We start from the raw sequence: 55,794 nt of genomic DNA on the forward strand, positions 1-55,794 counted from the left end.
TTGGCGGCCGGCGTGAAGGTCCAGGTGCCATTGCCGTTGTCGACCAGCGCACCGTTGCCCACGGCGATCTCAAGGTCCGACGCCGTCAGGCTGTCACCGTCAACGTCGGCGGCGTTGGCCAGCAGCTCCGCCTGGGTGATCAGGCGCGCGCCGCTATCTTCGGCGACCGCCGCCAAAGTCACCGCACCCGTCGTCGGGTTATCGTTGCTGCCGGTGACGGTCCAGCTCACCGATGCCGGCGTCGTCGCGACACCGTCGGAAACGCCATAATTGACCGTCACCACCGTCGACTGGCCGGCGGCGAGGTGCTGGTAGGCGGCATCCGTCGGATCGAGGGTGAAGGTCTGGGTGGCGAGGTCGTAGCTGACGCCCGCCGGCAGGGCCGGAACGCCGACCACCTCAAGCGTGGTGGCATCGTCGACGTCGGTTGTGTTGTCACGGGCATCGAGCGTCACCGCCGTGCCGTCCTCGGTTGCCTCGCCGGTCACCGCGCCGTTTACCACCGGCGCATCGTTGGTGCCGGTGACGGTCCAGCTGACCGAAGCCGGCGTCGTCGCGATGCCGTCGGAGACGCCATAGCTGACGGTGACCACCGTCGTCTGGCCGGCGGCGAGGTGCTGGTAGGCGGCATCCGTCGGGTCGAGGGTAAAGGCCTGGGTGGCGGGGTCGTAGCTGACGCCCGCCGGCAGGGCCGGGACGCCGACCACCTGAAGCGTGGTGGCGTCGTCGACGTCGCTCGCGTTCGCAATGGCCTGGAGCGTCACCGCCGTACCGTCCTCGGTTGCCTCGCCGGTCACCGCGCCGTTTACCACCGGCGCATCGTTGGTGCCGGTGACGGTCCAGCTGACCGAAGCCGGCGTCGTCGCGATGCCGTCGGAGACGCCGTAGCTGACGGTCACCACCGTCGACTGGCCGGCGGCGAGGTGCTGGTAGGCGGCATCCGTCGGGTCGAGCGTGAAGGCCTGGGTGGCGGGGTCGTAGCTGACGCCTGCCGGCAGGGCCGGGACGCCGACCACCTCAAGCGTGGTGGCATCGTCGACGTCGCTCGCATTGGCGAGGGCCACGAGCGTCACCGCCGTGCCGTCCTCGGTCGCCTTGCCGGTCACCGCGCCGCTCACCACCGGCGCGTCATTGCTGCCGGTGATTGTCACGACGATGTCTCGACTGGCCGTGCCGTCGGCGGACCACACCGTCAGTGTCTCGGTCACGACTTGACCAGCGGTCAACGCCTGCGTTGCGGAGCGGTCGTTGTCGAGGGTGTAGCTCCACTGCCCGGTCAGTTGGTTGAACGCGAAGCTGCCATAGGCGCCATTGAGCGCGCTTTCGGTGGGCGACTTGAAGTGCTTTTCGCCGGCGTCGACATCGTCGACCTGCAGCGTGCCGGAGGCGGTCGGCGCACCGGGATCGCCATTGCCGGCGCCGCCCGCTTCGATGACGGATGCTGTGGAAGTGCCACCGATCGCCGCCGCGTCGTTCTGACCGACGATATCCACCGTCACCTTCGCATAGCTCAGGGTGCCATTGGAAAGCCGGATCGAGTAATAGAACGAGTCCTGGATATGATCGTCGCCAGTCAGCGAATCGATGCTCCGGGCGCTATCGGGCGAATTCGAACCACTTTCGATTCTATACTCGATCTTTCCGTTGCAGACACGGATCCAGTTTCCTTCGGCGGTCTTCTCCCAGTTCGTCGTGGTGTTGCTCTTCAACAACTCGGACATGAGATTGGTACCGCCGTCGTCGATCGACCAGAGCGTCTTCGCCTTCCCGCCGAGATCGTTCGAAGTCACGTCCAAGGTGATGGTGTGCGTGGCCGCATCGTAGATGCTGGACGCCAGCAGTTGCTCCTCGGTCCATCCATAGACGTCGTCCTGCGCCTGCGTGTTGTTGAAGGATGTGGTGCTGCCACCGCCTGTGGTCTGCGTAGCCATGATGTTTCCCCTTCCCTAAGGCACCTTGCATCGAGGTACCGCAAACTCACCCTGTAACGGGACATCAGACCCGTCGTTACCGCCGTCGGCCCGAGCTGTGCCGATCGGAAATTTCGCAAGCGAGCAGGCGCCGGAATCCGCCTCCTATCCAGCCGTTCGGACAGGTTGGGGATGTCCCGAGAACTCGGGACAAAGGCGACCACGTCGCCTGCTTCGTGGAGATTTGGATTTCCCTCGCGTTGCACAACGCGTGCATGGGGTGCTGGGGAACCGACCGACTTTAGTCGGTTCCCCAGCAATCAAAGCCGGCGCGCCCTCGTCAGGCAAAATTACTCTATACAAGCGCCTGCTCCTTCCCGGGCAGCTCTATCAATCGGCTGCTCCGGTAGTACCTTGTAAATTTATCTTGGTTTGCCTCAGTCGCAGTTCGATGAAGCTTCAGCGACTTTGGTGCACCTTATATTCTAGAATGTAGTAACATTCGCCGTATGTAATAATAAAAAGATGCTTTTCTTGGTATTAAATATAACGAGAACTGAGGAGTGCTAATCGTGTTTGCTTGCAATTCCTATCCGTTCAGCTATGGGTATAGCAATATCGGAGTGATCTCCGTTTGTCGTTATCACAGTATCCAAAAAGTTGTCGCCCCGTCCATATCTCGCTTCGAGCGAGCTTCCAGTTGTCCGGAGACACGGTCGACCGTCCGCGCAAACAAGAAGGGCATTCCGTATCAGGGAATGCCCTTCAAGCTTTCACTGCGCGGTCAATGCCGGGAGGATGGCATTCGACGTCGCTGGTCATTGCTCCGTCTTGTGCATCGCATCGTCGACCGAAGGGAAGCCGATATCCTTCAGTGTGTCGTAGGAAAGGTTTTCCAGAACGCGCTCGTTACGATGACGCTTCCACGCTGCCCAGGCCCGGGCGCGCAGGTTGAAAAAGCCGGGCAGTGCCGAAAGGCTCTGACTGGATGATGCTGATGAATGCTGGTTCATAGACATTGCTGGTTTCCTTCTGAGCATCTCAAAAGGTCGCGACCATGATCCGTGTATGGCGCAACCTGATCGATCAATCAAACGAATATGTTTGATGCTTTCCATCACCTATGGTGATTGGTTGCCGCTCCATGCGAACATCTTTATCAGGCGCTCCGATCACGCTCAGTTCCGCATGTAACAGGTCGTCTCTGACCATCGACGGCAGTTTCGCCAACTGGCGGCGGGTTTCCACCCAGTTCCTGGCGGCATTGGCGGCGCGTCTTTCCGACGCCAATCGTTCGATCACCAGTCCGGCGCGCGCCAAGAGCGCCAGCAGGAAGTCGCGATCGTCGCGGGATGGCGACGAACGGTCTGCAGGTCGAATGGACTTCCGAGCCTGAGGCATCGATCGATTGGGGGGCGCGAAGTTCTCAACGCGCCGCTCGGCGGCGTTTGGGTTTGCGACTGCCAATGTCAGGGCGGCCATAGCCTTCTCCTCTTAGATCGGTTCGAACTGGGACGGATCCCGCTTCTCCCTTGCAGCTTGACTATCGCTCCCTTGTGATGTTCAATCAAACGAAATGAGGTTAAGCTATCATTCAGATTTTCTGAATAAGGGTGCCGCCATGAACGTGATGCTGCGTCATTCGCTTCCGCTGCTCGAGATGGATGTGCTGAAGACTTTCGTCGCCATCGCCGAGACCGGCAACTTCACCACCGCTGCCGAAGCGGTCTACCGCACGCCATCGGCGGTCTCGATGCAGATCAAGAAGCTCGAGGAGACCCTAGGCTGCACGCTCTTCCTGCGCGACGCGCGCTCGGTGTCGCTGACACCGAAGGGTGAACTGCTGCTCGGTTTCGCCCGGCGGCTCATTTCGCTCAACAACGAGACCGTGTCGCGCTTCCTGCTGCCCGACATGAACGGCGTCGTCCGGGTCGGCGCGCCGGAGGATGTCGGGGAGAGGATCCTTCCGGACGTGCTAAAGCGCTTTGCCGAAAGCTATCCCAACGTGACGGTCGACGTTTCCATCGGCATGAGCAATGCCATGCGCAAGAGGGTCGACGAGCATCGGCTGGACCTTGCCATCTTCAACAGCCTGACCGAAGATTCGGCAAGGGACGGCGAAATCCTGCTGCAGGAAAAGCTGGTCTGGGCCGGTGCCAAGTGTGGCAACGCCCATCTCCGCGACCCGCTGCCGGTCTCCATGTGGGAGGACGGTTGCGTCTGGCGTGCCGACGCCGTCGAGAAACTCACGCGTGCCGGCCGCAAGTTTCGCGTGGCGTTCCTCAGTGCCTACACCACCGGGCAGCGCGCAGCGGTACTTGCCGGGCTCGCGATCGCACCATTGCCGCGTTACCTCGTCCAGGGCGAGATGGTCCAGCTTGGCGAGCACGACGGCCTGCCCGATCTCGGCCACTATAATATCGGCCTCAAGGTGATCGAGGACGCGCCGGCACCGGTGCTGGCGGTTGCCGAACATGTGCGCGCCGCCTTCGAGGAACTGCAGATGCAGTAGCGAAGGCTGGCGCCGGGCCGCTGCGGAAAGTTCACGATCGGCACATTGGAGAAATGCGCTTTTTCGCTGGTCGGCCTCTGGCTGCTTTTCCCGACTCGAGCCGCTAGCTTGCGCACATGGATCGGCGAGCGACACTGTCTGCGAGCAGCGCGGTAATTCGCGAGTTCAATTCCCAGGCCTGCAACCAAGAATGAAGTGCGCTAGAAGACCACCATCAGCACTGCGGCCCAGAATAGGGCTGATAGTTCAGCCGCCACAAGAAACCCGAAAGTGGTGTCGCTCATGTGATCCTCCTTAGGCAACCTCCATTGCCGGAAGGAGACTATAGGGGACAGCCTGAGATTCCGCTACCCAACAAAGTGCAGCTTGCCCGTGGGGCGCCTTCCTCCGTTGGTTCACATGAGCAGCGTGTAAATCAGAACGCCGACAGAACCCCAGAACCCAACCATTACAAGCGTCATGGCGGCAACAAAAACCTTAGTCACGACAAGAACTCCACGACCGATTCGAAGGTCAAAAAACTAGCTCAGCGCTGAAAGCTTGGTATCGGACCATGGTCCGATGTTCGCCACTTAACGGGCCGGGCTGAAGAAAACCGGTCATTTCGGAAGTCGAGATCATGAAATTCATCGACACTCTCGCGGGAACGCGGCGTACCCGCCGACGGCTACCTTGTTGCTGACGTCCGCACTCCGCGAACTGGCATCCAGTCTATGCCGGCCGTGAAGGCTGGCGCCAATTTGGTTGACATTGATAAGTCATTGCTTACAATAAGCCATGACTTATGGTAAATTGTTCGCGGCGCTTGCCGACCCAACCCGGCGCGCCATTTTCGAGCGGCTCGCGGCGCGGGAGCAATCGGTGGCTGAACTCGCAAGGGCGCTGCCGGTGTCGCAGCCGGCGATCTCGCAGCATTTGAAGGTCCTGAAGGAAGCGCGCCTGGTGCGCGACGCAGCTTCGGGTGCGCGGCGGATCTATTCGATCGACCCCGACGGGCTTTGGCCGCTCAGGCAATGGCTCGATCGTTTCTGGGGCGATCAGCTTGCCTCGTTCAAGGTAGCCGCCGAGCGAGAGGAGGATTGATAGAGGGTTGGCGGGGCCTTCCTGCCTGGGCAAGTCTACAGCAGATAAACGAGAAGGAGATATCATGCATACGATCGAACCCGCTCCGGTGCGCAAGTCGGTGACCGTTCGCGCACCGCTTGAAAAGGCCTTCGACGTTTTCGTCAAGGATATGGGCACCTGGTGGATCAAGGATCACAGCTTGACGCAATCCGGTCAGAGAACCGTGGTCGTCGAAGCGGTCGCGGACGGTCGCTGGTATGAAATCGGCAATGCCGGCGAGGAATGCAATTGGGGCCGCGTCATCGACTGCGACCGGCCGAACCGCATCCTCTTCGCCTGGCAGCTCAATGCCGATTTCGACTTCGATCCCCAACTCCATACGGAAGTGGAGGTCCTCTTCGAGGCGAGGGGAGAGAACGAGACCGCCGTCACCCTCGAACACCGCCAGCTTGCCAATTACGGCGCCAGGGCCGCCGAGCTGCGCGGCATTCTCGATTCCGACAGCGGCTGGGGCGGTCTGTTGGGATCCTATGCGGAGAGGGCGACCTGATGCAGCAACGTTGGGCGCGCTGGAAACGGGGCTATTCCCGGCTCCTGCGCCTCCGGCGGCCGCCGGTTGCTTCGCCCTCGTCGGCGAACACCTTGCGGGCGGGCAGGCTGACGACTTCGGCGAGCTTCGGAAAGGCGTCAACCTTGTTCGGCATCGCCATGGCGTTGACGAAGTGCTCCTGAAATTTCGATTCAAGAGCCGTCTCTATCTTCTCGATTTTCCTGACTGTTTGCTCGATTTCGCGGCGGTGGCCGCGGTTGAGGAGGGCCATCAGCGCGCCGGTGCCGGCGGCATTGCCGACCGCCTTCACTTCGGTGAGATCGCAGTCCGGAATGAGGCCGAGCACCATTGCGTATTTCGGGTCGATAAAGGATCCGAAGGCGCCGGCGAAGCGGATGGCGTCGACCCGGTCGACGCCCTGCTTTTCCATGAGCAGCTTGATGCCGGCATAGAGCGCGGCCTTGGCGAGCTGGATCGCTCGGATGTCGTTCTGCGTGACGGTGATACGCGGCTCCCCCTCGTGCAGCAGATAGGAGAAGGTGCGGCCGTTCGGCACGATGCGCGGCGAGCGGGCGGCGAGCGAACCGTCGACGACGCCGTCCTGCGAGATGATGCCGGTGAGATACATCTCCGCGACGACCTCGATGATCGCCGAGCCGCAGATGCCGGTGACGCCGACTGAGGCCGCTGCCTCGGCAAAACCTTCCTCGTCCGACCATTTGTCGACGCCGATCACCCGGAAGCGGGGCTCCAGCGTCTCCGGGTCGATCCGCACGCGCTCGATGGCTCCCGGTGCCGCGCGCTGGCCGGATGAAATCTCCGCGCCCTCGAAGGCGGGGCCGGTCGGCGAAGAGGCGGCAACGACGCGCTCCCTGTTGCCGAGCACGATCTCGGCATTGGTACCGACGTCGACGAGCAGCATCATTTTGTCCTGCCGGTGCGGACCTTCCGAGAGCGCGGCGCCCGCGGCGTCGGCGCCGACATGTCCGGCGATACAAGGCAGCATGTAGAGCCTCGCACCGGGATTGACGTCCATGTCGATCTCATGCGCCCAATATTGCAGCGCCCCGGAAACCGCGAGCGCGAACGGCGCCTGGCCGAGCTCCGTCGGGTCGATGCCGAGGAAGAGGTGATGCATGATCGGGTTGGCGACGACGACCATGTCGAGAATGTCGTGGCGGTCGACGCCGCCTTCGCTGCAAACCTTGCCGATCAGGCCGTTCACCGCTTCGCGCACGGCCTTGGTCATCGCTTCGCGGCCGTCCGGATTCATCATCACGTAGGACACGCGGCTCATCAGGTCCTCGCCGAAGCGGATCTGCGGGTTCGATGTGCCCGAGGAGGCGACGATGCGGCCGGAGAGCAGCGAGACCAAGTGCATGGCGATCGTCGTCGAGCCGATGTCGCAGGCGATCCCGTAGGCCTCGTTCTTGAGACCCGGCCAGAGGCTGACGATGAAGGGACGCGAGGAATCCATGTCGCGGTGGATCGCGGCGGTTACCGCCCAGTTGCCCTTGCGCAGGATGGCCTGCACCTGCGGAATGAGGTGCGGCGCGATCAACGGATCCTTCCAGCCCCAGTCCCTCTCGAGCATCGCCTTCAGCCGGTCGAGATCTCCGAGCGGCTTGTGCATGTCGGGCTCGTCGACCTCGACGTAGCAGAGCTGGACGGCGGCATTGCGCTCGATCACCCGGTCGGTCGCGGCCTTGCGCACGACCTGCGCATTGATGACGGTGTCCTGCGGCACGTCGATGACGAGATCGCCAAGGATCTGCGTCGAGCAGGAAAGGCGTCGACCATCCGGCAGTTCGCGCACGCTGGCATAGCGCTGCTCCTTCGGGCCGACCGGCGAGACATGCTCGTTGGACGAAACGATCTTGTGCTTGGCGAAATTGCCTTCCTGGACGGAAATCTGGCAGCGCCCGCAGGTGGCGCGTCCGCCGCAGACGCTCTCGACATAGACACCGAGCGAACGGGCGGCATCAAGGATTGGCGTGCCGACCGGAAAACGGCCGCGCTTCCCCGACGGCATGAAGAGCACGAGGGCATCGGTCTTTTCGTCCTTCGGGGGTATGTTCAGCATCGTTCTTCTCGCCTAACTACTTTGCGAGCCTGCGGGCATTCGCCCGCACGCGCTTGGCATAGGGGCGAAGGGCAGCCGCCGTGATCCGCTTGTGACCAGCCGCGGTCGACTTCTTGCCGGCAGCCATCGCCGCGGCTGCGTTCATGCTTTCCTTCATCAGCGCCATGTTGGCGGCAACGGCGCATTCGGCTGCCGCCGCCATCTTTTCGGTCACCATCCGGCTTGCCTCGGCATAGTCGACCGCCGATCCGGTCATGGCAGCCATGGTCATCGCCTGGGTGCGGGCGGCAATGACCATCGGCGCCTGAAACCAGAGCGTCGCCAGATCGCTGGCAATATTGCGGTGCCTGGCCATCACTCCGCCCTCGCTGCTGCCCCGGTCCGCGCTGCGCGTCCGCCGCGGCGTCCGCCGCCGCCAGCCGGCGCCGCGGCGGCGACCGCATGGCCGCCCTCGGCCGGCTTGTGATCGCGATAGGTCATGATCCAGTGGGTGCAGTTCGGATCGGTGCCGTTCAGCACGTTCGCGGCGCGCACCGCCTCCATTTCCTGCGGACGGCAGGGATTCATGATCGCCGAGGTCATGCCGGCGCCGATCACCATCGGGATGAAGCCGGCATTGATTCCGTGGCGATGCGGCAGGCCGAAGGAGATGTTGGAAAGGCCGCAGGTCGTGTTGACCTTGAGCTCTTCACGCAGGCGCCGCAGCAGCGCGAACACCTGCTGGCCGGCCGTTCCCATGGCGCCGATCGGCATGACGAGCGGATCGACGACGATGTCGTGCGACTTGATGCCGTAGTCGGCTGCCCGCTCGACGATCTTCTTGGCGACGGCGAAGCGGACGTCCGGATCCTCGGAGATGCCGGTCTCGTCGTTGGAGATGGCCACGACCGGCACGTCGTATTTCTTGCAGAGCGGCAGGATCGCCTCGAGCTTTTCCTCTTCGCCGGTAACCGAGTTGACGAGCGGGCGCCCCTTGGCGACCCTGAGGCCGGCCTCGATCGCCGCGGTCACGGAGCTGTCGATCGACAGCGGCACATCGACGAGACCCTGCACGATCTCAAGCGTCTTGACGAGCAGCGGCGGCTCGGTCTCGTTCGGGTTGACGGCGGTGACGCCGGCATTGACGTCGAGCATCGTCGCGCCCGCGGCGACCTGTTCCAGCGCGTCCTTGATGACCGTCTCGAAGTTGCCTTCGATCATTTCGGCGGCGAGCTTCTTGCGGCCGGTCGGGTTGATGCGCTCGCCAATGACGCAGAAGGGCTGGTCGAAGCCGATGACAATTTCTCGGGTGGCGGAAGCAACGATGGTACGGGTCATATGAGATCCTCTGATCCGGTGGCCTGGGCTATGTAATCGGCCCAATCTGCGTTTGTAAGGCGTCGGTCGAGCCGGGCGCCGGTTTTCCTCTGCTATCGATGCAGGCGCAAGATCATTGCACCGCCATCGCGCTTTTTCGCCTCAGTGCGGATGGTGTGCCGCGGCCTCCGCCATCTGCTGCTGATTCTCTTCGACGCCTTCCCGAATATGCTCGAGCCGCTCGGCGACGAGCGCATCCGTCGGGCTGGCCTCCGGTTTCCACGGCCTGCGGCCCTTGAGCACGCCGGACTCATGGACGATCTCCGCCACATATTCCTCCTGCCGGTAGGCCATGACGTGCACACCGGAGACGCCCTCGATCTCCTTCACCTCGTTGATGATGTCGATACAGAGCTGCTTGCCTTCCTTCTTCTGGTCCTGGGCGCCCTCCAGCCGCGTGATCACGCTGTCGGGAATATGGATCCCCGGGACATTGGAGCGGATCCAGCGCGCCGTCTTTGCCGACGCCATCGGACCGACGCCGACCAGGATGAAGCACTTCTCGTGAAGACCGAGGTCGCGAACCTTCTTCATGTATTCGCGGAACATCGGCACGTCGAAGCAATATTGGCTCTGGACGAATTGCGCACCCGCCTCGATCTTCTTGGCAAGGCGGTAGGGCCGGAAGTCGTAGGGCGGAGCGAAGGGATTGATCGCAGCGCCGAGGAAGACCTGCGGCGGCGTCGTCAGCTTTCGGCCGGAGAGGAACTTCGAATTGTCGCGCATGATGCGCACGGTATCGAGCAGCGACATGCAGTCGAGATCGAAGACGGGCTTGGCGCCCGGCTGATCCCCGGCCTGCACGCCGTCGCCGGTCAGGCACATGATGTTCTGCACGCCCATGGCGGAGGCGCCGAGCACGTCGCCCTGGATGGCGATGCGGTTCTTGTCGCGGCAGGCGATCTGCATGATCGGCGCATAGCCCATGCGCGTCAGCAGCGCGCAGATGCCAACGGACGACATGTGGCAATTGGCGCCGGAGGCATCGACGGCATTGATGCCGTCCACCCAGCCGGCGAAGATCGCAGCGCGCTCGTAGACGTCCTCAGGATTGGCGCTGTCCGGCGGGTTGAGTTCGGCGGTCACCGCGAACTCGCCGCGGCGCAGCACGCGCTCCAGCCGGCCCCGCGAGGAATGGCCGGGCAGGGGATCGAGCGGCGCGCCGGGATCGTGGGGATTGATGTCCGGGCTCATTGCTGGCCTTCCTTATTCACTGCTTCGCGGCGGGCTGCCGCCTCGGCCGTTACGCGCAGCCAGGCAGACGTTTCCCGGAGCGACTGGTTTACCGGCGGCTGCACGTTCATGATCGCGTCGCCCTTCACCATGTTCCGCGAGCCCTTCCAGGCCTGCACCCAAACGCAGGGCATGTCCGGCTCGACCTCGCAATTGCCATTGGCACGAACGCCGCCACAGGGGCCGTTCCTGAGCTGCTTCGGACAGTTCATCGGGCAGGACATGCCGGTCGAGGACAGCGCACACTGGCCGCACATCCGACAGTCGAAGAGGAAGCCCTTGGCGTGGCGCTCAAGAAAGGTCACCGGCCGTTCAACGCGACCGTAGCCGACGGCGTTCCACAGCGGATGAAGCTTCAGGAACATATCGGCGAAGCGGTTGTAGAACCATTCGAGGAAGCGCGAGTGCCGGACCGCCCAGAGCCGGACGGTGTATTTATGGCGCGAGCGCCGGCTCGGCGAGACATTCTTCGGCGTATAGGCGCCCGTTGCCGCCTTCCTGGCGGGCTGGGCATTGCCGGTGACAACCTTCGGATCAGGCATTTTCGCGCCCTCCGGCCTTGACGAGCGCCACCAGCCGTTCCTTGTCGTAGGCGGCCTCCAGCTCGGCTGCCGCCTTGTCCGCCTCCGCCTCGATATCGTCCGAAACCGGAACCGGATCGGCCTTGCGCCATTCGGCAAGATAGTCGTCGGTCTCCGCGGCGCCGGTGCGCATGGCGCACATGTCGATCGCCTCGGTGAAGCGCATCGAAAGCTCGCGTTTGGCGCTCTTGCGGCCCTGTTTGATGATGACCTGGGCGGGTATGTCGCGCCAGTAGACGATGATGCGGTCTGCCATAGGATTCCTGATCTCCTCTATAGCGGACAATGCGCATTTACCGGCTGTCGTGGCTCACCTTGGCACGACGTCGGATATGTCAAAAAACGACGCTCCACCATTGCGCATCTCAGCGGCTGCGTCAGGCACCGACGGGTGCCCGTTCGGAGTGGCATCGCTGCGGAGAAATCCGCGCAGAAGGCCAGCGACGCAGTGCCTCGAATCGAGCGGTTGGTCCGTCTCATCCGGCCACTTCAGAATGTTCGGACATTATCATTCACTGTGGGTTCACGTTCCGGCGGCCAACTTTGGCGCGCCTTTGAAAAGCAAATTGGGTGTTAAGCAAATTGGGTGCTGAGATGAGGAAGGTTGGAATCCTGCTTCTTGCCGCGGCGACGGCGCTTACCGGCTATGCGCCTGCGCATGCCATACCCCCGTTGGCGCCGGTCTCCGAACAGGCTTCGGATAAAGTTGAGTTGGTGCACCACAAGCCATGGCACCGTCGTGGTCCACCTCACCGCTGGCAAGGAGATGGCGGCCCCCGGTCCAGTTATTACAACGGATATCGTGGTTACCGTGAACGGCGGGAGGGATACCGCAGGCACAACGACGGCTGGTGGTATCCGCTGGCAGCTTTCGGCGCCGGAATGATCATCGGCGGCGCGATCGCTTCACCGCCCCGGCATGTCGAGCCGCGCTACGCGGCCCCGGACCTGCCGGCGCGCCATGTCCGCTGGTGCTACGACCGCTATCGGTCCTACCGCGCCTTCGACAATTCCTACCAGCCCTACGGCGGGCCGCGGGAGCAGTGCTACTCGCCCTACTACTGAGTTTCAGCGGCCCGTTCGTGATGATGGACGGGGCGCCCAGATCATCGCGTTCGAGCTGGGTGCCGGCATCAATAGCCGGAACTTCCGCCACCCTGGCTGCCGCCACCTTGGGTGCCGCCGGCCTGGCTGCCGCCGTCCATGCCGCCGCCGGCACCGGCGGAACTGCCCGGAGGAGGAGGGGCGGTATTCTGCTGGCTGGCTTGATTGCTCATACATCCGGAGATCGCCAGAAGTGCGATCAGGATCGCAGCTATCGAAGCTCTGTGGGACATCGCCTTCTCCAATCAAGGATTGGAAATATGAAGCGACCTATGTTCCTCCTGTTGCGCCTTCAAGACAAGGGCGCAAGACGAGGCAACCCGGAAATCGGAACCGATTTCCGGAAACACCTAAACTCCTCGTGATCTAAAGCAGGCGGTACCGGCGCAATATGGTCGCGATCTGATCGTCCTGCGCTTTGGTCGGCAGCAAGGCCGGTTGGCGGCTGGCACCGACGGAGGCGTCCTGCAGGTAGAGGGCCCGCTTGACCATGGCGGGGGCAAAGCCCAGCGCATAAAGCTCCGTGCGAAAGGCGGCGAAGGTCGCCTGTTGCCTTTCCGCTTCGGCGATGTCGCCCGCATTGAAGGCGTTCAAGATGCCAGCGAGGACATCAGGCATGGCATTGCCAAGGCCGGAAATGCAGCCCGCCGCGCCGTTTTGAAGCGCCCAAAGCACCAGATGGTCAGGCCCGGAGTAGACTTCGAACCCCTCGACCTCCTTGGCGACCTGAAGATAGGCTTCCAGCGTCTCCTTCGCACCGCCCGAATCCTTGATGCCGGCGATGTTGCCGTGGCGGGCAAGGGTTCGCGCGGTTTCCGGTTCGATATGGTTCTGCGTGCGTGCCGGTATGTCGTAGAGATAGATTGGCGTCTTCACCGTATCGGCTACGGTCGAAAAATGGCGAATCAGGCCGTCCTGCGTGCAGGCGATGAAGAAGGGCGTGATGACGGCGATGCCATCGACGCCGATACGGTCGAATTCGCGCGCCAGCTTCACCGTCTCGAAGGTCGCAGGCATGCCGGCATTGACGATCACCTTGACGCGACCGTCCACCTCGTCGACCACCTCTTCGGTCAGCCGCACCTTTTCCTCGAAGGTGAGTGCGGTGAAATCGCCGTTGGTGCCGGCGCACATGATGTTGTTGCCGGCGTCGACCTGACGGCGGACCTGAGCACGGGTGGCCTGGTAGTTGATGGTTTCGTCCTCGTTGAAGCAGGTGACGAGGGCCACGAAGGCTTGCTTGGTCATGGGTCTTCCTCTGAGCGGATGGCGCCTTTAGGAAACCCGCTGGAGGCGGGCGGCGCGGTGGACGGCCTGGACGTCGGGATCGGGGTCGAGGCCGGCGGCGAGAAGGGTGCGGGTATAGTCTTGCCGCGGAGCTTCGAACACCTCGCGCACGGTGCCGAGCTCAACCACATTGCCCTTCTGCATGACCAGAACATGGTCGGCGAAGTCGCGCACGACCGGCAGGTCGTGGGCAATGAAGATGAATGCGATCCCCATCTCCCGGCGTAGCTTGTCGAGCAGCGCGATGACCTGCGCCTGCACCGAGACGTCAAGGGCCGACACGGCCTCGTCACAGATGATAAGCTGGGGTTCGAGCGCAAGCGCGCGGGCAATGGCGATGCGCTGTCGCTGTCCGCCGGAAAACTGGTGCGGATAGCGGCCCATATGATCCGGCGCAAGCCCTACCTGTACCAGCAATTCGGCCACGCGCTCGCGCCATCTCGGCTTGGGAAGGATGTCCGGGTGGATGACCCAGGCCTCGGATATGAGCTGGTACACGGTCATGCGCGGATTGAGCGACTGCGTCGGATCCTGGAACACCATCTGCAGGTCGCGACGAAGCTTGTAAAGTTCGGCCGGCGACATCGTAAAGAGATCGCGTCCTTTCCAGAGTGCGCTGCCGCCATCCGGTTCGTCGAGGCGCAGCAGGATGCGGGCGAGCGTCGATTTGCCCGAGCCGCTTTCGCCGACGACCGCGATCGTCCCGCCGGGCATGAGATCGAAGGAAACGCCCTTGAGCGCCTCAAAGGCGCCATAGCGCTTGCGCACGTCGCGAACCGAAAGAACGGGCTCGCTGCGGGCAACTGGTACATGCATCTCGCCCTTTCCGGGAGCGGCGGCGATGAGCTTCTTCGTGTAGGGATGCTGCGGGTTCTTGTAGACCTCGCGGACCGTGCCCGCCTCGACCAGTTCACCCTTCTCCATCACCACGACCCGGTCGGCGATCTCGGCGACCACGCCGAGATCGTGCGTGATGATCAGCACCGCCATGCCGGTCTCTTGCTGCAATTCTTCAAGCAGGGCGAGAACTTCCGCCTGAACGGTGACGTCGAGCGCCGTCGTCGGTTCGTCCGCAATCAGCAGGTCGGGTCTGAGCGCCAGCGCCATGGCGATCATCACGCGTTGCCGCTGGCCGCCTGAGAACTCGTGCGGGTATTTGTCGAGCGCACGTTCAGGGTCCGGAATGCCGACACGTGTCAAGAGTCGCAGGGCCTCGGCCCGGGCGGTGGCGGCATTCGCTCCATGCGTCGTGAGCGCTTCGCGGATCTGCCAGCCGACCGTATAGACCGGATTGAGGTGGCTCAGCGGATCCTGGAAGATCATGGCGATGCGCCGGCCGTTCACCTCGCGCCGTTCCGGCGCCGGCATCTTGAGGAGGTCGACGCCGTCGAGCAGGATTTCTCCCGAACTGATGCGCCCGGGCGGCATGTCGATCAGGTTCATGATGGCCGACGAGGAGACCGACTTGCCCGACCCGCTTTCGCCGAGGATCGCCAGCGTCTCGCCTCGATCGAGGTGATAGGAGATGTTGCGAACCGCCTTTACCACGCCCATCGCGGTGTGGAACTCGACCGAAAGGTTGCGGACTTCCAGGAGATGATCAGCCATTGTTGCGACCTTTCATTTCGAGGCGCCAGCGCTGCACCGGATCGAGCGCGATGCGCAGCCAGTTCGAAAGCAGGTTCAGTGACAAGGTGGTGAGGATGATCGCAAGTCCCGGCCAGAAGGACAGCCACCACGCGTTGGTGAGATATTGCCGGCCCTGCGAGATCATCAGGCCCCAGGTTATCTCCGGAGGCTGGATGCCGATGCCAAGGAAGGACAGGGCGCTTTCGGCGAGCATGACGTAGGCGAAGTCCAGGGTCGCAAGCGTCGTCAGCGTTGGCAGCACGACCGGCAGGATATGGCGGAAGAGGATGCGCTTGCTCGACGCGCCCATGACCCGGGCAGCCTGTACGAACATGCGCTCGCGGATCTCGAGCACCTCGGCGCGCGTCGTCCTGAGATAGACAGGGATGCGGGTGATCGCGAGCACAAGCATCAGGTTCAGGATCGACGACCCGAGGATATAGAGCACGATCACGGCGACCAGCAGCGACGGGAAGGACATGATGACGTCGGCAAGCCGCATGATCACCTGGTTGACGCGCGGCGAGGAGAAGCCGGCGACAAGCCCGAGCAGGGTGCCGACGACCGCCGAAACCGCGACGGCGCCGGCCGCAACCATAAGCGTGTTCTGCGCCGCGACGATGATGCGGGCAAGGAGCGGCCGGCCGAGCGCATCCGCGCCCATCCACCAGACCCAGCCGCGCTCCCAGTCGAAAGGCGCGGCATTGCGGCCCCTGAGATTTTGTTTCGTCGCCAGATCGCCGAGCCAGCTCGGCCCGACGATGGCGAGGATCAGGATCAGGAGCAGGAAGATCGCCGCACAGAGCGCGAACTTGTCGGCGAGCAGCATGCGGAGCATACGCGTTGCGAAGCCGGGTTCCTCGGCAATGGCGGTATCGGTGGATTGCAGTGTCATGGCGGGTCTCCTCAATGCCGTATCCGCGGATCGAGCAGCGCATAGGCAAGGTCGATCAGCAGGTTCATGAGGAAGATTGCCAGCGCCGTGACAAGGATGGCGGCGAGCACGACGTTGAAGTCACGTTGCAGGATGGAATCGATCATCAGCTTGCCGACGCCCGGAAAGCCGAAAATGGTCTCGACGATGACCGCACCGTTCAACAGGCTGGCCGCCTGGTCGCCGATCACGGTGATGACCGGCAGCATGGCATTGCGCAGGGCGTGCACGAAGATGATCGGGCCGGATTTGACGCCCTTGGCCCGTGCCGTCTTCACATAGGCCGAGGAGAGCGCGCCGATCATGGAGCCGCGCACCACCTGCACGATAATGCCGAACGGCCGAATGAAAAGCACCGAGATCGGCAGTATCCAGTGGAGGAGGGAGCCTGTGCCCGAGGTCGGCAGCCAAGCGAGGTTTACGGAAAAGATGACGATCGCGACGATGGCGACCCAGAAATCGGGGACCGACGCACCGATCAACGAGATGACGGACGAAAGGCGGTCGAAGAAGCCGCCTGCGCGGAAGGCGGCAAGCGAACCTACGACGATGGCGGCGCCTGCGACGAGCGCCATCGTGATCACGGCGAGCCAGAGGGTCCAGACGAAGGCTTCGAGCACCACGTCGAGCGCCGGGCGAGCCTTGCGCAGCGACTCGCCGAAATCGCCCGTCAGCACGTCGCCGACATAGCGCGCGAACTGCACCAATAGAGGGTCGTTCAGGCCGTGCAGTTCTCGGAACTGCTCCTTCATCTCCGCGGAGGCTTCGACCGGAAGGAACAGGGCCGCCGGATCGCCCGTCAACCGCGAGAGAAAGAAGACCATTACGATCAGCCCGATGAGCGAGATCAGACTGGCCACAGCGCGCTTTCGAACGAATTTCAGCATGGCGCCCTCAAGGAATCCGGCGGCGAGATCATCCCGCCGCCTCGATTGATGTTGTGGCTGACAACCATATGGTTTGCCAGTGCGCGTTTACTTGATCTTGATCTCCGAAAGCTGGAGCGTCGAGTTGGTCGCCATGGTCGGCTTGAAGTCCAGGCGCTCGGAAACACGCGAGAAGCCGACCATGTGGAACAGGAGAACGTCCGCGACGACGTCGTTGTGAAGATAGGCGATCAGTTCCGACCAGAGCTTGGCGCGTTCGTCGCCGACCACCGCCGAGGCGCGCTTGATCAGGTCGTCGACCTTCGGGTCGGCGAAGCCGGACTGGGTGCCGTCGGAGGCGTATTTGAAGAACATCGAGAAGGAGGGGTCGCCTTTCGAGTTGTCATGCATGGCTGCAACGATCTGCGGGCCGCGACCTTCCTTGAAGGGTTTGGAGTAGTACTGTTCGTGCTCGGCAACCTCGACGAACTTGAGGTCGACCTTGAAGCCGACGTCCTGCAACTGCGCCTGGATGGCTTCCATGATCTCGGTGACATTCGGGAAATTCGCCGAACGAGCGATGATGGTAATCGGGGTTTCAACCTTGACGCCATCCGCCTTGGCTTCCTCGAGCAGCTTCTTCGCGCCCTCCGGATCGAAGGGGAAGACCTTCACATCCGGGTTCCAGCCGAGCGTCGGCGGTGGAACGATGGCCGTCGCGAGCAGCGCGCCTTCCGGAACCAGCGTGCCAATGAAGGCCTGGCGGTCGATGGCAAGGTTCAGTGCGCGGCGAACGCGGACGTCGTTCAGCGGCTCGATATTGTGGTCAATGCGCAGATAGACGGTTTCGCTGTCGAGGTAGGAGAAATCCGTCGCCGGATTGGTGGCGTCGAGCTGCGAGATCGACGGGGACAGATCTGCTTCGCCGGTCTGCACCATCGCGGCACGCACCGACGGGTCGGCACGGAACAGATAGGTGGCTTCCGTTACGTCGGGCTTAGCGCCCCAATAGTCGTCACGAAGCGTCAGCACGATCTGCTGACCCGGCGTCCAGTTGGTCAGCTTATAGGGACCGGTGCCGACCGGCTCGCGCACGAATTCGAGCGGCGTTTCTTCGGGGACGATGGTGACCAGGGACATCAGGAGCGGCAGGATCGGCTGCGCCGGGTCGGCCTTGAAATCGATCGTGTGGTCATCGACGACGGTGGGCGTCACGGTCATGCCGCCGAAGTACCGGCGCGATTCACAGGCGTTCTTGTCGCTCATGATACGGTCGAAGCTATGCTTGACGTCTTTCGCGTCGAAGGCAGTGCCGTCGGAGAACTTGACGCCCTGACGCAGGTGGAAGCGCCAGCTGCCGTCGGCGTTCTGCTCCCACTTTTCGGCAAGGCGCGGCATCAGGCCCTTGTCGCCGCGAAGGTCGAGCTCCGTCAGCGTCTCGCTGACGTTCTGCATGATGATGCGGCCGATATTCGAGCGCGTCGCCATGCAAGGCTCAAGCAGGTCCGCCTCCTCGGGGAGCACGATCTTAATCGGGCCGGACCCCGCGAAGGCGGGGGAAAGGGCAGAGCCCAGCATGAGGGCACCCAAGACAAGCATTTTCTTCACGGCATTTCCTCCCTACGTGAATATCGTTCAGCCAGATGTTGCAGCGCCTGCCACAAAGATGAGGGCCGTTCGTGCCTTCTGAGGGCTGCAGGCTTGCGGCATGAAAATCTCCTCCCGGCCTCGCCGGCTACACAGACCATCTTCCTTTCCCGCAAGTTTGTCAATTTGTTTTATCATGTAAAAAATCATGCATCGCTGACAGAGAAAAAATGGCAACATTGTCAACGAGTTGCGACTTTAGAAGAATGGGTATCGGATAAGAAGTGACATTCTTAAACTTGACAACTCCGCAAATTTCACGATTGTCGACGACATGCAGGAGGAGCCGATGGACCCCGAGGAAATAGCCCGCAACATGAATGGCCTGCTTCAATCAGCGTCGCCCGGCCGCGACGAGGCACTGCTGCCGTCGCCGATGATTCAGAACCATGCGGCGTTTTTGCATCTGCTTTCCGATGGCGCCCTCGTCTGCGCCTGGTTTGGCGGGACGCTCGAGGGCAAATCGGATATCTCGATCTTTGCTTGCGTCCTGCCGAAGGGAGCGTCGCAATGGGGACCACCGCAGCGGCTGAGCTTCGACCCTGCCCATTCCGAGCAGAATCCAGTGCTCTTCACGGCCCCGGACGGCAGGCTTTGGCTGTTCCACACCTCGCAGCCCTCCGGCAATCAGGATGAGTGCCGGATCCGCATGGCCGAGATCCGTTGCGATGCATCCGATCCGCTGACGCTCACGGCTGCGGAAGGCCGCTATCTCGACCTGCCGCGCGGCTGCTTCGTCCGCGCACCGCTGGTCGTACGCGACGACGGGGCGTGGCTATTGCCGATCTTCCGCTGCGTCCAGCGGCCCGGCCAGAAGTGGAACGGCAGCCACGACACGGCCGCCGTCGGCGTCTCGCTCGACCGGGGGGCTACATGGCGGCTCGAGGACCTTGGCCAGTCCATCGGTTGCGTGCACATGTCTCCCGTTCCACTTGGCGAAGGGCGCCTTGCCGCCTTCTTCCGGCGGCGCCAGGCGGACTGGGTCTACCGGTCCGAGAGCCTGGACGGCGGCCGCTCCTGGTCCGTGCCACGGCCGACCGATGTGCCGAACAACAATTCCTCAATCGCCGCGATGCGCCTTGGCGACGGCCGGGTCGCGATGATCTGCAATCCCGTGAGCGCGGCGCAATCGGCCGAGCGCCGCACTTCGCTTTACGACGAGCTCGGCGAGGACGACAGCCGCCCCGATGCGGATCCGACCGGCGGCTGCGTGCCGATCTGGGGCGTGCCGCGCGCGCCGGTCGCGCTCTGCCTGTCGGAGGACGGCGGCAAAACCTTCACCAGTCGCCTGCCGATCGAGGACGGACCCGGCACCTGCCTTTCCAACGACTCGACCGATGGACGCAACAAGGAAATGTCCTATCCCTGGCTGCTCGAGGGACCGGACGGCACCATGCACCTCGCCTACACCTATCACCGGCGGGCTATCAAATACGTCCGCCTCGCCCCTGGCTGGGACAGCGCCGACGCACGGAGAGTTCCATGAGCGATATCATCGGCATAACCATGGGGGATCCGTGCGGCGTCGGCCCCGAGATCTCGCTTCGCGCGCTCGTCGGCATGTCGCCGGAGGAGCGGGAGACGATTCGCATCTACGGCAACCTCCCGACGCTCGAGGCGGCGCGTTCGGTGCTTGATCTCGACATCGATCCTGCGCCTTATGTCGTGGACTTGCCCGTCGAAGGCGCGCCGCTACCGTGGGGACAGCTGAGCCCCGTCGCCGGCGACGCCGCCTTCCGTTTCATCGAGAAAGCGGTTCGGGACGCGGAAGCCGGCGTCATCGGCTGCATTGTCACCGCGCCGATCAACAAGGAGGCGCTGAACCTTGCCGGCCATCACTATGACGGCCACACCGGGATGCTGCGCAGCCTCACCGGATCCACGGCGGCCTATATGCTTCTCGCCTCCGAGCGGCTCAAGGTCATTCACGTTTCGACCCATGTCTCGCTGCAGGAGGCGATCCGCCGCTCGACGACCGAGCGGGTGCTTGCCACGATCCGCGCGGGCGACCAGCACCTGAAGCGCATCGGCTATGCGGCGCCAAGGATTGCGGTTGCCGGACTCAATCCGCATTGCGGCGAAAACGGCCTCTTCGGCACCGAGGACGACGACCAGATCGCGCCGGCGGTGAAAGCGGCGCGGGCCGAGGGTATCGATGCCTACGGTCCGATCTCCGCCGACACGGTGTTCTATCGCGCCTATTCGGGCGCCTTCGACCTCGTCGTCGCGCAGTATCACGATCAGGGCCATATCCCGATCAAGCTCGTCGCCTTCGATACCGCCGTGAACGTTTCGGTGGGCCTGCCGATCGACCGTACCTCCGTCGACCATGGCACGGCATTCGACATTGCCGGGAAGGGAATTGCCAATCACGGCAACATGAACTCCGCCATCGCCTATGCCCGCCAGCTCGTGGCCGGCGGGGCCAAGCGAGGATGACCGCCTCCATGACCATCACTCCCATCACCCTTCATCAGCCCCGCCGCCTTGCTGTCGGTGCCGGCACGATCGGAGAGGTCGGCCCCTGGGCTGCCGACGCCGCGTCGGTCCTTGTCATCGCAACACCGATCACCGCCGGTTTCGCCGACCGCTTGGAGGTCACCGGCCGGATCACCGTCTTCGACGCGATTGCCGGCGAGCCTGACATTGCGACGCTTGATGCAGCCCTCGACGCCGCGCGGCAGAGCAGGCCGGACCTTATCGTCGGTCTTGGCGGCGGCTCGGTTCTCGACGTCGCAAAGCTCGTCGCCGTGCTCTGGGATTCTGAACAGACGCTTGCAGATGTCGCCGGGCCAAACCGGGTTTCCGGCCGTCGAACGCCTCTTGCGCAGGTGGCCACCACGGCTGGTACCGGTTCGGAGGCGGGCATTCGCTCGCTGATTACCGATCCCGGCAAGGGCAGCAAGATTGCGGTCGAGAGCCCGCATATGATCGCCGACTTCGCCGTGCTCGATCCCGAACTGACCTATTCGGTGCCGCCGGCGGTAACGGCAGCCACCGGCGTCGACGCCATGGCGCACTGCGTCGAAGCCTTCACCAATCGCCGCGCGCATCCGATGATCGACGGTTTCGCCCGCATGGGCTTTCGGCTCGTCGGCAAGTATCTCGCGCGCGCCGTCAAAGATGGCGCCGACACCAAGGCGCGCGAGGGGCTGATGCTCGCCTCCTATTATGGCGGCATCTGCCTTGGGCCGGTGAATACGGCGGCAGGACATGCCATTGCCTATCCGCTCGGCACGCGTCTGCGTCTACCGCATGGTCTGGCGAACGCCGTCATCTTTCCGCACGTCCTCGCCTTCAACCAGCCGGTTGCGGCCGACAAGACGGCGGAGGTCGCGGAAGCTCTGGGACTGGGAGAGAGCCTTTCCGCCGCCGCGCTGCTTGGCGCCGCCTGCGATTTCTGCCGCAGCCTCGGCATCGAAATGTCGCTCGCCGCCCACGGCGCAAAGGCCGACGATCTGCCGCTCTATGCCGATGAGGCGCATGCGAACCGACGCCTGATGGCCAACAATCCGATCGATATGAGCGTGGAGGACGTGCTCGGCGTCTACAAGGCAGCCTTCTAACGGCGGAGAATCGGAACCGATTTTCGGAAAGCACGACGCGTAGACTTGCTGCATTCTTTGTGCGCCCTGTCCTCGTTGGTTGCGGTAGGCCAAGGCTCTCCTCCACCCCTCATTCCTGTGCTTGTCACAGGAATCCAGCCAGCCCAAGTCCTTGGGCTGAAAAGAGTCTTTCGCGCCGCAGACGCGTCGCTGCTGGATCCCTGTGACAAGCACAGGGATGAGGCGGAAAAAGCATCCGCCAAACCCAAGTGGCTACTGTGTAACGTGGCGTCCTGAAGAACGCACGGCGCTGTGGGCGTCCCGCGCGGCACGGCATAACATCCCGGCTCGGCGGGGGTTCTGACATTTGAAAGTCTATTTCGCCTGGAACAGGCGTTCGCGCGACCCGGTCAGGTGATCGTGCATCAGCTGGCGCGCCTTTGCCCCGTCCCGCGCGGCAATGGCTTCGGCAATCGCCTCGTGTTCGGCAAAGACCCGCGTCAGACCGGTCGTCTCGCGCTTGATCGAGGCGCCGTGGAACCGCATGCCGACGGCAATGTGGTCCTTGAGCGCTTCCATGGCGGTGAAGAAGTAGCTGTTCTGCGACGCGCGTGCGATCGCGAGGTGAAACTGGAAGTCCGCATCCTCGCGATGGGACTGGCGGTTTGTTGCATCGCGCATCAGCTCCAGCGCCTGACGAATGGCCGAAAGCGTGGCGGCATCGTGACGCTCTGCCGCCGCGGCCGCGGCTGCTGGCTCGAGGGTCAGGCGGAACTCATAACAGTTCAGAAGGTCGGCGACATTCTCCAGTTGTCCGAAGCCGAGCGGCTCGCGCATGCCGACGGCGCGGACGAAACTGCCAGCGCCGCGACGCGAATAGATGAAACCCTGCTCCCGCAGCCGCCGCAGGGCCTCGCGAACGACCGGCCGGGAGACCTCGAACTCGATCGCCAGATCGTGCTCGGTCGGCAGACGCTCATCCGGCTGATAAGCGCCGGACTTGATCGCGCGGTGCATGCGCTCGAACACGAGGTCACCGAGGCTCTTGCGTGCTGTTCCGTTCTCCAATCCCATCTGTCATCCCATCTTGCGCAGGGCTCTGTCCGCGATCGCCCTTAGCGTATTCGGCTCCCCGAATCCGCCGGATTTTGCGATGATGCAATGTCCGTGGGCGTGGGCCAAGCCCAGACCCGGCAGGCATTCGCCAAGCAGGCGGAAACGCGTGATCCCCATCGTCTTCAGCACCGCCTCCGCCGTGGCGCCACCGGAAAGAAGCAGCGTCGATGCCTTTTGGGTCAAGCCCGGGCAGACGCTTTCGGCAAGCGCCTGCGAAACCGTTTCGGAGGTCACCACCTCTTCTCCCGGCACGGCCTGCACGAGAGTGAGCATGCTGCCATCGAAGCTCGTGTCGGTCAGTCGCCCATTGGGCGCCCCCAGCCAGCGCGGATCAAAGGCGCTGCGAAGCACGTCGATCTGGGCAAGCGTGATTGGGTCGCGCGACCCGATGACGAAGAGGGCCGGACCGCCGGGTATTTCGGCGGGCTGCGCCAAGGCTCCCCCGCTCAGACGTTCGGCCAGCGCTTCAGCGAGGCCACGGGCGCCGACCAGAAGATCGACGCCGGCCCTTTCCGCCGCTTCGAGCGCCGTGCGCATCTCGTCCTGGGTGGACGTATCCGGGATCGTGGCGTGCATCGCATGTCGGCCGAGCTTCTCAGCAATGGAAATCGGCGTGTCCACCCCGAACCCTTGCACGTGGCCGGCTTGCACCACCCGCCCGAAGCCGGGAATCGCCGGCGCCACCAATGCGGCGTGAAACGGCGTGACGTCGAGTTCGGCCGCGATGTGGCCTTTCAGCCGCGAGTCGACCTTCTTGAAAAGGCGCGTCCCGGGCGGCAAGGCGGCGACGGCCCTCGTCGTCAAGCTCTTGGCCGCCGCGGCGGCAAGATCACGCGAGCCGAGATTGACGGAAAGCACCTCCGGTCTCTCACCGAGGGCAATCTCAATCGCCTCGGCCGTCAACGCCACTTCCACATGCATGCCTCTCGCCGCGAATGGCGCAGCGGTATCCAACGCACCCGTCAGATCATCGGCGACAATGGCCAGCATCGAGAAGTCCTATGATTAGTTGTTATCTTTATAGCCTAATTTACCTTTGAAATGTCAACGATATTTCTAAATACTTTTACAAATCTACCCTTCGTTGTCGGCGGTCTGATTATCAGATCGCGCCAGGTGCGGGGATTGCCCCTGACCCTGACCCTCCGCCGCTGCAGCGAAGCTGCTGCGGAGGACGGGCAGGCGGATGAGGGGCCGTTCGGCATGGAAAAGAGAGCGGGAATACCAGTTTCGCGGAAAGGCGCACCCGCCCGGCCACAGGCGAACGTCGCATTCGGGTCGACATGTTCCCAGGACACTTCCTCATTGCCGTGCTTGGCACAGGAATCCAGGCCGCTGGCGAGTGTCTCCAGCGAGGGCCGATCAGGCTTCGGCCAGCGATCGCGTCAGATCGCCATAGCCGGTGTAGCGATATTCATATTCCAGCCCCAGCGTGTCGGCGGCGCGGCGCGCCTTTTCCTGCAGCGCCTCGTCTTCCACCTGCGAGAGATAGACGAGTTTCCGGTAGTGGCCGAAATACATGTCGCGCAGCTCCGGGTGCCGGTCGAGGCCGAGCGGTTCGATGACGAAGGCCTCGAACTGCCGGGCGAGGAAATCGGTCAGGAAGAAGGCTGTGACGTCGTCGTCCCAGCGCTCGGCGAAGGCTTCATTGCCGGCGAAGAAGGAATAGCAATGCGGACCGGGAATGCGGCTCACGCCTTCCTCCTCACAGAGCCGGTCGATAAGGCCGCCGGTGCCGCAGTCGGCATAGGCAATGAAGATGCGTTCGAAGCCCTCGGTGCGGGCCCGGGCAATCGCCTCACGCAGGCCCGGCACGATCTTTTCCGGGGTATTGTGCCAGATCGCGGGCAGACAGCTGAGTGCGATGTGGTCCAGTCCGTTGGTTTCGCAAATCGCCAGGATTTCGCGCGCGATCGCCCCGCAGCCGATGACTTGAACCTTGCCCGGCGTTCCACGTTCTCTTGCTTCCGGCAGATTTTCCATCTCTATTCGGCCTCGCAATAACATGAAGGATTCGCGCCTATGAAAGCAAAAACTCTCGCGACGGTCGGCATCGTCCTGATGGTTCTCGCAACCTTGACTTCCTGCGGCAACACCATCCGCGGCGTAGGGCAGGATACCGCAAATGTCGGGCGCAAAATCGCCCGGGCGACCAACTGACCGATTCCTGCATTCGCCCGAAACGTGAAGAGCCGGCTGCCGGGTTCATCCGCAGCCGGCTCTTTTCTCTAAGATAAGGTCGCCTCAGCCGGCGGCAAGCTGGTTGTGCTTGCGCTTGACGTAGTCCTTCGCGGTCTCGACGGCGACGGCGGCATCGCGGCAATAGGCGTCGGCGCCGACGGCCTTGCCGAACTCCTCGTTGAGCGGCGCGCCGCCGACGAGCACGATGTAATCGTCGCGCAGACCCTTCTCCTTCATCGTGTCGATCACGACCTTCATATAGGGCATGGTCGTGGTGAGCAGCGCCGACATGCCGAGGATGTCCGGCTGTTCGCGCTCGAGCGCCTCGATATAGTTCTCGACCGGGTTGTTGATGCCGAGGTCGACGACGTCGAAGCCGGCGCCCTCCATCATCATGCCGACGAGGTTCTTGCCGATGTCGTGAATGTCGCCCTTGACGGTGCCGATCACCATCTTGCCGAGCTTCGGCGCGCCGGTTTCGGCGAGCAGCGGCCGCAGGATCGTCATGCCGGCCTTCATCGCATTGGCCGAGAGCAGCACTTCCGGCACGAAGAGAATGCCGTCGCGGAAGTCGATGCCGACGATGCGCATGCCTTCGACGAGCGCCTGGGTCAGGATGTCATACGGCGTCCAGCCGCGTTCGAGGAGGATGCGCGTGCCATCCTCGATTTCCTCCTTGAGACCGTCATAAAGGTCGTCATGCATCTGCTGCACGAGTTCCTCGTCGGAAAGGTCCTCGAGAATGATTTCATCATCTGCCATAGTAGGGTTCCTCGGTTCCTGGCACGGTCATTTCGCGCGGGTGAGCACGATGGGCACAATCCGGGCGCTGCTCAATCCTTAGCGGGCCGCGCCTGAAAATCTCCTTTCGAAAGCGACGTCGCATATGATGAAAAACGACGAAGATCTTTCGGCGGCCGCCTTCGGACAGTCCTACCGCATTATCGCGGCGCCGGGTACCGGGAAGCCGGTAAAATTATGCAACAGTTCAAGGCGTTATACCCGATGGAACGCGACCGGTCGCATCGAAGCCAGGGCGATTTGTCGTTCGGGCAGCGATGCGGGGCCCGGCTCGGCAGGCGGGCGAGTGTCTGAGTTGCGCCAGCCTTTGGCGCATTGAGACCCGTACCGGTCCGGCGGCTTGCTAGCATTAGGCCAATTCGATGCCGGCGCATGGTTCCGACCACTGGATTCGATCAGCGGAAAGGATTATGCGCCCAACCAGTCAGAGTGTTGCCGCGTCCGTCTTCGAGCAGAAGGCGCGGCGGAGAGGAAGCGAGCGAATGAGCGACGTGACAGAACAAGGCGCGGTCGAGGGCGGCGGACGCCGCGCGCGTGGCGAGGGCAGGGGAGCGGCAGCACGCCGTGCATCGCGCACCGGCGGCGGTCCGGGGCCGTCTCTGCCCTATATCCAGCGTAAGATTCGCGAATATGAAGTGCTCGACGAAGAAGGTCTGCAACTCATCGAACGCAATGCCGACAAGATTCTCGAAGAGATCGGCATCGAGTTTCGCGACGACGCCGAAGCGCTCGAGCTCTGGAAGGCCGCGGGCGCCGACGTGCGCGGCCAACGGGTGCATTTCCCGAAGGGTCTTTGCCGCGAGCTCCTGAAGACAGCTCCGAAGGAGTTCACCTGGCATGCGCGCAATCCCGAGCGCAATGCCCAGATCGGCGGCAAGGCGACGGTCTTCGCACCGGTTTATGGCCCGCCCTTCGTGCGCGACCTCGAAGGCAACCGCCGTTACGCGACGATCGAGGATTTCCGCAATTTCGTGAAGCTCGCCTATATGGCGCCGTCCATGCACTCGTCGGGCGGAACCGTCTGCGAGCCGGTCGACGTGCCGGTCAACAAGCGCCATCTCGATATGGTCTACAGCCATATCCGCTATTCCGACAAACCCTTCATGGGCTCGGTCACGGCGCCCGAGCGCGCCGAAGACACGGTGGCGATGGCAAAGATCCTGTTCGGCGACGATTTCGTCGAGAACAACACGGTCACCTTGAACCTCATCAACGCCAACTCGCCGATGGTCTTCGACGAGACGATGCTGGGTGCGGCCAAGGTCTATGCCCGCCACAACCAGGCTTGCGTCGTTTCGCCCTTCATCCTTTCGGGCGCAATGAGCCCGGTGACGGTCGTCGGCACGCTGACGCAGATTCTTGCCGAGGTGCTTGCCGGCGCCTCCTTCACCCAGCTCATCCGCAAGGGTGCGCCGGTGCTCTTCGGCACCTTCGCAGCCTCCATCTCGATGCAATCGGGGGCGCCGACCTTCGGTTCGCCGGAGCCCTCGCTCGTCTCCTATGGCGCAGCGCAGCTTGCCCGCCGTCTCGGGCTGCCGTTCCGTACCGGCGGTTCGCTCTGCGGCTCGAAGGTTCCGGATGCGCAGGCCGCGCATGAATCGGCGAACACGCTGAACATGACGCTGCTCGCCGGCACGAACTTCGTGCTGCATGCGGCCGGCTGGCTCGAGGGTGGCCTCGTCTCGTCCTACGAGAAGTTCATGATCGACCAGGACCAGCTCGGCATGATGCAGAAGATGGCGCAAGGCATCGATCTTTCGGAGAACGCCCAGGCGCTGGACGCGATCCGCGAAGTCGGCCCCGGCAGCCACTATCTCGGCTGCGCCCACACGCAGACGAACTTCCAGACGGCTTTCTACCGTTCGCCGCTCGCCGACAACAATTCCTTCGAGCAGTGGGAAATCGAAGGCCAGAAGCGTATCGAAGAGCGCGCCAATGCGCTGGCCCGCTCCTGGCTCGAGCACTACGAGGCACCCTATCTCGACCCGGCGATCGACGACGCGCTCAAGGAGTATATCGCCAAGCGCAAGGACTCGATGCCGGACGCCTTCACCTGAAAGGCTCCCGAGCGAGCCAGGGAGCAAGGCGGCAGGGCGCAGGTCGCCGACATGATCCAGAAGGAGGTCTGGCGCCCGCATTACGAATTTCAGGGGCCGAAACCGAAATGACGGCGGCCCCCGCTTTGGCGGACCATTTGCTTGAAACGATCCGTGCGGCTCTCGAGCCGCACGGTCTTTTTTTGCGTGGAACGGTGAATTTCGAAGAGGGCGAAACGGCGCCTTGGCTAAACGGCGGCCAACCCGCGGCAAGCGTCGTCCTCATCGGCAATATCGGCGGGTCGCTCTGGGAGCCGTTCACACGCTGGCGCCAATGCGAGCCGGAGTGCGGCGGCGCGGATCCTCTCGACGATTGGTCGAAGCGGGTCATCCTGCCGGTGGCGGCGGCGTCGGGCGCCACGGCCTACTTCCCGTCCGATCCGCCATGGCAGCCCTTCCAGCAATGGGCGATGCGGGCGGAAGGGCTGAGAGCATCGCCGCTCGGCATCCTCATCCATCCGCGCTATGGCCTCTGGCACGGCTATCGCGGCGCGCTCGGCTTCGATCGCGCCATGCCGGCATTGGGCGAGGTGGCGGGCGGTCATGCTTGCGACAGCTGCGACGAGAAGCCATGTCTCCGGGCCTGTCCCGCCGATGCGCTGGTATCCGGCATGTTCGATGTGGGGCCCTGTCGCACCTATCTGAGGCACGAGACCGGGACGGGCGGCTGCCTTGCCGAGGGCTGTCGCTCTCGCGATGCCTGTCCGGTCGGGCGAGATTATCGCTATTCGGCCAAGCAACTGCGTTTCCACATGGCGGCTCTCAGGCTGTAGCTGGGGTTACGTCGGCCCGGGCCGTTACGAGCCGGGGAAAGGCACGCCGCCAAATCCGCCGCAATTCGCGCGATGCTATGCGACACGATCCCACCTGAGTCCGAGCCCCATGCCGCTGTTTCCAAAAGCTTTCCTCGCCGGTGCCGCCATTCTCTCGGCAAGCCTGGCAGCCCCTGCGGCAGCCAACTGCCGTAACGTGAGCCATCTCGGCGAGGACTACATCGCCTGCAGCTTCGATCCGGCATCGAGCGATATCCGCATCTACAACAAGGACGGCTCCGGTGTGCCGTTCAAATCCTTCAAGGCGCTGTCGCAGGAACTCAGGCATCGCGACGAGTATCTCCTTTTCGCGATGAATGGCGGCATGTATCACGAGGACCTGTCGCCGGTCGGCCTGCACATCGAAGGAGACATCGAGCAAACGCCGCTCAATACCAATCCCGGCTGGGGCAATTTCCACATGCTGCCGAACGGCGTCTTCTATGTCGCGGAGAGCAGGGCGGGAGTGATGGCCGCGGAGGCTTACCGCGCCGCCGGCATCCGTCCACGCTTCGCGACGCAGTCCGGACCGATGCTTGTCATCGACGGCGCGCTGCATCCGCGCTTCCTGCCTGACAGCGACAGTTTTAAAACGCGCAACGGCGTCGGCGTGACCGGTTCGGGAGAGGTCGTGTTCGCGGTGTCGAAGCGGCCGGTACGCTTCCATGATTTCGCGACGCTGTTTCGCGACGCGCTCGGTTGCCCCAACGCGCTTTTCCTGGACGGGACGATTTCGAGCCTCTATGCGCCGGAGATCAACCGCCATGACTGGCTGTTCCCACTGGGGCCGATCATTGCGGTCGTTGCGCGGTTTCCGCCATGAAATCCCAGGCAAGATTTTTCTACTTCCGCCCCAAGGAATGGCGCTCGGCGATCGTCTAAGCTTGAAAGTGGACAAAGGCGCGCATGGACTCGGACGCGGAACTCGTTGAGCGGGCGGTGAGGGGCGATCGGGAAGCCTTCGGGCAACTGGTCGAGCGCCACTATGAATTCGTCCATGCGGTCGCCTGGCGCTGGTCGGGCAATGTTTCCGATGCCGAAGACATCGCGCAAGACGTATGCGTCAGGCTGGGCTCGGCGATCCGCGGCTTTCGCGGCACCAGCCGCTTGCGGACCTGGCTCTACACGCTGACGCTGAACGCCGCGCGCGACCACCGCCGGCGCCAGGCGCGCGACGCTCGGAATATGCAGGCATACGCGTCCGATCCCGCCGTGACCGCCATGCCTGCAAACGATGACGAGGATCGGCGCGACGAGCTTTGGGCGGCGGTGCGGGCGCTGCCGGAAAAGCAATGCGATGCCGTGCTGCTCGTCTATGCCGAGGGCCTGAGCCATGCGGCGGCCGCCGACGTGCTCGGTTGCTCCGACGCAACCATCTCCTGGCATGTCCATGAGGCGCGAAAGCGCTTGCGGACGCTGCTCGGCAAGGAGGCTGTGTAATGACCGATGAATTCAACGCGCTGTCCGGACCGATGCCGCCGAAGCCGAAGCACGAGGCGCGGGCACGCGCGTTCGCCGCCGCGATGCAGGCCTATGACGAGGCGGCGAAAAAGTCGGGTGCTGCTGCCCAAGGATGGGCACTCGCCGGTCGTCGAAGCTCCATCATCAACCGGATATGGAGCCCCATCATGAATCGCAAACTGCTTGCCGGATCGGCCTTGGCGACGCTGATCGTCGTGCCGGCCGCCGCCTTCCTGACGCTGGAGATGGTCCGCAACAATCCATCCCAAGAAGCTGAGGTTCAGGTGGCAACCAGGCCGGTGCCAAGCCTGGTCCAAAAACCGGCGTCGCCTGCGACGATCGAGGAGAGGGCGCTCACCGACCAAAGCAAGCGGGAGGCGTCGCCCGTCGGCAAGCCGGCTCCTGCGGCGGCCGAAAACGATGAAGCCGCAAGCCAGGCGGCCGATGCTGCGGCGCCGATGAGCAGCGTCGGCGGAGCGGCCGACCTTGCGCGCGGGCGTCTGGAGATCATGCCGGCGCCCATCGCGCCCGCGGACATCCTCCCACCGCCGATGGAAGACCGCGAGCGCTTCGGCAACGCCGATGCCAGCCCGGTCAAGAGCGTCGCAACCGAACCGGTCTCGACCTTCTCCGTCGATGTCGATACCGCTTCCTACGCTTTCGTGCGCCGCTCGCTGATGGCGGGTGAGATGCCGAACCCCGATGCCGTACGCGTCGAGGAGATGATCAACTATTTCCCCTATGATTGGCCGCGGCCGGCTTCGGCCGCAGAACCTTTCAAGGCGACCGTCACCCTTACGCCGGCTCCGTGGAATGCAGGGACGCGGCTCATGCATGTGGCGATCAAGGGCTATGATGTCGTGCCCAGCGAGGCTCCGAAAGCCAATCTCGTCTTCCTGATAGACGTGTCCGGCTCCATGGACGAGCCGGACAAGCTGCCGCTCTTGAAGAACGCCTTCCGGCTGCTGATCGATCGGCTGAAGCCGGAGGATACGGTCTCGATCGTCACCTATGCCGGCAATGCCGGCACGGTGCTGGAACCCACTGCGGTGAAGGACAAGGCGAAGATACTCTCGGCGATCGACACGCTGCAGCCGGGCGGCTCGACGGCCGGCGCGGCGGGCATCGATGCGGCTTATGTGCTGGCGGAAAAATCTTTCGTAAAGGATGGGGTCAACCGCATCCTGCTGGCGACGGACGGCGACTTCAATGTCGGTCCGGCAAGCGACGAAGAACTGAAGCGGCTGATCGAGGAAAAGCGCAAGAGCGGCATCTTCCTTTCGGCGCTCGGCTTTGGCCGAGGCAACTACAATGACGCGCTGATGCAGACGATCGCACAGAACGGCAACGGCGTTGCAGCCTATATCGACACGCTGGCGGAAGCGCAGAAGGCGCTTGTCGAGGAGGCGGGGTCGTCGCTCTTCCCGATCGCCAAGGATGTGAAGCTGCAGGTCGAGTTCAATCCGGCGGCGATCGCCGAATATCGGCTGATCGGCTACGAGACGCGCGCGCTGAAGCGCGAGGACTTCAACAACGACAAGGTGGATGCGGGCGACATCGGCTCCGGTCACAGCGTGACGGCGATATACGAGCTGACGCCGAAGGGCAGCCCTGCGGTGCTTAACGACGATCTGCGCTATGCGACGGCAGAGAAGAGGCCAGTCGACGCGGGCGCCAGCAGCGGTGAGCTCGCCTTCCTGAAAATCCGCTACAAGAAGCCGGACGGCGACAAAAGCGAGCTGATCGCCACGCCGGTGACAGAAGCCAATGCGGTGCCATCGCTAGCGCAAGCGCCGGCCGATGTCCGCTTCTCCGTTGCAGTCGCCGCTTTCGGCCAGAAGCTCGCCGGAATTTCGGCACTAGCCGATTATTCCTTCACGGCGGTTATCGATCTCGCAGCCGGCGCCAGGGGAGCGGATCCCTTCGGCTACCGCGGCGAGTTCGTCAATCTGGTGCGCTTGGCAAAGACTCTTTCAGGCGGGTGAAGCCGATGTGCCACCCCCTCAAGCACTCGGAAATGCCCGCTGCAAGCCGCCGGATTTCGTCAGTCCCGCCTTGAAGGCCTGGTAGGCCGGGTGCTGGCTTGATCGTGCCGCTTCCATCAGCCGCATCTGCAGGCGGGCCGGTGCCTCGTTGCCCAGCCATTCTCCGAGCTTTTCCAGCTTCAGCGAATTCAAGAATCGCGCCTCCGCGGAGAGATCGAGATGGCGGTAGAGCCCCGCCATCAGGTTTTCGTCCTGCTCGAGGTTCGCCATCAAGAGCTTGATGAACGCCTGGTCGGCTTCGCCAAAACTCGAAAATTTGCTGGCGGTCGTATCCCTGTCCGGAAATGCGGCTGGTCCGCTCATCGCCTCGTCTCCCCCGATTCGAACTCACTCGGGGATAGGCCAGCCGACCGGCATGCGCAAGGCGGCTGGCTGACGCAGATCGCGGCGGCGTCACTTCGGGTTCCTCATTGCTGTGACAAGCACAGGATGAGGGCGTGCCCGCTCCGAATCCAGCGATCGGGCACTCCGGAGCACTGCCGTTCCCGATGATTACGCGCGGCGGCTTCTTCGTTCCCGCGCCGGCGCCGAAGCGCCTTCGTTCGCCGTCTTGTTGCGCAAGGGTCCGATCTTTTCGACGATGGCTTCGAGCGACGGGCGCTCACCTTTCGTGTGGTTGTCGAGCGCAAGCCGCATGGCGGCGAGATGGTTGCAGGTGGTACCGCAGCAGCCGCCGATGATCCTCGCGCCGGCATCGACGGCGAGGCGTGCATATTCCGCCATCAGCGGCGGTGTGCCGGAATAGTGGATCTCGGAACCGCGGAACTCGGGAATGCCGCAATTGCCCTTGACGACGACGGTCGCGTCGGAATCCGCCGCCGTCATGTCGAGCAGCGAGGAGAGGATATCGGAGGCACCGACCCCGCAATTTGCGCCGACGGCGACCGGGCCATCACCGATGTCGCCGGCGACACCATGAATGTCTTTCGGGTGCAGGCCCATCATCGTCTTGCCGGCGGTGTCGAAGGATCCGGTATAGACGAAGGGAAGGCCGACCTTGGTTGCGGCTTCGGCGGCGGCGCGGATTTCATCCGGCGAGGACATGGTCTCGATCCAGGCGACCTCGGCACCGCCGGCCTTCAAACCCTCGATCTGCTCGACGAAGGCGGAGACGGCGGCCTCATAGGTGAGCGCGCCGAGCGGCACGAGAAGCTCGCCGGTCGGCCCGACCGACCCGGCGGTGATGACCTTGCGTGGCGCCTTGTCGGCAACGGCGCGGGCGATCTCGGCGGCGCGCTTGTTGAGCGCATGCACGCGGTCCTCGGCCTGGTGCAGCTTCAGCCGGTGGCGGGTTCCGCCAAAGGAATTGGTGAGGATGATATCGGCGCCGGCGTCGACGAAATCCTGATGCAGCTTGGTGATGTTTTCCGGTCTCGTCTCGTTCCAGAGCTCCGGCGCTTCGCCGGCTTCGAGCCCCATGGCAAAGAGCGACGTGCCCGTGGCGCCGTCGGCAAGGAGAACGCCTTTCTGGGCGAGAAGGTCGGAGAGAGCGTTGGAAGCAACGGACATCGGCTTTTCCCGGCTATATGGATTGCAACAAGATATAAAGATATCTTTATATGATTGCGATCCGCGGCGCAAACGAAATATGCCCAGCGCGTGCGTCAAAAGGGGCTCGATCTACCGTCGCCGCAGGGACCGTAGAACGATCCATTTCAGCGGTCGCAGTCTCTGGTAAATACTGGTCGCTCGCAACCGTGTTCTCGCCCGCTGCCGTGCAAGATAGAGCCGGCCCCGCATCGTCACCGCCTCGCAGCGTTCCGAAAGCGCTATCGTCGTCCGACAGCTTTCCAGCTTCCAGGACTCGTTTCCGATGCCGAGATCCATCCATTCAAAGCCGTTATCGTGTAGCCACTTCAGCGACTTGTAGAACAGGATGCTTCCCGGAGAATGCTTCGACCACTCGCTGCCTTCAAAGGACAGCATGCTGGCATAGTAGCGCTTGTCCGCAACCAAGCCCCAAATCGTCGCGACAACGGTCTCGCCAGCCTTGAGGTAAAAAAGGAGCAGCATCTCCCCGCCGTGGAAAAGCGGCGTTCCGTCATTGAAGAAGGCGTATTTGTCGCTGTCGACATCGAAGCCCGGCACCATCGTCTCCTCGAAGCGGCGCTGCTTCTGGCGGAGCATGACCTCCGTGATTTTGCTCACTTCATCGGGCGTCTGTGCGACGCGGAACTCCATGGGGGCCAGCCGCTCAAGGCCTCGAATCTTCCGAAGCAGCGTCGTGCGGCGCGGCACCTCTTCGTCGATCTCCTGCCAGGGCCGCCGCAGATCCGTCGCATGACAAGAGAGTTCGCTGTTGCGATCGCCAATATAGGCGAGAGGATTGGTCAGTTCCTCGACTTCCGCCGGCATCTTCACAAGGTCGATCATGTCGAACGCGGGCAGCTTCGCGACGATCTGCCGCCACAGATGCTCCGCGACTTCCCGCGACCAGCTTATCCCGGACCTGAAGAGAATGGGCGCGTTGTAGTCGGCGACATCATGATCGACGTACTGGAGAAGGCGTGCGCCACCCCGGTGCAGAATGCGCAAGGCAAGAAACATCACGGGTAGCGAAGCTTCGTCCCGCACCTCGACAAATCGAAAGCTCTGCTGGCCAGAACGCCCGAAGCTGTCCAGCCACGCTTTGAGAAAAGTTACTGTCTGGAAGGGGTGGAAGCGCACGCCTTGAGCCGCGGAGCGGGCGTCACGGGGCCACTCCGGCGAGAGATCCTCCAGCCTTTCATGGATGGCTATCGTGAAATTTGTCGCCACAGCGCTTCCGGTAGGTAGTGAGCATCGACGTCGAAGGTGACAACCTTGGATTAAGATAAGGTTTGTACGGCGCTGAATTGTCGATCGAGGGCGGTTCCGGTTCAGCCGTCTAATCGCGGCAGTTCATCCGCCAACAGCGCGGCGAGATCAGATGGCGCATCCCCGGCTTTCGGGCGCAGGCGCAAACTGAACTCCGCAACCGGCAGCTCCGGCAAATCGAGGTTATCCGGTGCGGCGGCCATGCCGGACCCAAGGAACCGTCCTGTTCGCACCGTCATGGCGATGCCGCTCAGGACGGCGGCCCGGATGCCGGCGAGGCTCGGGCTGGTAGCAGCGATTCGGAACGGGCGTTTGGCATCCTCGAGGGCGGCAATGGCAGCCGATCGAAAGCCGCAGGGCGGATCGAGGACGGCCAAGGGAAGCTCGGTCTCGGCAAAGTTCAAGCCATTTTCCGAGCAGAGCCAGAGCATCGGTTCTCGAAGGACGAGGAGCTCGTCTGCGGCGGGTCCTTGTCTCATCGTCAGCAGAATGTCGATCTGGCCCTGCTCGTAGGCGGCGGTCAGTTCCTTCGTCCGGCCGATCCTAAGATCGAGACGAACCCGCGGATGGGATCGGGCAAAACGCCGCAAAAGCGCGGGAAGGGCGGTGTCGGCGAAATCCTGCGTGCTGCCAAGCGCGATGCGGCCATCTGCGCGAGCCCCTTTGAGGCTGAGCCAGGCGTCCCGGTGGGCCTCGAGAATGCGGCGGGCATGGTCCACGAACTCCTCACCCACGGGCGTCAATGATCGCCCACGCCCCGCCGGCGCGAGAAGCGTTTCGCCGACGAGTGCTTCGAGCCGTTGCATCTGGGCGGTCACGGCGGAGGGAGATCGGTTGACCATTGCCGCTGCACGGGCGAGCGACCCTCCTTCGGCAAAGGCGAGAAAGGTTCGCAGCAGGTCGGGGTCGATCATTCGCATAATTCAATATTATGGAATCGTATCTGCGAAACAATTCAATTTTACTGCAACATCAATGATGGCAGCCTTCCGGTGCTACCAAGCTATCCAGGAAAGGACCTCTCATGCCGATCATAAACGTCACAGTCGCCGCAGAGCCTGATTCCGATCTTTCCGCCAGAATAGCGCGGCTGGTCAGCGAGCTTACCCGGATGCACCTGCGCAAGGACCCTTTCGTCACTGCAGTGACGATCAGCTATGTCGAGCCGCAGCACTGGTTCGCTGGCGGAAGCTCGATCGCAAGCCAGGACACGAGCAGCTTCTGGCTCGATATCAAGGTGGTCGACGGCACCAACACCAAGCAAGAACTGGCCGCCTATATCGAGGCGATCTTCGGCGGCTTCGAGACACTTCTCCAAAAGGTGCACCCGGAGAGCTACGTGCTCGTGCACGAGGTTCCCGCCGCGGCCTACGGCTATGGCGGGAAGACCCAGGAGTTTCGCTTCATCAGCGGCCGGCTCGCCGCATGACCACCAAGGAAGTTGTGAGGGGCGTCGTGCAGGCGCCCCTTCTCATGCGAGTTACGCCGCCTGGCGGTCGCCGCTGTCGCTCGCCGGGCTCACCATGCCCGCGATGATCGTCTGCAGGTCGATGGCGCCGATCGGCCGGCCGGCGGCATCGACCACATGGGCGGTATTGATGTGCGCGCCGGTCATCGTTCGCGCGGCCGCCTCGAGGACAGTGCCGGCGGGAAGCGGCAGGCCCTCGGGGCTGCCGGAAAGCGGGCGCATCAGGGTGTCGACGTGGACGACGCGGCCGCGGTTCACTTCCTTGACAAAGGCGGTGATGTAATCATCCGCCGGCGAAAGCACGATCTCCTGCCCGGTTCCCTGCTGCACGACGCCGCCGTCGCGCAGGATGGCGATCTTGTCGCCGAGCCTCAGCGCTTCATCGAGGTCATGGGTAATGAAGACGACGGTCTTCTTCAATTCTTGCTGCAGGTCCAGGAGTACCGTCTGCATATCGACGCGGATGAGCGGATCGAGCGCCGAATAGGCCTCGTCCATGAGCAGGATCTCGGCATCGTTGGTGAGAGCCCGGGCAAGCCCGACGCGTTGCTGCATGCCGCCGGAGAGCTGGTTGGGGTAGTGTTTCTCGAATCCTTTGAGGCTCACGCGCTCGATCCAGCCAAGTGCGCGCTTTTCGCTCTCGCGTCGATCGACGCCCTGAATCTCCAGCCCGTAGACGGTGTTTTCGAGAACGTTCCGGTGCGGCAGCAGGGCGAACTTCTGGAACACCATCGCCGTCTTGTGGCGGCGGAATTGGCGAAGGTCGTTCTCGTTCATCTTGCAGACGTCGACACCGTCATAGAGCACTTCGCCGGCGGTCGGATCGATCAGCCGGTTGATGTGGCGGATGAGCGTCGATTTGCCGGAGCCCGAAAGCCCCATCACCACCGTGATGCAGCCGCCGGGCATGGAGATGTTGATGTCCTGAAGGCCGAGCACATGGCCGTGTTTCTCGTTGAGCTCGGCTTTGCTCATGCCGTTCTTGACGAGATCTATGTATTCCCGCCCGCGGGGGCCGAAGATCTTGTAAAGGTTCTTGACCTCGATTGCGTGACTAGCCATGAACAACCTCCGTATGCGTCTGCAGCCGTCCGCCGAAGGCCTGGCTGGCACGATCGAAAATGATGGCGATGCCATTTCCGGCAACGCCGTGGAAGGCGCAACAATGCGGATCCTGCGCCGCCATTTCAAAACGCCAGCCGCAGCAATGTGACAGGGCGAGGCGTTATCCGCTGTGCTATTTGCGACACAGCAAAAGCCGCTGCGTCGTTAAGCGATCGACGGGAGGGCCGCAGCGGGGGGCCACAGGATCCGTCAATCCTATTCAAAGGGCCGCCTTCACCTTCGCGGCGACGTCCGGCCGCACCCATTTTCCCCAGATGTCCGGAAAATTCTGCAGGAAATGACGGGCGGCGTCCATGTTCGTGGCGCGGTTCTGATCCATCCAGGCGAGAATCTTGTTGACCGTCGCATTGTCCCATTCGCGCGTCATGACGTAATCCATGGCATCGCCTGACTTCTCGGAAAAGGACTTCGTCACCACGGTGAACACATCGGAGACCGGGTAGGAATTGACCTTGGGGTTAGGGCAGGCGGGAACGGAAGTGCAATTGTCCCACTCGGCCCTGTCATGGTCGACGCCGAAGGAAAGGCGGATCATCTCGTATTTGCCGAGGATGGCGGTGGGCGCCCAATAATAGCCGAGCCAGCCGGTTTTCTTGTCGAAGGCCTCGGCGATGGAACGGTCGAGTTTGACGGCCGAGTCGGAACCGATCAGCTTGAAACCGGCATTCTCCGCTTCGAGCGCCTTGAAGAGATTTGCCGTCGAGACCTGGCAGTTCCAGGCGGGGGGGCAATTGTGGACCGCGCCCTTCGAGGGATCGTCCGGGGCCGGGAAGAGTTCGGGCTGCTTCAAGGCGTCCTGGACGGTCTTGATCTCCGGATGCTCGTCGGCGATGAATTTCGGGATCCACCAACCTTCGACGCCGCCTTCGCTCAAGATCCTCGCAGCCTGGATGAGGCGACCTTCATCGACCGCCTTATCGAGCGGCGTGCGGATCGAGCCGATCCAGAGCTCCGGCGCCATGTCGGGCTCGCCCTTCTCGTTCATCGAGGCGAAGGTCGGTATCGTGTCGCCTCCAACAACGGTCACGCTGCAGCCGTAGCCGTTCTCCAGGATGAACTTGTCCACCTGGGCGGCGATGCCGGCGGAGGCCCAGTTCATTTCGGCAATGCTGACATTGCCGCATTCTGCAGCCCCGGCCGAGCCCGCCAGCGCGTAGAAGCCTCCGGCAAAAAGCGCTGAGGCGATGAGGCTTCTCATCTCGTCACGATCCTTCGAAATTCTTCCAGCCACGGTCAGGCACCCTAGGTTCAAGACCCTAGGACGAGAAATCAAGTTCTTCAACAAATTAGCATCGAACGGCATCGATGGGCAGAGGCCGCCAGGTCTTGGAAAACTCCGAAATTCACCTTTGCTTAAGCTATCAATAACGATCCGGTAAGGTTGTGGAGATAATTGTTTGCCTGCGGCGGACGACTGCCGCAGGTCCGGATCAGGTGTTGCGTTCCGGACCTGACTTTCCGTCAGTCTTCAGTGACCAATCGGTTGCCATCGGATTGTCGCCGGCAATCGCGAAAAAGCCGCTCCCGTTTCTTTGCGCCTGAAGCGTTGGATGATACGGGAAGGCATGACACGCAAGATCATGCTGCAAGGCACCGGCTCGGATGTCGGCAAATCGGTACTGGTGGCGGGGCTCTGCCGGCTCGCCTCCAATCGCGGCCTCAAGGTCAGGCCGTTCAAGCCACAGAACATGTCGAACAATGCCGCCGTCTCCGATGATGGCGGGGAGATCGGGCGGGCGCAATGGCTGCAGTCGCTCGCAGCACGCGTGCCCTCCTCGGTGCATATGAATCCGGTGCTCCTGAAACCGCAATCGGATGTCGGCAGCCAAATCATCCTGCAGGGCAAGGTCGCGGGAAAGGCGAGGGGGAAGGAATACCAGGCGCTGAAGCCGAAACTTCTCGGCGCGGTGATGGAGAGCTTCGAATTCATTTCGTCCGATGCCGATCTCGTCGTCGTCGAGGGTGCGGGCTCGCCGGCCGAAATCAACCTGCGTGCCGGCGATATAGCCAATATGGGCTTTGCCACACGCGCCGGCGTGCCGGTCGTGCTCGTCGGCGACATCGATCGCGGCGGCGTCATCGCCTCGCTCGTCGGCACGCATGCGATCCTGCCGGAGGAAGACCGACTCATGGTCACCGGCTACCTCATCAACAAGTTTCGCGGCGATGTTTCGCTCTTCGACGATGGCGTATCGGCGATCCATCGGTTCACCGGCTGGCCCTGCTTCGGCATCGTCCCGTGGCTGAAAAGCGCCGGGCGCTTGCCGGCGGAGGACTCCGTCGTTCTGGAGAAGCTTGCCCGTGGCGGCGGCAAGGCACTGAAGATCGCGGTCCCCGTCCTTTCGCGCATCGCCAATTTCGACGACCTCGATCCGCTCGCGGCGGAGCCCGAAGTCGATCTCGTCTTCGTGCGACCGGGCACGCCGTTGCCCGATGATGCCGGCCTCGTCATTATTCCGGGCTCGAAGTCGACCATCGCCGATCTTGAGGACTTCCGCGCCCAGGGCTGGGACCGCGACCTTGAGCGGCATGTCAGGCGCGGGGGCCGGGTGGTCGGCATCTGCGGCGGCTACCAGATGCTGGGCAGCCGCGTCACCGATCCGCTTGGCATCGAGGGCAGCGAGCGCGAGATCACCGGCCTGGGGCTGCTTGCGGTCGAAACCGAAATGGCGCCGGAAAAGACCGTGCGCAACAGCCGCGCCTGGTCGCTGCAATATGATGTTGCGCTTGAAGGCTATGAAATCCATCTCGGCAGGACGGCGGGTCCGGATTGCGCGCGTGCGACGGTCTCGATCGACGGCCGGTCGGACGGGGCGATGTCGCCGGACGGCAAGGTGATGGGAACCTATCTCCACGGCCTCTTCGGCAGCGATGGCTACCGTGCGGCGCTTCTGAAAAGCTTCGGCATCGAGGGCGGAGGGATCAACTATCGCCAGTCGGTCGACGCCGCGCTCGACGATATTGCCGCCGAACTCGAGGCGGTGCTGGATCGGGCCTGGCTCGATCGGCTGCTGGGGTAGGCACCCCTGGCTTGCAGTCCGATCGGGGAAGGTTTCCATGCGCACTACACCGATTGTTCATGATTGCGCAGGCGCCGCGATAGATGCAGCATAGCGCAGGTGGCGGAGATCCCGGAGCGCACTGACTGCGGCACGGGAGTAAGCTCGGACCGCAGTTCATGACCCGCGCGCAACTTCTTGGCGTCCTTACGGGCCTCGCGCTTGTCGCGGCGCTGACGTCGCTGCGCGCAAGCGATCCGCCATTGCTGAAATCTGCACGCGAAGCCACGTTCGACGAATACCAGAGCATCGCGCCCCGTGCCTTCGAGGATCTGCCCGTTCGTGTCGTCGACATTGACGAGGAATCGCTCAAGACATTCGGCCAATGGCCCTGGCCAAGGGACCGGATGGCGCTGTTGGTGGCGCGGCTTTCCGAAATGGGCGCGGCCGTGATCGCCTTCGATGTTCTTTTCTCAGAGCCCGACCGCCTGTCGCCGCGTTCGGTGCTCCGGGATGTCAAGGGCATCGATCCGGCCCTCGTCCGCCGTTTGCCGGACAATGACGAGATCCTTGCCCAGACGATCGCCGGAAAACCGGTGGTCCTCGGCTTCGCCCTTTCCAATGACGGAAGCTATCGACCGCCCGTCAAGGCCGGCTTTGCCTTCACCGGCGAGAGCCCGTTCGGGGCGCCGCCGCATCTTGCCGCCGCGACGCCGATCAGGCCCGGGCTCGAGGCGAATGCCGCCGGCATCGGCCATATCAGCCTCAATCCGGAAGGTTCATCCGGCATCGTTCGCAGCGTGCCGCTGCTCCTCAGCGATGGCGAGCAGCTCTATCCCAATCTTGCGCTCGAAGCGCTGCGCGTCGCACAAGGCGCCTCGACCTATCTCTTGGCGGGCGCGACGGATGTGGCGGATACCATTACGGAGATCAGGGTCGGCGACTTCGTCATTCCGGTCACGGCTGCAGGAGAGCTATGGCTCTATGTCAGCCCGGACCGGCCGGAGAGATATGTCTCGGCGGGTCGCATCCTTGCGCAGGATGGCATCGCTCAGGATGTGAAGGCCGCCATCGACGGCAGCATTGTCTTCGTCGGCACCTCGGCCGCAGGGCTGCTGGACATCCGAGCAACCGCTCTCGGGCACAATGTACCCGGCGTATCGCTGCACGCGCAGACGGTCGAGCAGATCATTTCGGGGCGTTTTCTTGCCCGCCCGGACTGGGCCGACGGGCTCGAAATCCTCTCCATCGCCGTCGCAGGCAGCCTGCTTGTGTTGCTGACGACCTTCGTCAGCCCGGCCGTGGCGTTGGCGTGTGGCCTGCTGATCACCGCCCTTGCGCTCGTCGCCTCATGGCTCGCCTTCCGTTATGGCGGGCTTCTGTTCGATCCCCTGGCGCCGATCTTTTTCGGGTCCGTCACGCATTTCGCAGCGACGGCCTACCGCTTCCTGGTGACCGACAGGGAGCGGCGCGTCGTTCGGCGTGCGTTCGGTCAATATCTCTCGCCGTCATTGCTCCACCGGATCGAGCATACCCGGAACGCCTTGCGCCTCGGTGGCGACGACCGCGAGCTGACGATCATGTTCGTCGACGTGCGCAATTTCACCGAGATCAGCGAGCGCCTGTCGCCGACCGAGGTGGTTCGCTTCCTCAACACGCTGCTCGACGCGCTGAGCCGCCACGTCGTCGACAATGAGGGCACGCTCGACAAGTTCATCGGCGATTCGATCATGGCCTTCTGGAACGCCCCGGTCGATGTCGCAGACCACCCCAAGAAGGCCGTCCGTGCCGCCCTGGCGATGCGCGAGGCGCTAGTCCACCTGAACGAGCGCGATGCGTTTGGCTTCGGCGCCAAACGAAAGGTCGCGATCGGGATCGGCATCCACTCGGGGGTTGCCTGCGTCGGCAATATGGGCGCTGAAACGCATTTCAACTATTCGGCCGTCGGCGATGCGGTGAATGTGGCCGCGCGGATCGAAGCGGCCTGCAAGGATGTCGGTTTCGATATCCTCGTCTCCGAGACGACGGCGCAGGCGCTTGGCCGTTTCGCGCTGCTCGATGCGGGCGCGCTGGCGCTGAAAGGCAAGAGCACGCGAAGCCGGGTCTTTGCCGTGCTCGGTGACGAGAAACTTGCCGCCTCCGCGGCATTCACGGAACTTCAGCCTATTCACGGGCAGCTTGTCGAGGCTCTTCGCCTGCGTTCGCCAGATGCGCGCCGGGTTCTGAGCACGGCCAAGCTGCAGGCGGCGGCCCTTGCCCCCGGTCTTGGGGAGTTCTATCGCCGGATTTCACGTCGTGCCGAGCATTTTGCCGATGCGCCGGCAGCAAGGGGGCGAGCCGGGGAGTGATGCTGCGTCGCAAGGGGGCAGACGACGCTTACTTCCATTTGCCGGGCCTGTCGGGCCGGTCCGGCCTGTCGGGTCGGTCCGGCCTGTCGGGTCGGTCGAAACCGTGCGGATGCTCGGGCCGGTCGGGGCGATCAGGCCGATCGGGTCGATCCGGCCTGTCCGGTTTGTCCGGTTTGTGCGGTTTGTCCGGCTTATGCGGCTTATGGGGCTTATGCGGCTTGTCGGGGGGATCGGGCTTATGAGGCCTGGGCTTGGGCGGCTTTTGAGGCGGTTCGGGTTCCGTCGCCACGGGCGGAGGGTTGGGTACCTTGTCGGGCCGAATTTCGAGGGCAGCGGCAAGTCCGCAACCGCTCCCGCTCCAACCCGGCGAAAGCCGTTGGGTACCCGATAGGAACGGCAATGCCTGCCGGTTGCCGAGCATTCTGAGCGTGCCGCGATTGACCGGGCTGGCGTCCGTCATCGCACCGTTCGGCTTTGCGACCACGCAGTCGCAACGCCGCGTCAGTTGTCGGCAGCCGCCGCGGCCGCAAAAATCCGCCGCGCCCGACAGCAGCACCACGGCCGTCGTGCCGTCTCCGCCGACGTAAAAGTCGAATACGGTGCCTCGAACACCAATGGTTCCGGCCGGGGTGCGAATTTGATAGGCGGAATGTTTCGAATTGCCGCTGATCCAGCGAAACGTTCCCTTGGCCGCCGCGACGGTCAGCTTCTGCACGGATTTCGAATCATCGAACACGAAACGGTCGATGACGACGGAGGAGCCGGCGCCGACCGCGAGCTTGCTGCCGTCCCGGAATACGAATTGACCGAGGCCGGACCTGGACGTGGAAATCCGCTCGTCGCGGTGAACCGGAGCCTTCACCACCAGCGGTCCGCTTGCACCCCTGACCTCGGTCTTGATGCGGATCGCCTCACCGACCGCCTCGGCGGCGCTGGCCGGTTGTGAGCCTGAGAGCGCAAGGCTTAATGCGACGATTACGGCACGACGCAGATACGACATCGCACCCTCCAACCCCCAAACCCCGCGGCCGTGGACATCATGAAGGCGGCCGGCGTCCGTTCCCGGCAGACCATGCAGGCCGCTGACGAACTTCGCTTTTTACCATGTGGCGGGGAACGAAGTCTGCTCACCCATTCTGAGTAGGCGGCCGCGACTGCCTGCTGCCGCAAATCGCCGGTTCCGCGTCGCAGGGCTCGATTGACTTTGGACTCAACGCTTCATAATTAACGTGGAATGGATGGTTCCCTCGCGCCGAGCCGGGGCGGGGGAGTAAATGGGAATGCGACGGGGCGGACCCACACCGGGCGCCCTTATCGCAGCCGACCCCGCGACTGTAGAACGGTAAGGGGCCGCCATCGGCGTGCCGATGCTCTTTCGATGGACTGCATGGGGCAGTTTCACCGGAGAGCGGTGGCGCGTCGGAAAAGCCACTGGTGTGGCATCGTGATCAGCCGGGCAGGACGCCTCTTCTTCTACGAATCGTCCGCCTTTCACGAAGCCGCAAGCACTGGGAAGGTGAGGCGGCCCCGTTCGGGTCTAAGCATCGTCGTGTTTGGTGCGCGATGCTTGGCTCGTGACGCCGTGAGCCAGGAGACCTGCCATCCGTCAGGGCATCCCGCCCGAGGGGAGAGTTGTCCCCGATGCCAGCACGGAGGTTGTCGTGGCTTTCAGATTTTTCCGTCCCGCGACCCGCGGGCGCCTCAGCATTCATTTCTGCCTTGGTCATTCGGTGAACTGAGGCTTCCCCATGACCGGCTCCAACATCGGCTCGACACTCGTGCTCGGCGGCGCCCGCTCAGGCAAGTCCGGCTTTGCCGAAAGACTTGCCGAAGGCAGCTTGCTGTCGATGCATTATGTTGCGACCGGTCGCGCATTCGACGAGGAGATGCGCGACAGAATCGCCCATCACCAGGCGGCGCGGCAGGGCAAAGGCTGGACGACCCATGAGGAACCGCTCGACCTCGTCGGCCTGCTTGAGCGGATCGACGCCGAAGAGCGCGTGATCCTCGTCGATTGCCTGACGCTGTGGGTCACGAACCTGATGATGGAAGGGCTCGACATGGCAGCGGAGTTTGCGGCTCTTGCCGCCTTCCTGCCGGCTGCCCGGGCCCGACTCGTCTTCGTTTCGAATGAGGTCGGCCTCGGCATTGTCCCGGAAAACCGCATGGCGCGCGAATTTCGCGACCATGCCGGCCGGCTCCACCAGATCGTCGCGGAGAAATCCGCCGAAGTGTATTTCGTCGCGGCGGGATTGCCGCTGAAAATGAAGGGTTGATCCATGACACTCGCGAAGGCCCAACAGGGCAAGATCCCGGCCACCGTCATCACCGGCTTTCTCGGCGCCGGCAAGACGACAATGATCCGCAACCTCCTGCAAAACGCCGACGGCAAGCGCATCGCGCTGATCATCAACGAGTTCGGCGACCTCGGCGTCGATGGTGACGTCTTGAAGGGCTGCGGCGCGGAGGCCTGTTCCGAGGAGGACATCATCGAGCTTACCAATGGCTGCATCTGCTGCACCGTCGCCGACGACTTCATCCCGACCATGACGAGGCTGCTCGAGCGCGAGAACCGCCCGGACCATATCGTCATCGAAACTTCGGGTCTCGCGCTGCCGCAGCCGCTCGTCGCCGCCTTCAACTGGCCGGATATCCGCAGCGAGGTGACTGTCGACGGGGTCGTCACCGTCGTCGACAGTGCCGCGGTCGCCGCCGGCCGCTTCGCAGACGATCACGACAAGGTCGATGCACTGCGCGTCAACGACGAAAACCTCGACCATGAAAGCCCGCTCGAGGAGCTTTTCGAGGACCAGCTGACCGCCGCCGATCTCATCGTGCTCAACAAGACCGACCTCATCGATGTCGAGGGGCTGAAGGCGGTGCGCGAGGAGGTGGCCTCCCGTATCAGCCGCAAGCCGACGATGATCGAAGCGAGGAACGGCGAGGTCGCCGCCGCCATCCTGCTCGGCCTCGGCATCGGCACGGAGGACGAAATCGCCAATCGCAAGTCGCATCACGAGATGGAGCACGAGGCGGGTGAAGAGCACGATCACGACGAATTCGACAGCTTCGTCGTCGAGCTCGGCGCGATCGCCGATCCGGCCGGGTTCATCGAGCGGCTGAAGGGCGTCATCGCCGAGCACGACGTGTTGCGCCTCAAGGGCTTTGCCGATGTGCCGGGTAAGCCGATGCGCCTCCTGATCCAGGCCGTCGGCAGCCGCATCGATCAATATTACGACCGCGCCTGGGCGCCAGGGGAAACCCGCGGCACGCGCCTCGTCGTCATCGGTCTGCACGACATGGACGAAGCGGCGGTGCGCGCGGCGATTGCCGCGCTCGTGTGAGGCGATTTTGGTTTTCGGCGCGCAATACCCCTCCGAGGAGGTTCCATGCACCTCCTCCTAGCCCAGAAAGGCACGATCGCCGACGGTAATGAGGCGATCGATCTCGGCCAGAGCCCGGCCGATATTCTGTTCCTCTCGGCCGCCGACACGGAAATTGCCTCGATTGCCGCCGCCCATCGCGGGCGATCGGGCGCAAAGAGCCTGCGCATCGCCAGCTTGATGAACCTGATGCATCCGATGTCGGTCGACACCTATGTGGAGCGGACGGCAAGGCATGCCAAGCTGATCGTCGTCCGTCCGCTCGGCGGCGCCAGCTATTTTCGCTATGTGCTCGAGGCGTTGCATGCCGCTGCGATTGCGAACAAGTTCCAGATCGCCGTGGTGCCAGGCGACGACAAGCCCGATCTGGGCCTCGAGCCGTTCTCGACCGTTTCGGCGGAGGATCGGGATCGCCTCTGGGCCTATTTCACCGAGGGCGGTGCCGACAATGCCCGTCTCTTCCTGGACCATGCCGAGGCACTGATCGACTGCGGCGAGAAGCCGGAACCCGCGCGGCCCTTGCTCAAGTCCGGCATCTGGTGGCCGGGGGCAGGGGTGGTCGGAGTTGGGGAATGGATGCGGCTTGTGGGAGATGGCGCCACCATCCCGCAGGTGGAAAGCCCGCCCCCCACCATCGCAATCTGCTTCTACCGCGCGCTCGTGCAGAGCGGTGAAACCAAGCCTGTCGAAGCGTTGATCGAAGCACTTGCCGCCGAAGGCATGCGGCCTTTGCCGGTCTTCGTCTCCAGCCTCAAGGACCCGGTCTCGATCGGCACGCTCGAGGCGATCTTTGCGGAGGCCGCCCCTGATGTCGTCATGAACGCCACCGGCTTCGCCGTCTCGGCGCCCGGTGCCGATCGCCAGCCGACGGCGCTCGAATCGACCGGGGCACCGGTCTTGCAGGTGATCTTTTCCGGCTCGTCGCGCGAGGCCTGGGAAGCCTCGCCGCAGGGGCTGATGGCGCGAGACCTCGGCATGAATGTCGCGCTGCCCGAGGTCGATGGCCGCATCCTTTCCCGCGCCGTCTCCTTCAAGGCGGCATCGGTTTACGACCCGCTGGTCGAAGCCAATATCGTCGGCCATGAGCCGCTTGCCGATCGCGTCCGCTTCGCCGCCCGGCTCGCCGCCAACTGGGCGAAACTGCGTCGTGCGCAGCCTGAGGCGCGCCGGATCGCGATCGTCATGGCGAATTACCCGAACCGCGACGGCCGTCTCGGCAACGGCGTCGGCCTCGACACGCCGGCCGGCACCCTCGAGGTGCTGAAGGCGATGGCGGCGGAAGGCTATCCGGTCGGCGAACTGCCCGAAGACGGCGACGCGCTGATGCGCTTGCTGATGGCCGGGCCGACCAATGCGGCGAGCCGCGATCGGGAAATCCGCGAAACCATTTCCTTGCGTCGGTACAAGGATTTCTTCGCGTCTCTTCCGAAAAAGATTCAAGAGGAAGTGGCGGGGCGCTGGGGCGCACCCGAGGCCGATCCCTTCTTCCTCGATGGCGTCTTTGCGCTTCCGCTCGCCCGTTTCGGCGAGGTCCTCGTCGGCATCCAGCCGGCACGCGGCTACAATATCGATCCGAAGGAGACCTATCACGCGCCGGACCTCGTGCCGCCGCACGGCTATATCGCCTTCTATGCCCATCTGCGCCAGAGCTTCGGTGCCGACGCGATCGTCCACATGGGCAAGCACGGCAATCTCGAATGGCTGCCGGGCAAGGCGCTGGCGCTATCGGAGGCCTGCTATCCCGAGGCGATCTTCGGCCCGATGCCGCATCTCTATCCGTTCATCGTCAACGATCCGGGCGAGGGCACGCAGGCCAAGCGCCGCACGAGCGCCGTCATCATCGACCACCTGACGCCGCCATTGACGCGGGCGGAATCCTACGGGCCGCTCAAGGATCTGGAGGCGCTGGTCGACGAGCATTACGAGGCCGCCGGCGGTGATCCGCGCCGCCTGCGCCTGCTCAGCCGCCAGATCCTCGACCTCGTGCGGGACATCGGCCTCGATCATGACGTGGGCATCGGCAGGGGGGACAGCGACGAAAAGGCGCTTGAGAAGCTCGACGCCTATCTCTGCGATTTGAAAGAGATGCAGATCCGTGACGGGCTGCACATATTCGGCCTGGCGCCCGAGGGGCGGTTGCTGACCGATCTCACCGTGGCGCTGGCGCGCGTGCCGCGCGGCCTGGGCGAGGGCGGGGACCAGAGCCTGCAGCGGGCGATTGCGGTGGATTTGGGGTTGGGCGTTGGCGGGCCAGAGGGGGGTAAACTCCCAGCCCAACAACCCTTCGACCCCCTCGACTGCACGCTCTCCGCCCCCTGGACCGGCCCGCAGCCCGACCTTCTCGCCAGTCTCTCGGACGCCCTCTGGCGCACGGCCGGCGACACGGTGGAGCGCATCGAGTTGCTTGCGACGAAACTCGTCTCCGGCGAAATCGGCTGCCCGGACCACTGGACCAACACGCGCGCCGTGCTTGACGAGATCGACACCCGCCTCAAACCCTCGATCGAAGGCTCGGGCGCAGCCGAGATCAAGGGCCTGCTCACCGGCCTCGACGGGCGCTTCGTTCCGCCCGGTCCCTCCGGCGCGCCCACGCGCGGGCGTCCCGACGTGCTGCCGACGGGCCGTAACTTCTATTCGGTCGACAGCCGCGCCGTGCCGACGCCTGCGGCCTATGAGCTCGGCAAGAAATCCGCCGAACTGCTCATCCGCCGTTATCTGCAGGACCACGGCGAATGGCCGACCTCCTTTGGACTCACCGCCTGGGGCACCTCCAACATGCGCACCGGCGGCGACGACATCGCCCAGGCGCTCGCGCTGATCGGTGCCAAGCCGCTCTGGGACATGGCCTCGCGTCGCGTGACCGGCTACGAGATCGTGCCGCTTGCCGTGCTCGGCCGCCCGCGCGTCGACGTCACCTTGCGCATTTCCGGCTTCTTTCGCGACGCTTTCCCGGAACAGATCGCGCTCTTCGACAAGGCCATTCGCGCGATCGGCGCGCTGGACGAAGACGATGCCGACAACATGATCGCGGCGCGCATGCGCGCGGAAGCCCGGCGGCTGCACGAGAATGGCGTCGAGCCGAAGGAGGCGGCGCGGCGCGCATCCTACCGCGTCTTCGGTGCCAAACCGGGCGCCTATGGCGCAGGCCTGCAGGCACTGATCGATGAGAAGGGCTGGGAAAGGCGCGACGATCTCGCCGAGGCCTATCTGACCTGGGGCGGCTACGCCTATGGAGCCGGAGAGGACGGCAGGGCCGAGCGGGGCCTATTCGAGGAGCGCCTGCGCTCGATCGAGGCGGTCGTGCAGAACCAGGACAATCGCGAGCACGACCTGCTCGACAGCGACGATTATTACCAGTTCGAAGGCGGCATGAGCGCCGCCGCCGAGCATTTGAGCGGAACGCGTCCGGCGATCTATCACAACGACCATTCGCGACCGGAAAAGCCGGTGATCCGCTCGCTGGAAGAGGAGATCGGCCGCGTGGTGCGCGCCCGCGTCGTCAACCCGAAATGGATCGACGGCGTGATGCGCCACGGCTACAAGGGTGCCTTCGAGATCGCCGCGACCGTCGACTACATGTTCGCCTTCGCTGCGACCACCGGGGCGGTGCGCGATCATCACTTCGAAGCGGCTTACCGCGCCTATATTGCCGACGAGAAAGTGCTCGAGTTCCTGCGCGAGAAGAACCCGGCCGCTCTTGCCGAAATGTCGGAGCGGCTTCTGGAGGCGATCGATCGCGGTCTTTGGAACCCGCGCTCCAATTCGGCACGATTTGATTTGAGCGGCCTTGCCGCAAACCAAGAGGGAGAGAGATCATGAGCGACGAGACGGCGAACGAGCCGACAGCGGAGAAGGACGAAGCCCGCCACGCCATGAAGATGGCGAAGAAGAAGACGGCGCGGGAAAAGATCATGGCGACGAAGACCGATGAAAAAGGTCTGATCATCGTTCATACCGGCAAGGGCAAGGGCAAGTCGACCGCCGGTTTCGGCATGATCTTCCGCCACATCGCCCATGGCATGCCCTGCGCCGTCGTGCAGTTCATCAAGGGTGCCATGCAGACCGGCGAGCGCGACCTGATCGAGAAGCATTTCGGCGACCTCTGCCAGTTCTACACGCTCGGCGAAGGCTTCACCTGGGAGACGCAGGATCGCGCCCGCGACGTGGCGATGGCAGAGAAGGCCTGGGAGAAGGCCAAGGAACTGATCCGCGACGAGCGCAACTCCATGGTGTTGCTCGACGAGATCAACATCGCGCTGCGCTACGACTACATCGACATCGCCGAAGTCATCCGGTTTCTGAGAGAGGAAAAGCCGCACATGACCCATGTGGTCCTGACCGGCCGCAACGCCAAGGAAGACCTGATCGAGATCGCCGACCTCGCAACGGAAATGGAACTGGTGAAGCATCCCTTCCGTTCGGGGATCAAGGCGCAGAAGGGCGTCGAGTTCTGACCCGCGCCACGGCGTTGCGTCTCGGCGACGCGTTCGTCACACGCCCAGCCAAATCCGCAGCGGATGCGCCGGGTCGGCGAGCAGCCGGATCGCCAGAGCGATCGAGACAATGACCAGCAGCGGCTTGATGATCTTGGCGCCCTTGGCCATCGCATAGCGCGCGCCGAGCTGGGCGCCGAGGAACTGCCCGACGCCCATCATCAGCCCGACCTTCCACAGCACGACGCCGTTCAGCACGAAGACGATGAAGGCGCCGAGATTCGAGCCGAAGTTCAGGAATTTCGTGTGAGCGGTGGCCTTGAGGATGCCGTAGCCCGCGAGCGAGACGAAGCCGAGCATGAAGAAGGAGCCGGTGCCCGGCCCGAAGACGCCGTCATAAAGGCCGATCAGCGGCACGAAAGTGAGGGTGAAGAGGAATGCCGAGATGCGGCGGTGCCTTTCGATGTCGCCGACATTCGGCTTGAGGCCGAAATAGACGGCAATCGCGATCAGGAGGAAGGGCAGAACGCCCTTGAGGGCGTCGGCCGGAACGACCGTCGCGAGAATCGCGCCGAAGATCGAACCCAGCGCCGACATCAGCGCCATCGGCAATTGTTCCTTGAGATCCACGTGCCCGTGGCGCGCATAGGAAAGGCTTGCCGAGCCCGAACCGAACAGCGATTGCAGCTTGTTGGTGCCGAGCGTCTCGAGCGGCGGAATGCCGGCGATCAGCATCGCCGGAATGGTGATCATCCCGCCGCCGCCGGCAATCGAATCGATGAAGCCGGCAATGAAGCCTGCGATGAACAGAAAGACGAGAAGATGGACGGCGAGGTCGGACACGGACGGCTCGAAAAAAGGATTTGCTTCCGACTTGTGTCAGAGACGGCGGTGAAAAGCAAAGCCTTGTCGGTGACAATTTCCGCAGAAAAGTGCTGTTCTTCTGCCGCAAACTACTTGGAACTCGTTGCGGCCGCCGGGTCGTATCTCATCGAATTGCGCGGCAAGTTGCCCCGAGACAACGCTTGAACGTCCATTTCGTCCCAATCGCCGATCGAGACGATAACGGCGGCCGACTCGATTGAGTCCGGTCCAGTCCTTCCAGGTGTCGCCGTCAGCGGCACAGGTGGGTGGAGAGCGGAAGTTCGGACGCTCTCTGCTCAAAGGTCTGGTCCGCGCGCCAAGAGCCGCCACTGCTTCGTTTTCTGTAGTCTGAGGGCTTAATGCCGTGCATCGAATCGCTTCAGGTGATCGACGAACGCGCGCAGTTTCGCAGCCATATTGCGGCGGCTCGGGTAATAGAGATAGAAGCCGGCGAAGCTCGGGCTGTAATCCTCCAGTATCGGGACCAGGTCGCCTCGCTCGATCCATGCGCCAAAGCTTTCCTGCATGCCGAAGGTGATGCCTGCACCAGCGCAGGCGAGGCTGATCATCAGCGCCATATCGTTGGTGGTGATCTCAGGTTTCACCGCGACGCTGAATTCCTTCCCGCCCTCGGCGAATTCCCAGCGGTAGGGTGCCACTTTCGGCGCGGGTCGCCAGCCGATACAACGATGGCTCGTGAGTTCACGCGGGTGCGAAGGCCTGCCGAAGCGATCGATATAGCTGGGCGAACAGACTGCGAGCTGCCGCTGCTCGCCTGAGACTGGCACGGCGATCATGTCCTGCGCGATCACCTCGCCGAGCCGAACGCCGGCATCGTAGCCTTCGGTGACGATGTCGAATTCTTCGTCAGAGACGGTGATATCGAGTTCGACGCCGGGATGGGCTTCCGCGAAGGCAGCGAGCATGGCTCCGGACAGGAAGCTCTCGGCGATCGAGGAAACCGCGAGCCGCAACTGGCCGCGTGGACGTCCACGAGCATCACCAATCGCTGAGAGTGCGGCGTCGAGCTCGGCAATCGCCGGCGCCACCTCGGAGTAGAGCCGTTCGCCGTCCTCGGTCAGGCTGACGCTGCGGGTCGTTCTTCGGACGAGCGCGACGGCCAAGGTTTCTTCCAGGCGGCGGATCGTCTGGCTGACGGCCGAGCGGGTAACGCCCAGGCGGTCGGCCGCAGCACGAAAACTCCTCTCTTCCGCGACGAGGGCAAACGTCGCTAGCGCGCTGAGATCCCGAAGCATTGGTTAAAGTTCCTTACCAGTCTGGAAAGATTTGGGCGACTTATCACGACAATGGCACCGGTTTATTTCTGTGACAACCGCTCCGCGCGGATTCAACGTCATCGGAAAAGAGACCCACATGTCATTAGATAAGGTCGTACTCATCACAGGTGCTTCCAGCGGCATTGGCGCGGGAATCGCGCGCGAACTGGGCAACTCAGGGGCAAAGCTCGCGCTTGGCGCGCGTCGTGCGGATCGTCTCGATGCACTGGCGGGAGAAATCAGATCGGGTGGCGGCGAGGTGCTGACCCGCAGGCTCGATGTAACCGACCGCCTGGACGTCGCCGGTTTTGCCGAAGCGGCGCGAAACAGGTTCGGGCGCATCGATGTGATCGTCAACAATGCAGGAGTGATGCCGTTGTCCCTGATGGCCTCCTTGAAGGTAGAAGAATGGGACCGGATGGTCGACGTCAACATCAAGGGCGTCCTCTACGGTATTGCCGCTGTGCTGTCGGAAATGACGGCACGCGGCTCGGGCCACATCATCAACATCGCCTCGATGGGAGCGCTCACCGTTTCACCGACGGCAGCCGTCTACTGCGCGACGAAATATGCGGTGCGGGCCATCTCGGACGGACTGCGTCAGGAGCGCAACGACATCCGCGTGACCTGCATCCATCCCGGCGTGGTTGAGAGCGAGCTCGCCAATTCGATCACCGATCCCGCCGCAGCCGAGGCGATGAAGGGCTACCGCGCTATAGCGCTTCGGCCGGATGCGATCGGGCGGGCAGTACGTTTCGCGATTGAACAGCCGGAAGACGTCGACGTCAGCGAGATCGTCGTCCGTCCAACGCGGGCGGCTCACTGATGCGCGGCCGACTTGACCTTGGCGCAACCGCCTCTCCGGCCTCGGCGCGTTCTCATCACGCTTCTGCAAAGGACGACATGGTCCGCAAGAATCAGATGCATCCATACGTTGGCATGTGGGTGACCGCCGACGGCTTTGTCCGGCACGAACTGTTGCCGAACGGCCGTTACGACGAGGCGAGGGGAAACCGTAAGAGCGCCTATCAAGGCCGGTACGAGGTAACCGGCGAGCACATCGATTACTGGGACGACACCGGTTTCACTGCCGACGGTGACTTCATGGATGGCGTGCTGCATCACGCAGGGATGGTCCTCTATCGCGAGCGATAACAGTGGGCGTCTATGGCGGGCAACTCGCCTCGCGGCGGCATCGCTGGTCCTGAACTCGCGCCCGCATTGAGCGTCGTTCGGTTGGGGCAAGCATCACGACTGGCAGCGGGGGCGGACGCCCGAGCCTCGGGCGCAGGCAAATACATCAAACTACAAATCTGTCGCATCGAAAACCGCCGCCACCCAGTCGAGGAAAACCCGCACACGTGGCGATAGCTGACGGTTCTGCGGATAATAGGCCGCGAGCGGCAGTGGCGGCGGCGGCTGGGCCGGCAGGACCTCTACAAGGGCGCCTCGCGCCAGATCGTCCCGGAAGCGATAGCGGGGCGCCTGAATCAGCCCGTAGCCCATCCGTGCGAGATGATGCGCTGTCTCCGCCTCGTTGGCGGTCACGCGGCAGGGAAGTGTCACCTCCCTGATTCCCTCGGCGGTCTGGAACTCCATCGGCATCACACGGCCCGTGCGTGACGACATGAAGCCGATCATCTGGTGCCGGTCGAGATCATCGACCGAAGCGGGCATCCCGTGATGCTCGAGATATTGCGGGCTGGCGCAGGTCTGCTCCGGAATATCGGGGAGCCTGCGCATGATCAGGCCGCTGTCATCCGGTTCGCCCGCCCGGATGACGCAATCCACCCCCTCGCGCACCAGATCGACCAGCCTGTCGCCCTGGCCGATCTGCAACCTGATCTGTGGGTACGCTTCCAGGAAGTCCGGCAGGCGCGGCAGTAGGAAAGCCCGCGTCAGTGCGCCGTGCGCATCGATGCGGAGCACCCCCGAGGGTTCACCGCCCCGCAAGGCGCCCTCCGCTTCGTCGATATCGGCGAGGATCGACAGGCACCGCCGGTAATAGGCTTCGCCATCCGGCGTGGGCGCCACATGCCGGGTGGTGCGTTCCAGCAGCCGGCTGCCGAGATGGCGCTCGAGCCGCCTGATCGCTTCGGTGGCCGTCGAACGCGGAATGCCAAGATCGGCCGCCGCGGCCGTGAAGCTGCGACGGTCGATGACCCGCACGAAAAGACGCATTCCATCGAGGCGATCCATGTTTGTTCGGGATAGCCGAATTTTGTTGCCCGCAAAAGGGGGATTATCCCGCTTCCAAGTTTCGCTACATCCTTGCCTAGCAACGGAG

51 protein-coding genes, 1 pseudogene and 1 riboswitch are annotated in these 55,794 nt (G+C 63.3%); of the genes and pseudogenes, 22 read left to right on the plus strand and 30 right to left on the minus strand.

The annotated features are described in order from the left end of the window. From J2Z31_RS23445 to J2Z31_RS23455, 3 genes are all read right to left on the minus strand, one after another. Nucleotides 1-1,931 (minus strand): VCBS domain-containing protein (locus tag J2Z31_RS23445; RefSeq protein WP_209605194.1); only part of this gene is annotated, 1,931 nt, incomplete at its 3' end. Nucleotides 1,932-2,728: 797 nt separating this feature from the next. Next, complete coding sequence (locus J2Z31_RS23450) at nt 2,729-2,929, minus strand: hypothetical protein (RefSeq protein WP_209605195.1); 201 nt, start codon at nt 2,927-2,929, stop codon at nt 2,729-2,731. Nucleotides 2,930-2,996: 67 nt separating this feature from the next. Then, nucleotides 2,997-3,392 carry a hypothetical protein gene (locus J2Z31_RS23455; RefSeq protein WP_209605197.1) on the minus strand — a complete coding sequence of 132 codons (396 nt, stop codon included), beginning with the start codon at nt 3,390-3,392 and terminating at the stop codon, nt 2,997-2,999. A 139-nt stretch (nt 3,393-3,531) separates the two neighbouring features. On the opposite strand from J2Z31_RS23455, the gene J2Z31_RS23460 reads away from it, so the two are divergent. The 3 genes from J2Z31_RS23460 to J2Z31_RS23470 all read left to right on the plus strand — a co-directional run bounded on the left by J2Z31_RS23460 (nt 3,532) and on the right by J2Z31_RS23470 (nt 6,037). Continuing rightward, nucleotides 3,532-4,422 carry a LysR substrate-binding domain-containing protein gene (locus tag J2Z31_RS23460; RefSeq protein WP_209605199.1) on the plus strand — a complete coding sequence of 297 codons (891 nt, stop codon included), beginning with the start codon at nt 3,532-3,534 and terminating at the stop codon, nt 4,420-4,422. Nucleotides 4,423-5,199: 777 nt separating this feature from the next. Continuing rightward, the gene (locus J2Z31_RS23465) at nt 5,200-5,505 is read left to right on the plus strand and encodes an ArsR/SmtB family transcription factor (protein WP_209605201.1); all 306 of its coding nucleotides are present in this window, start codon (nt 5,200-5,202) and stop codon (nt 5,503-5,505) included. 64 nt (nt 5,506-5,569) lie between these two features. Beyond that, a complete protein-coding gene (locus J2Z31_RS23470) occupies nt 5,570-6,037 on the plus strand; it encodes an SRPBCC family protein (RefSeq protein ID WP_209605203.1) in 468 nt (155 codons plus the stop codon). 31 nt (nt 6,038-6,068) lie between these two features. Here the strand turns inward: J2Z31_RS23470 and J2Z31_RS23475 are convergent, their stop codons facing one another. From J2Z31_RS23475 to J2Z31_RS23500, 6 genes are all read right to left on the minus strand, one after another. Further along, complete coding sequence (locus J2Z31_RS23475) at nt 6,069-8,120, minus strand: ASKHA domain-containing protein (RefSeq protein WP_209605204.1); 2,052 nt, start codon at nt 8,118-8,120, stop codon at nt 6,069-6,071. A gap of 16 nt (nt 8,121-8,136) precedes the next feature. Then, nucleotides 8,137-8,475 carry a hypothetical protein gene (locus J2Z31_RS23480; RefSeq protein ID WP_209605206.1) on the minus strand — a complete coding sequence of 113 codons (339 nt, stop codon included), beginning with the start codon at nt 8,473-8,475 and terminating at the stop codon, nt 8,137-8,139. Further along, nucleotides 8,475-9,437: a methyltetrahydrofolate cobalamin methyltransferase gene (locus J2Z31_RS23485; RefSeq protein ID WP_209605208.1), complete on the minus strand. Its 963-nt coding sequence runs from the start codon at nt 9,435-9,437 to the stop codon at nt 8,475-8,477. Before J2Z31_RS23485 ends, J2Z31_RS23480 begins: the two co-directional genes overlap by 1 nt. 141 nt (nt 9,438-9,578) lie before the next feature. Next, nucleotides 9,579-10,670, minus strand: coding sequence for a methylenetetrahydrofolate reductase (locus J2Z31_RS23490; protein WP_209605210.1), 1,092 nt, complete (start codon nt 10,668-10,670; stop codon nt 9,579-9,581). Further along, nucleotides 10,667-11,251 carry a methylenetetrahydrofolate reductase C-terminal domain-containing protein gene (locus J2Z31_RS23495; protein WP_209605213.1) on the minus strand — a complete coding sequence of 195 codons (585 nt, stop codon included), beginning with the start codon at nt 11,249-11,251 and terminating at the stop codon, nt 10,667-10,669. Before J2Z31_RS23495 ends, J2Z31_RS23490 begins: the two co-directional genes overlap by 4 nt. Continuing rightward, a complete protein-coding gene (locus J2Z31_RS23500; protein ID WP_209605214.1) occupies nt 11,244-11,546 on the minus strand; it encodes a virulence factor in 303 nt (100 codons plus the stop codon). The genes J2Z31_RS23495 and J2Z31_RS23500 overlap by 8 nt, the downstream gene beginning before the upstream one ends. A 338-nt stretch (nt 11,547-11,884) precedes the next feature. On the opposite strand from J2Z31_RS23500, the gene J2Z31_RS23505 reads away from it, so the two are divergent. Next, a complete protein-coding gene (locus J2Z31_RS23505) occupies nt 11,885-12,355 on the plus strand; it encodes a BA14K family protein (protein ID WP_209605216.1) in 471 nt (156 codons plus the stop codon). A 68-nt stretch (nt 12,356-12,423) separates the two neighbouring features. Here J2Z31_RS23505 and J2Z31_RS23510 read toward each other — a convergent pair whose 3' ends face one another. The 6 genes from J2Z31_RS23510 to J2Z31_RS23535 form a co-directional block, all read right to left on the minus strand. Next, complete coding sequence (locus tag J2Z31_RS23510; RefSeq protein ID WP_209605218.1) at nt 12,424-12,627, minus strand: hypothetical protein; 204 nt, start codon at nt 12,625-12,627, stop codon at nt 12,424-12,426. A gap of 133 nt (nt 12,628-12,760) precedes the next feature. After that, on the minus strand, nt 12,761-13,642 hold the full coding sequence (locus J2Z31_RS23515; protein ID WP_209605220.1) for a dihydrodipicolinate synthase family protein: 882 nt from the start codon (nt 13,640-13,642) through the stop codon (nt 12,761-12,763). A 27-nt stretch (nt 13,643-13,669) separates the two neighbouring features. Continuing rightward, nucleotides 13,670-15,289 carry a dipeptide ABC transporter ATP-binding protein gene (locus tag J2Z31_RS23520; RefSeq protein ID WP_209605221.1) on the minus strand — a complete coding sequence of 540 codons (1,620 nt, stop codon included), beginning with the start codon at nt 15,287-15,289 and terminating at the stop codon, nt 13,670-13,672. Then, nucleotides 15,282-16,205 (minus strand): ABC transporter permease, encoded by a 924-nt coding sequence (locus J2Z31_RS23525; protein WP_209605223.1) that lies wholly within the window; start codon nt 16,203-16,205, stop codon nt 15,282-15,284. Before J2Z31_RS23525 ends, J2Z31_RS23520 begins: the two co-directional genes overlap by 8 nt. 11 nt (nt 16,206-16,216) lie before the next feature. Next, nucleotides 16,217-17,131: an ABC transporter permease gene (locus tag J2Z31_RS23530; protein WP_209605225.1), complete on the minus strand. Its 915-nt coding sequence runs from the start codon at nt 17,129-17,131 to the stop codon at nt 16,217-16,219. Between the two features lie 87 nt (nt 17,132-17,218). Beyond that, the gene (locus tag J2Z31_RS23535; protein ID WP_234939639.1) at nt 17,219-18,709 is read right to left on the minus strand and encodes an ABC transporter substrate-binding protein; all 1,491 of its coding nucleotides are present in this window, start codon (nt 18,707-18,709) and stop codon (nt 17,219-17,221) included. A gap of 337 nt (nt 18,710-19,046) precedes the next feature. Between J2Z31_RS23535 and J2Z31_RS23540 the strand changes: the two genes are divergently transcribed. From J2Z31_RS23540 to J2Z31_RS23550, 3 genes are read left to right on the plus strand one after another with little or no spacing between them, the layout of a single operon-like run. Continuing rightward, nucleotides 19,047-20,243, plus strand: coding sequence for a sialidase family protein (locus J2Z31_RS23540; RefSeq protein WP_209605229.1), 1,197 nt, complete (start codon nt 19,047-19,049; stop codon nt 20,241-20,243). After that, nucleotides 20,240-21,196, plus strand: coding sequence for a 4-hydroxythreonine-4-phosphate dehydrogenase PdxA (gene pdxA / locus J2Z31_RS23545; protein ID WP_209605231.1), 957 nt, complete (start codon nt 20,240-20,242; stop codon nt 21,194-21,196). Before J2Z31_RS23540 ends, pdxA begins: the two co-directional genes overlap by 4 nt. A gap of 8 nt (nt 21,197-21,204) precedes the next feature. Next, entirely contained in the window at nt 21,205-22,323 is a 1,119-nt protein-coding gene (locus tag J2Z31_RS23550) for an iron-containing alcohol dehydrogenase (protein ID WP_209605233.1), read from the plus strand. Between the two features lie 354 nt (nt 22,324-22,677). Here the strand turns inward: J2Z31_RS23550 and J2Z31_RS23555 are convergent, their stop codons facing one another. The 3 genes from J2Z31_RS23555 to J2Z31_RS23565 form a co-directional block, all read right to left on the minus strand. Further along, nucleotides 22,678-23,376 carry a FadR/GntR family transcriptional regulator gene (locus J2Z31_RS23555; RefSeq protein WP_209605235.1) on the minus strand — a complete coding sequence of 233 codons (699 nt, stop codon included), beginning with the start codon at nt 23,374-23,376 and terminating at the stop codon, nt 22,678-22,680. A 3-nt stretch (nt 23,377-23,379) separates the two neighbouring features. Continuing rightward, nucleotides 23,380-24,408 (minus strand): four-carbon acid sugar kinase family protein, encoded by a 1,029-nt coding sequence (locus J2Z31_RS23560; RefSeq protein WP_209605237.1) that lies wholly within the window; start codon nt 24,406-24,408, stop codon nt 23,380-23,382. A gap of 372 nt (nt 24,409-24,780) precedes the next feature. Continuing rightward, the gene (locus J2Z31_RS23565) at nt 24,781-25,401 is read right to left on the minus strand and encodes a DUF1638 domain-containing protein (protein ID WP_209605238.1); all 621 of its coding nucleotides are present in this window, start codon (nt 25,399-25,401) and stop codon (nt 24,781-24,783) included. Between the two features lie 39 nt (nt 25,402-25,440). On the opposite strand from J2Z31_RS23565, the gene J2Z31_RS23570 reads away from it, so the two are divergent. Continuing rightward, on the plus strand, nt 25,441-25,578 hold the full coding sequence (locus J2Z31_RS23570) for an entericidin (protein WP_209605240.1): 138 nt from the start codon (nt 25,441-25,443) through the stop codon (nt 25,576-25,578). 84 nt (nt 25,579-25,662) lie between these two features. Here J2Z31_RS23570 and J2Z31_RS23575 read toward each other — a convergent pair whose 3' ends face one another. Beyond that, entirely contained in the window at nt 25,663-26,361 is a 699-nt protein-coding gene (locus J2Z31_RS23575) for a corrinoid protein (RefSeq protein ID WP_209605242.1), read from the minus strand. Nucleotides 26,362-26,882: 521 nt separating this feature from the next. Between J2Z31_RS23575 and J2Z31_RS23580 the strand changes: the two genes are divergently transcribed. The 5 genes from J2Z31_RS23580 to J2Z31_RS23600 all read left to right on the plus strand — a co-directional run bounded on the left by J2Z31_RS23580 (nt 26,883) and on the right by J2Z31_RS23600 (nt 32,754). Continuing rightward, nucleotides 26,883-28,457, plus strand: coding sequence for a trimethylamine methyltransferase family protein (locus tag J2Z31_RS23580; RefSeq protein ID WP_209605243.1), 1,575 nt, complete (start codon nt 26,883-26,885; stop codon nt 28,455-28,457). A gap of 107 nt (nt 28,458-28,564) precedes the next feature. After that, nucleotides 28,565-29,269 (plus strand): 4Fe-4S dicluster domain-containing protein, encoded by a 705-nt coding sequence (locus J2Z31_RS23585; RefSeq protein ID WP_209605244.1) that lies wholly within the window; start codon nt 28,565-28,567, stop codon nt 29,267-29,269. Between the two features lie 109 nt (nt 29,270-29,378). Continuing rightward, entirely contained in the window at nt 29,379-30,131 is a 753-nt protein-coding gene (locus tag J2Z31_RS23590) for a phosphodiester glycosidase family protein (RefSeq protein WP_209605245.1), read from the plus strand. 83 nt (nt 30,132-30,214) lie between these two features. Then, nucleotides 30,215-30,748, plus strand: a complete 534-nt coding sequence (locus tag J2Z31_RS23595) for an RNA polymerase sigma factor (protein WP_209605246.1) — start codon at nt 30,215-30,217, stop codon at nt 30,746-30,748. Beyond that, nucleotides 30,748-32,754: a vWA domain-containing protein gene (locus J2Z31_RS23600; protein ID WP_234939627.1), complete on the plus strand. Its 2,007-nt coding sequence runs from the start codon at nt 30,748-30,750 to the stop codon at nt 32,752-32,754. Before J2Z31_RS23595 ends, J2Z31_RS23600 begins: the two co-directional genes overlap by 1 nt. A gap of 18 nt (nt 32,755-32,772) precedes the next feature. Here J2Z31_RS23600 and J2Z31_RS23605 read toward each other — a convergent pair whose 3' ends face one another. The 4 genes from J2Z31_RS23605 to J2Z31_RS23620 all read right to left on the minus strand — a co-directional run bounded on the left by J2Z31_RS23605 (nt 32,773) and on the right by J2Z31_RS23620 (nt 36,530). Next, a complete protein-coding gene (locus J2Z31_RS23605; protein WP_209605247.1) occupies nt 32,773-33,117 on the minus strand; it encodes a hypothetical protein in 345 nt (114 codons plus the stop codon). 189 nt (nt 33,118-33,306) lie between these two features. After that, nucleotides 33,307-34,323 (minus strand): betaine--homocysteine S-methyltransferase, encoded by a 1,017-nt coding sequence (gene bmt, locus J2Z31_RS23610; RefSeq protein WP_209605248.1) that lies wholly within the window; start codon nt 34,321-34,323, stop codon nt 33,307-33,309. Nucleotides 34,324-34,434: 111 nt separating this feature from the next. Beyond that, nucleotides 34,435-35,571: a GNAT family N-acetyltransferase gene (locus J2Z31_RS29855; RefSeq protein WP_209605249.1), complete on the minus strand. Its 1,137-nt coding sequence runs from the start codon at nt 35,569-35,571 to the stop codon at nt 34,435-34,437. Nucleotides 35,572-35,672: 101 nt separating this feature from the next. Continuing rightward, nucleotides 35,673-36,530, minus strand: a complete 858-nt coding sequence (locus J2Z31_RS23620) for a LysR substrate-binding domain-containing protein (RefSeq protein ID WP_209605250.1) — start codon at nt 36,528-36,530, stop codon at nt 35,673-35,675. A gap of 104 nt (nt 36,531-36,634) precedes the next feature. On the opposite strand from J2Z31_RS23620, the gene J2Z31_RS23625 reads away from it, so the two are divergent. Next, nucleotides 36,635-37,039, plus strand: a complete 405-nt coding sequence (locus J2Z31_RS23625; RefSeq protein ID WP_209605251.1) for a tautomerase family protein — start codon at nt 36,635-36,637, stop codon at nt 37,037-37,039. 51 nt (nt 37,040-37,090) lie between these two features. Here the strand turns inward: J2Z31_RS23625 and J2Z31_RS23630 are convergent, their stop codons facing one another. The 3 genes and pseudogenes from J2Z31_RS23630 to J2Z31_RS23640 form a co-directional block, all read right to left on the minus strand. Beyond that, on the minus strand, nt 37,091-38,140 hold the full coding sequence (locus J2Z31_RS23630; RefSeq protein WP_209605252.1) for a quaternary amine ABC transporter ATP-binding protein: 1,050 nt from the start codon (nt 38,138-38,140) through the stop codon (nt 37,091-37,093). Next, nucleotides 38,133-38,234: pseudogene (locus tag J2Z31_RS29430) on the minus strand (proline/glycine betaine ABC transporter permease); the annotation flags it as partial. The gene J2Z31_RS23630 and the pseudogene J2Z31_RS29430, both read right to left, overlap by 8 nt. Nucleotides 38,235-38,402: 168 nt before the next feature. Continuing rightward, nucleotides 38,403-39,401 carry a glycine betaine ABC transporter substrate-binding protein gene (locus tag J2Z31_RS23640; RefSeq protein ID WP_209605254.1) on the minus strand — a complete coding sequence of 333 codons (999 nt, stop codon included), beginning with the start codon at nt 39,399-39,401 and terminating at the stop codon, nt 38,403-38,405. Between the two features lie 367 nt (nt 39,402-39,768). Here J2Z31_RS23640 and J2Z31_RS23645 point away from each other — a divergent pair, with 367 nt between their 5' ends. Continuing rightward, nucleotides 39,769-41,223 carry a cobyric acid synthase gene (locus J2Z31_RS23645; RefSeq protein ID WP_209605255.1) on the plus strand — a complete coding sequence of 485 codons (1,455 nt, stop codon included), beginning with the start codon at nt 39,769-39,771 and terminating at the stop codon, nt 41,221-41,223. 158 nt (nt 41,224-41,381) lie between these two features. Further along, the gene (locus J2Z31_RS23650) at nt 41,382-43,550 is read left to right on the plus strand and encodes a CHASE2 domain-containing protein (protein ID WP_209605256.1); all 2,169 of its coding nucleotides are present in this window, start codon (nt 41,382-41,384) and stop codon (nt 43,548-43,550) included. 28 nt (nt 43,551-43,578) lie between these two features. Here J2Z31_RS23650 and J2Z31_RS23655 read toward each other — a convergent pair whose 3' ends face one another. Then, nucleotides 43,579-44,550 (minus strand): FecR family protein, encoded by a 972-nt coding sequence (locus J2Z31_RS23655; RefSeq protein WP_209605257.1) that lies wholly within the window; start codon nt 44,548-44,550, stop codon nt 43,579-43,581. Nucleotides 44,551-44,772: 222 nt separating this feature from the next. Continuing rightward, nucleotides 44,773-45,168, plus strand: a riboswitch (cobalamin riboswitch). A 130-nt stretch (nt 45,169-45,298) separates the two neighbouring features. On the opposite strand from J2Z31_RS23655, the gene cobU reads away from it, so the two are divergent. Genes cobU through cobO form a run of 4 tightly spaced genes read left to right on the plus strand, consistent with a single transcriptional unit; the run spans nt 45,299 to nt 51,387 of the window. Further along, entirely contained in the window at nt 45,299-45,826 is a 528-nt protein-coding gene (cobU, locus tag J2Z31_RS23660) for a bifunctional adenosylcobinamide kinase/adenosylcobinamide-phosphate guanylyltransferase (RefSeq protein WP_209605258.1), read from the plus strand. A 3-nt stretch (nt 45,827-45,829) separates the two neighbouring features. Further along, entirely contained in the window at nt 45,830-46,894 is a 1,065-nt protein-coding gene (gene cobW, locus J2Z31_RS23665) for a cobalamin biosynthesis protein CobW (protein ID WP_209605259.1), read from the plus strand. A 45-nt stretch (nt 46,895-46,939) separates the two neighbouring features. Then, the gene (gene cobN, locus J2Z31_RS23670) at nt 46,940-50,752 is read left to right on the plus strand and encodes a cobaltochelatase subunit CobN (RefSeq protein WP_209605261.1); all 3,813 of its coding nucleotides are present in this window, start codon (nt 46,940-46,942) and stop codon (nt 50,750-50,752) included. Further along, nucleotides 50,749-51,387, plus strand: a complete 639-nt coding sequence (gene cobO, locus J2Z31_RS23675; RefSeq protein ID WP_209605263.1) for a cob(I)yrinic acid a,c-diamide adenosyltransferase — start codon at nt 50,749-50,751, stop codon at nt 51,385-51,387. Before cobN ends, cobO begins: the two co-directional genes overlap by 4 nt. A 36-nt stretch (nt 51,388-51,423) precedes the next feature. Here the strand turns inward: cobO and J2Z31_RS23680 are convergent, their stop codons facing one another. Both J2Z31_RS23680 and J2Z31_RS23685 read right to left on the minus strand, forming a co-directional pair. Beyond that, on the minus strand, nt 51,424-52,209 hold the full coding sequence (locus tag J2Z31_RS23680; RefSeq protein WP_209605265.1) for a TSUP family transporter: 786 nt from the start codon (nt 52,207-52,209) through the stop codon (nt 51,424-51,426). A 377-nt stretch (nt 52,210-52,586) separates the two neighbouring features. Beyond that, nucleotides 52,587-53,486 carry a LysR substrate-binding domain-containing protein gene (locus J2Z31_RS23685; RefSeq protein WP_209605267.1) on the minus strand — a complete coding sequence of 300 codons (900 nt, stop codon included), beginning with the start codon at nt 53,484-53,486 and terminating at the stop codon, nt 52,587-52,589. Nucleotides 53,487-53,604: 118 nt separating this feature from the next. Between J2Z31_RS23685 and J2Z31_RS23690 the strand changes: the two genes are divergently transcribed. Together J2Z31_RS23690 and J2Z31_RS23695 are read left to right on the plus strand one after the other, a co-directional pair. Continuing rightward, nucleotides 53,605-54,333: an SDR family oxidoreductase gene (locus J2Z31_RS23690; RefSeq protein WP_209605269.1), complete on the plus strand. Its 729-nt coding sequence runs from the start codon at nt 53,605-53,607 to the stop codon at nt 54,331-54,333. Beyond that, nucleotides 54,333-54,662: an Atu4866 domain-containing protein gene (locus J2Z31_RS23695; protein WP_209605271.1), complete on the plus strand. Its 330-nt coding sequence runs from the start codon at nt 54,333-54,335 to the stop codon at nt 54,660-54,662. Before J2Z31_RS23690 ends, J2Z31_RS23695 begins: the two co-directional genes overlap by 1 nt. A 150-nt stretch (nt 54,663-54,812) precedes the next feature. Here the strand turns inward: J2Z31_RS23695 and J2Z31_RS23700 are convergent, their stop codons facing one another. After that, nucleotides 54,813-55,706 carry a LysR family transcriptional regulator gene (locus J2Z31_RS23700; RefSeq protein ID WP_209605273.1) on the minus strand — a complete coding sequence of 298 codons (894 nt, stop codon included), beginning with the start codon at nt 55,704-55,706 and terminating at the stop codon, nt 54,813-54,815. Nucleotides 55,707-55,794: the final 88 nt, after the last annotated feature.

Origin of the sequence: Sinorhizobium kostiense, assembly GCF_017874595.1 — a bacterium.
GTDB lineage: Bacteria > Pseudomonadota > Alphaproteobacteria > Rhizobiales > Rhizobiaceae > Sinorhizobium > Sinorhizobium kostiense.

Bases quoted from the DNA above. Each gene is read 5' to 3' on its own strand.
- J2Z31_RS23590 (WP_209605245.1), top strand. From the start codon at position 29,379: ATGCCGCTGTTTCCAAAAGCTTTCCTCGCCGGTGCCGCCATTCTCTCG.
- cobO (WP_209605263.1), top strand. From the start codon at position 50,749: ATGAGCGACGAGACGGCGAACGAGCCGACAGCGGAGAAGGACGAAGCC.
- J2Z31_RS23605 (WP_209605247.1), bottom strand. From the start codon at position 33,117: ATGAGCGGACCAGCCGCATTTCCGGACAGGGATACGACCGCCAGCAAA.
- J2Z31_RS23540 (WP_209605229.1), top strand. From the start codon at position 19,047: ATGGACCCCGAGGAAATAGCCCGCAACATGAATGGCCTGCTTCAATCA.
- J2Z31_RS23700 (WP_209605273.1), bottom strand. From the start codon at position 55,706: ATGGATCGCCTCGATGGAATGCGTCTTTTCGTGCGGGTCATCGACCGT.
- J2Z31_RS23500 (WP_209605214.1), bottom strand. From the start codon at position 11,546: ATGGCAGACCGCATCATCGTCTACTGGCGCGACATACCCGCCCAGGTC.
- J2Z31_RS23460 (WP_209605199.1), top strand. From the start codon at position 3,532: ATGAACGTGATGCTGCGTCATTCGCTTCCGCTGCTCGAGATGGATGTG.
- J2Z31_RS23645 (WP_209605255.1), top strand. From the start codon at position 39,769: ATGACACGCAAGATCATGCTGCAAGGCACCGGCTCGGATGTCGGCAAA.
- J2Z31_RS23465 (WP_209605201.1), top strand. From the start codon at position 5,200: ATGACTTATGGTAAATTGTTCGCGGCGCTTGCCGACCCAACCCGGCGC.
- bmt (WP_209605248.1), bottom strand. From the start codon at position 34,323: ATGTCCGTTGCTTCCAACGCTCTCTCCGACCTTCTCGCCCAGAAAGGC.
- J2Z31_RS23640 (WP_209605254.1), bottom strand. From the start codon at position 39,401: ATGAGAAGCCTCATCGCCTCAGCGCTTTTTGCCGGAGGCTTCTACGCG.
- J2Z31_RS23515 (WP_209605220.1), bottom strand. From the start codon at position 13,642: ATGACCAAGCAAGCCTTCGTGGCCCTCGTCACCTGCTTCAACGAGGAC.
- J2Z31_RS23480 (WP_209605206.1), bottom strand. From the start codon at position 8,475: ATGGCCAGGCACCGCAATATTGCCAGCGATCTGGCGACGCTCTGGTTT.
- J2Z31_RS23575 (WP_209605242.1), bottom strand. From the start codon at position 26,361: ATGGCAGATGATGAAATCATTCTCGAGGACCTTTCCGACGAGGAACTC.
- cobW (WP_209605259.1), top strand. From the start codon at position 45,830: ATGACACTCGCGAAGGCCCAACAGGGCAAGATCCCGGCCACCGTCATC.
- J2Z31_RS23505 (WP_209605216.1), top strand. From the start codon at position 11,885: ATGAGGAAGGTTGGAATCCTGCTTCTTGCCGCGGCGACGGCGCTTACC.
- J2Z31_RS23475 (WP_209605204.1), bottom strand. From the start codon at position 8,120: ATGCTGAACATACCCCCGAAGGACGAAAAGACCGATGCCCTCGTGCTC.
- J2Z31_RS23625 (WP_209605251.1), top strand. From the start codon at position 36,635: ATGCCGATCATAAACGTCACAGTCGCCGCAGAGCCTGATTCCGATCTT.
- J2Z31_RS23535 (WP_234939639.1), bottom strand. From the start codon at position 18,709: ATGCTTGTCTTGGGTGCCCTCATGCTGGGCTCTGCCCTTTCCCCCGCC.
- J2Z31_RS23600 (WP_234939627.1), top strand. From the start codon at position 30,748: ATGACCGATGAATTCAACGCGCTGTCCGGACCGATGCCGCCGAAGCCG.
- J2Z31_RS23455 (WP_209605197.1), bottom strand. From the start codon at position 3,392: ATGGCCGCCCTGACATTGGCAGTCGCAAACCCAAACGCCGCCGAGCGG.
- J2Z31_RS23555 (WP_209605235.1), bottom strand. From the start codon at position 23,376: ATGGGATTGGAGAACGGAACAGCACGCAAGAGCCTCGGTGACCTCGTG.
- J2Z31_RS23560 (WP_209605237.1), bottom strand. From the start codon at position 24,408: ATGCTGGCCATTGTCGCCGATGATCTGACGGGTGCGTTGGATACCGCT.
- J2Z31_RS23490 (WP_209605210.1), bottom strand. From the start codon at position 10,670: ATGAGCCCGGACATCAATCCCCACGATCCCGGCGCGCCGCTCGATCCC.
- cobU (WP_209605258.1), top strand. From the start codon at position 45,299: ATGACCGGCTCCAACATCGGCTCGACACTCGTGCTCGGCGGCGCCCGC.
- J2Z31_RS23525 (WP_209605223.1), bottom strand. From the start codon at position 16,205: ATGACACTGCAATCCACCGATACCGCCATTGCCGAGGAACCCGGCTTC.
- J2Z31_RS23495 (WP_209605213.1), bottom strand. From the start codon at position 11,251: ATGCCTGATCCGAAGGTTGTCACCGGCAATGCCCAGCCCGCCAGGAAG.
- J2Z31_RS23570 (WP_209605240.1), top strand. From the start codon at position 25,441: ATGAAAGCAAAAACTCTCGCGACGGTCGGCATCGTCCTGATGGTTCTC.
- J2Z31_RS23520 (WP_209605221.1), bottom strand. From the start codon at position 15,289: ATGGCTGATCATCTCCTGGAAGTCCGCAACCTTTCGGTCGAGTTCCAC.
- J2Z31_RS23685 (WP_209605267.1), bottom strand. From the start codon at position 53,486: ATGCTTCGGGATCTCAGCGCGCTAGCGACGTTTGCCCTCGTCGCGGAA.
- J2Z31_RS23485 (WP_209605208.1), bottom strand. From the start codon at position 9,437: ATGACCCGTACCATCGTTGCTTCCGCCACCCGAGAAATTGTCATCGGC.
- J2Z31_RS23510 (WP_209605218.1), bottom strand. From the start codon at position 12,627: ATGTCCCACAGAGCTTCGATAGCTGCGATCCTGATCGCACTTCTGGCG.
- J2Z31_RS23565 (WP_209605238.1), bottom strand. From the start codon at position 25,401: ATGGAAAATCTGCCGGAAGCAAGAGAACGTGGAACGCCGGGCAAGGTT.
- cobN (WP_209605261.1), top strand. From the start codon at position 46,940: ATGCACCTCCTCCTAGCCCAGAAAGGCACGATCGCCGACGGTAATGAG.
- J2Z31_RS23630 (WP_209605252.1), bottom strand. From the start codon at position 38,140: ATGGCTAGTCACGCAATCGAGGTCAAGAACCTTTACAAGATCTTCGGC.
- J2Z31_RS23530 (WP_209605225.1), bottom strand. From the start codon at position 17,131: ATGCTGAAATTCGTTCGAAAGCGCGCTGTGGCCAGTCTGATCTCGCTC.
- pdxA (WP_209605231.1), top strand. From the start codon at position 20,240: ATGAGCGATATCATCGGCATAACCATGGGGGATCCGTGCGGCGTCGGC.
- J2Z31_RS23585 (WP_209605244.1), top strand. From the start codon at position 28,565: ATGACGGCGGCCCCCGCTTTGGCGGACCATTTGCTTGAAACGATCCGT.
- J2Z31_RS23650 (WP_209605256.1), top strand. From the start codon at position 41,382: ATGACCCGCGCGCAACTTCTTGGCGTCCTTACGGGCCTCGCGCTTGTC.
- J2Z31_RS23620 (WP_209605250.1), bottom strand. From the start codon at position 36,530: ATGCGAATGATCGACCCCGACCTGCTGCGAACCTTTCTCGCCTTTGCC.
- J2Z31_RS23595 (WP_209605246.1), top strand. From the start codon at position 30,215: ATGGACTCGGACGCGGAACTCGTTGAGCGGGCGGTGAGGGGCGATCGG.
- J2Z31_RS23655 (WP_209605257.1), bottom strand. From the start codon at position 44,550: ATGTCGTATCTGCGTCGTGCCGTAATCGTCGCATTAAGCCTTGCGCTC.
- J2Z31_RS23450 (WP_209605195.1), bottom strand. From the start codon at position 2,929: ATGTCTATGAACCAGCATTCATCAGCATCATCCAGTCAGAGCCTTTCG.
- J2Z31_RS23550 (WP_209605233.1), top strand. From the start codon at position 21,205: ATGACCATCACTCCCATCACCCTTCATCAGCCCCGCCGCCTTGCTGTC.
- J2Z31_RS23690 (WP_209605269.1), top strand. From the start codon at position 53,605: ATGTCATTAGATAAGGTCGTACTCATCACAGGTGCTTCCAGCGGCATT.
- J2Z31_RS23580 (WP_209605243.1), top strand. From the start codon at position 26,883: ATGAGCGACGTGACAGAACAAGGCGCGGTCGAGGGCGGCGGACGCCGC.
- J2Z31_RS23470 (WP_209605203.1), top strand. From the start codon at position 5,570: ATGCATACGATCGAACCCGCTCCGGTGCGCAAGTCGGTGACCGTTCGC.
- J2Z31_RS23695 (WP_209605271.1), top strand. From the start codon at position 54,333: ATGCGCGGCCGACTTGACCTTGGCGCAACCGCCTCTCCGGCCTCGGCG.